57 protein-coding genes and 3 pseudogenes (1 of these 60 running past the window's edge) are annotated in these 56,739 nt (G+C 47.9%); 19 read left to right on the forward strand and 41 right to left on the reverse strand.

All coding sequences use genetic code 11. The features are described from left to right. The first annotated feature begins 40 nt into the window (after positions 1-40). Positions 41-637: a tRNA 5-(aminomethyl)-2-thiouridylate-methyltransferase MnmM gene (gene mnmM, locus AC1TPC_RS13020; protein WP_482067271.1), complete on the forward strand. Its 597-nt coding sequence runs from the start codon at positions 41-43 to the stop codon at positions 635-637. A 135-nt stretch (positions 638-772) separates the two neighbouring features. Beyond that, positions 773-1,747: a type I phosphomannose isomerase catalytic subunit gene (locus AC1TPC_RS13025; RefSeq protein WP_482067272.1), complete on the forward strand. Its 975-nt coding sequence runs from the start codon at positions 773-775 to the stop codon at positions 1,745-1,747. A gap of 74 nt (positions 1,748-1,821) precedes the next feature. On the opposite strand, the gene AC1TPC_RS13030 is transcribed toward AC1TPC_RS13025, so the two are convergent. Together AC1TPC_RS13030 and AC1TPC_RS13035 are read right to left on the reverse strand one after the other, a co-directional pair. Beyond that, positions 1,822-3,714 carry a B12-binding domain-containing radical SAM protein gene (locus tag AC1TPC_RS13030; protein ID WP_482067273.1) on the reverse strand — a complete coding sequence of 631 codons (1,893 nt, stop codon included), beginning with the start codon at positions 3,712-3,714 and terminating at the stop codon, positions 1,822-1,824. Between the two features lie 159 nt (positions 3,715-3,873). Then, complete coding sequence (locus tag AC1TPC_RS13035) at positions 3,874-5,424, reverse strand: stalk domain-containing protein (protein ID WP_482067274.1); 1,551 nt, start codon at positions 5,422-5,424, stop codon at positions 3,874-3,876. 189 nt (positions 5,425-5,613) lie between these two features. Here AC1TPC_RS13035 and AC1TPC_RS13040 point away from each other — a divergent pair, with 189 nt between their 5' ends. After that, positions 5,614-6,540 (forward strand): RluA family pseudouridine synthase, encoded by a 927-nt coding sequence (locus AC1TPC_RS13040; protein ID WP_482067275.1) that lies wholly within the window; start codon positions 5,614-5,616, stop codon positions 6,538-6,540. Positions 6,541-6,620: 80 nt separating this feature from the next. Next, positions 6,621-6,956 (forward strand): DUF1904 family protein, encoded by a 336-nt coding sequence (locus AC1TPC_RS13045; RefSeq protein ID WP_482067276.1) that lies wholly within the window; start codon positions 6,621-6,623, stop codon positions 6,954-6,956. Positions 6,957-6,958: 2 nt separating this feature from the next. Here the strand turns inward: AC1TPC_RS13045 and AC1TPC_RS13050 are convergent, their stop codons facing one another. The 3 genes from AC1TPC_RS13050 to AC1TPC_RS13060 form a co-directional block, all read right to left on the reverse strand. Next, entirely contained in the window at positions 6,959-8,923 is a 1,965-nt protein-coding gene (locus AC1TPC_RS13050) for a glycosyltransferase family 39 protein (protein WP_482067277.1), read from the reverse strand. Further along, entirely contained in the window at positions 8,923-10,215 is a 1,293-nt protein-coding gene (locus AC1TPC_RS13055; RefSeq protein ID WP_482067278.1) for an MFS transporter, read from the reverse strand. The genes AC1TPC_RS13050 and AC1TPC_RS13055 overlap by 1 nt, the downstream gene beginning before the upstream one ends. 107 nt (positions 10,216-10,322) lie before the next feature. Next, positions 10,323-10,883, reverse strand: coding sequence for a GNAT family N-acetyltransferase (locus tag AC1TPC_RS13060; protein WP_482067279.1), 561 nt, complete (start codon positions 10,881-10,883; stop codon positions 10,323-10,325). Positions 10,884-10,952: 69 nt separating this feature from the next. Between AC1TPC_RS13060 and AC1TPC_RS13065 the strand changes: the two genes are divergently transcribed. After that, on the forward strand, positions 10,953-13,178 hold the full coding sequence (locus AC1TPC_RS13065) for a UvrD-helicase domain-containing protein (RefSeq protein WP_482067280.1): 2,226 nt from the start codon (positions 10,953-10,955) through the stop codon (positions 13,176-13,178). A gap of 191 nt (positions 13,179-13,369) precedes the next feature. Here the strand turns inward: AC1TPC_RS13065 and AC1TPC_RS13070 are convergent, their stop codons facing one another. Continuing rightward, the gene (locus tag AC1TPC_RS13070; protein ID WP_482067281.1) at positions 13,370-13,936 is read right to left on the reverse strand and encodes a GNAT family N-acetyltransferase; all 567 of its coding nucleotides are present in this window, start codon (positions 13,934-13,936) and stop codon (positions 13,370-13,372) included. Positions 13,937-14,065: 129 nt separating this feature from the next. Continuing rightward, positions 14,066-14,548 carry a DinB family protein gene (locus tag AC1TPC_RS13075; RefSeq protein WP_482067399.1) on the reverse strand — a complete coding sequence of 161 codons (483 nt, stop codon included), beginning with the start codon at positions 14,546-14,548 and terminating at the stop codon, positions 14,066-14,068. 658 nt (positions 14,549-15,206) lie between these two features. Here AC1TPC_RS13075 and AC1TPC_RS13080 point away from each other — a divergent pair. Next, positions 15,207-16,100, forward strand: coding sequence for a copper amine oxidase N-terminal domain-containing protein (locus AC1TPC_RS13080; RefSeq protein WP_482067282.1), 894 nt, complete (start codon positions 15,207-15,209; stop codon positions 16,098-16,100). A 119-nt stretch (positions 16,101-16,219) separates the two neighbouring features. On the opposite strand, the gene AC1TPC_RS13085 is transcribed toward AC1TPC_RS13080, so the two are convergent. Both AC1TPC_RS13085 and AC1TPC_RS13090 read right to left on the reverse strand, forming a co-directional pair. After that, entirely contained in the window at positions 16,220-16,723 is a 504-nt protein-coding gene (locus tag AC1TPC_RS13085) for an N-acetyltransferase family protein (RefSeq protein WP_482067283.1), read from the reverse strand. A 47-nt stretch (positions 16,724-16,770) separates the two neighbouring features. Beyond that, a complete protein-coding gene (locus AC1TPC_RS13090) occupies positions 16,771-17,049 on the reverse strand; it encodes a DUF2277 domain-containing protein (protein ID WP_482067284.1) in 279 nt (92 codons plus the stop codon). Positions 17,050-17,299: 250 nt separating this feature from the next. Here AC1TPC_RS13090 and AC1TPC_RS13095 point away from each other — a divergent pair, with 250 nt between their 5' ends. After that, positions 17,300-17,674: a winged helix-turn-helix transcriptional regulator gene (locus tag AC1TPC_RS13095; protein WP_482067285.1), complete on the forward strand. Its 375-nt coding sequence runs from the start codon at positions 17,300-17,302 to the stop codon at positions 17,672-17,674. A 261-nt stretch (positions 17,675-17,935) separates the two neighbouring features. Next, a complete protein-coding gene (locus AC1TPC_RS13100; RefSeq protein ID WP_482067286.1) occupies positions 17,936-18,739 on the forward strand; it encodes an MFS transporter in 804 nt (267 codons plus the stop codon). 115 nt (positions 18,740-18,854) lie between these two features. Here AC1TPC_RS13100 and AC1TPC_RS13105 read toward each other — a convergent pair whose 3' ends face one another. From AC1TPC_RS13105 to AC1TPC_RS13115, 3 genes are all read right to left on the reverse strand, one after another. Beyond that, a complete protein-coding gene (locus AC1TPC_RS13105) occupies positions 18,855-19,358 on the reverse strand; it encodes a ferritin (protein ID WP_482067287.1) in 504 nt (167 codons plus the stop codon). Between the two features lie 95 nt (positions 19,359-19,453). Next, positions 19,454-19,675 (reverse strand): DUF1450 domain-containing protein, encoded by a 222-nt coding sequence (locus AC1TPC_RS13110; RefSeq protein ID WP_482067288.1) that lies wholly within the window; start codon positions 19,673-19,675, stop codon positions 19,454-19,456. A gap of 68 nt (positions 19,676-19,743) precedes the next feature. Then, positions 19,744-21,168: a S41 family peptidase gene (locus tag AC1TPC_RS13115; protein ID WP_482067289.1), complete on the reverse strand. Its 1,425-nt coding sequence runs from the start codon at positions 21,166-21,168 to the stop codon at positions 19,744-19,746. Between the two features lie 135 nt (positions 21,169-21,303). Between AC1TPC_RS13115 and AC1TPC_RS13120 the strand changes: the two genes are divergently transcribed. Further along, entirely contained in the window at positions 21,304-22,110 is an 807-nt protein-coding gene (locus AC1TPC_RS13120) for a Cof-type HAD-IIB family hydrolase (RefSeq protein WP_482067290.1), read from the forward strand. A gap of 79 nt (positions 22,111-22,189) precedes the next feature. Then, positions 22,190-22,381 carry a cysteine-rich CWC family protein gene (locus AC1TPC_RS13125; protein ID WP_482067291.1) on the forward strand — a complete coding sequence of 64 codons (192 nt, stop codon included), beginning with the start codon at positions 22,190-22,192 and terminating at the stop codon, positions 22,379-22,381. Here the strand turns inward: AC1TPC_RS13125 and AC1TPC_RS13130 are convergent. The 6 genes and pseudogenes from AC1TPC_RS13130 to AC1TPC_RS13155 all read right to left on the reverse strand — a co-directional run. Beyond that, positions 22,371-22,475, reverse strand: a pseudogene (locus AC1TPC_RS13130) (phage tail protein); the annotation flags it as partial. The gene AC1TPC_RS13125 and the pseudogene AC1TPC_RS13130 sit on opposite strands and share 11 nt — an antisense overlap. Positions 22,476-22,515: 40 nt before the next feature. After that, positions 22,516-24,951 carry a bifunctional diguanylate cyclase/phosphodiesterase gene (locus AC1TPC_RS13135; RefSeq protein WP_482067292.1) on the reverse strand — a complete coding sequence of 812 codons (2,436 nt, stop codon included), beginning with the start codon at positions 24,949-24,951 and terminating at the stop codon, positions 22,516-22,518. Positions 24,952-25,463: 512 nt separating this feature from the next. Beyond that, complete coding sequence (gene fur / locus AC1TPC_RS13140) at positions 25,464-25,943, reverse strand: ferric iron uptake transcriptional regulator (RefSeq protein WP_482067293.1); 480 nt, start codon at positions 25,941-25,943, stop codon at positions 25,464-25,466. Positions 25,944-26,193: 250 nt separating this feature from the next. After that, positions 26,194-26,976 carry an SDR family NAD(P)-dependent oxidoreductase gene (locus AC1TPC_RS13145; RefSeq protein WP_482067294.1) on the reverse strand — a complete coding sequence of 261 codons (783 nt, stop codon included), beginning with the start codon at positions 26,974-26,976 and terminating at the stop codon, positions 26,194-26,196. 30 nt (positions 26,977-27,006) lie between these two features. After that, the gene (locus AC1TPC_RS13150; protein WP_482067295.1) at positions 27,007-27,417 is read right to left on the reverse strand and encodes a hypothetical protein; all 411 of its coding nucleotides are present in this window, start codon (positions 27,415-27,417) and stop codon (positions 27,007-27,009) included. 38 nt (positions 27,418-27,455) lie between these two features. Further along, positions 27,456-27,752 (reverse strand): antibiotic biosynthesis monooxygenase family protein, encoded by a 297-nt coding sequence (locus tag AC1TPC_RS13155; RefSeq protein ID WP_482067296.1) that lies wholly within the window; start codon positions 27,750-27,752, stop codon positions 27,456-27,458. A gap of 207 nt (positions 27,753-27,959) precedes the next feature. Here AC1TPC_RS13155 and AC1TPC_RS13160 point away from each other — a divergent pair, with 207 nt between their 5' ends. Beyond that, positions 27,960-28,307: a hypothetical protein gene (locus AC1TPC_RS13160; RefSeq protein WP_482067297.1), complete on the forward strand. Its 348-nt coding sequence runs from the start codon at positions 27,960-27,962 to the stop codon at positions 28,305-28,307. 102 nt (positions 28,308-28,409) lie between these two features. Here the strand turns inward: AC1TPC_RS13160 and AC1TPC_RS13165 are convergent, their stop codons facing one another. The 4 genes from AC1TPC_RS13165 to AC1TPC_RS13180 all read right to left on the reverse strand — a co-directional run bounded on the left by AC1TPC_RS13165 (position 28,410) and on the right by AC1TPC_RS13180 (position 33,158). Next, a complete protein-coding gene (locus AC1TPC_RS13165; protein ID WP_482067298.1) occupies positions 28,410-30,494 on the reverse strand; it encodes a transglycosylase domain-containing protein in 2,085 nt (694 codons plus the stop codon). 184 nt (positions 30,495-30,678) lie between these two features. Continuing rightward, positions 30,679-30,912 (reverse strand): hypothetical protein, encoded by a 234-nt coding sequence (locus tag AC1TPC_RS13170; RefSeq protein WP_482067299.1) that lies wholly within the window; start codon positions 30,910-30,912, stop codon positions 30,679-30,681. Positions 30,913-31,323: 411 nt separating this feature from the next. After that, complete coding sequence (locus AC1TPC_RS13175) at positions 31,324-31,836, reverse strand: GyrI-like domain-containing protein (RefSeq protein ID WP_482067300.1); 513 nt, start codon at positions 31,834-31,836, stop codon at positions 31,324-31,326. A 254-nt stretch (positions 31,837-32,090) separates the two neighbouring features. Continuing rightward, positions 32,091-33,158, reverse strand: a complete 1,068-nt coding sequence (locus AC1TPC_RS13180; protein WP_482067301.1) for an LLM class flavin-dependent oxidoreductase — start codon at positions 33,156-33,158, stop codon at positions 32,091-32,093. Between the two features lie 210 nt (positions 33,159-33,368). On the opposite strand from AC1TPC_RS13180, the gene AC1TPC_RS13185 reads away from it, so the two are divergent. After that, complete coding sequence (locus AC1TPC_RS13185; RefSeq protein WP_482067302.1) at positions 33,369-34,133, forward strand: MerR family transcriptional regulator; 765 nt, start codon at positions 33,369-33,371, stop codon at positions 34,131-34,133. 87 nt (positions 34,134-34,220) lie between these two features. On the opposite strand, the gene AC1TPC_RS13190 is transcribed toward AC1TPC_RS13185, so the two are convergent. From AC1TPC_RS13190 to AC1TPC_RS13200, 3 genes and pseudogenes are all read right to left on the reverse strand, one after another. Continuing rightward, entirely contained in the window at positions 34,221-34,742 is a 522-nt protein-coding gene (locus AC1TPC_RS13190; RefSeq protein WP_482067303.1) for a GNAT family N-acetyltransferase, read from the reverse strand. Positions 34,743-34,971: 229 nt separating this feature from the next. Beyond that, positions 34,972-35,202 (reverse strand): annotated as a pseudogene (locus tag AC1TPC_RS13195) (hypothetical protein); the annotation flags it as partial. A gap of 154 nt (positions 35,203-35,356) precedes the next feature. Further along, positions 35,357-35,500: pseudogene (locus AC1TPC_RS13200) on the reverse strand (MerR family transcriptional regulator); the annotation flags it as partial. A gap of 341 nt (positions 35,501-35,841) precedes the next feature. Here AC1TPC_RS13200 and AC1TPC_RS13205 point away from each other — a divergent pair. The 3 genes from AC1TPC_RS13205 to AC1TPC_RS13215 all read left to right on the forward strand — a co-directional run bounded on the left by AC1TPC_RS13205 (position 35,842) and on the right by AC1TPC_RS13215 (position 39,193). Next, complete coding sequence (locus AC1TPC_RS13205; RefSeq protein WP_482067304.1) at positions 35,842-36,003, forward strand: hypothetical protein; 162 nt, start codon at positions 35,842-35,844, stop codon at positions 36,001-36,003. Positions 36,004-36,303: 300 nt separating this feature from the next. After that, a complete protein-coding gene (locus AC1TPC_RS13210) occupies positions 36,304-37,488 on the forward strand; it encodes an IS256 family transposase (RefSeq protein ID WP_482067305.1) in 1,185 nt (394 codons plus the stop codon). A gap of 547 nt (positions 37,489-38,035) precedes the next feature. Then, positions 38,036-39,193, forward strand: a complete 1,158-nt coding sequence (locus tag AC1TPC_RS13215; protein ID WP_482067306.1) for an acyl-CoA dehydrogenase family protein — start codon at positions 38,036-38,038, stop codon at positions 39,191-39,193. Positions 39,194-39,197: 4 nt separating this feature from the next. Here the strand turns inward: AC1TPC_RS13215 and AC1TPC_RS13220 are convergent, their stop codons facing one another. The 9 genes from AC1TPC_RS13220 to AC1TPC_RS13260 form a co-directional block, all read right to left on the reverse strand. Then, positions 39,198-39,926: a PIG-L family deacetylase gene (locus AC1TPC_RS13220; protein WP_482067307.1), complete on the reverse strand. Its 729-nt coding sequence runs from the start codon at positions 39,924-39,926 to the stop codon at positions 39,198-39,200. Then, positions 39,923-40,234 carry a DUF1806 family protein gene (locus tag AC1TPC_RS13225; protein WP_482067308.1) on the reverse strand — a complete coding sequence of 104 codons (312 nt, stop codon included), beginning with the start codon at positions 40,232-40,234 and terminating at the stop codon, positions 39,923-39,925. Before AC1TPC_RS13225 ends, AC1TPC_RS13220 begins: the two co-directional genes overlap by 4 nt. Positions 40,235-40,270: 36 nt before the next feature. Beyond that, positions 40,271-40,729 (reverse strand): DinB family protein, encoded by a 459-nt coding sequence (locus AC1TPC_RS13230; protein ID WP_482067309.1) that lies wholly within the window; start codon positions 40,727-40,729, stop codon positions 40,271-40,273. Positions 40,730-41,073: 344 nt separating this feature from the next. Next, positions 41,074-42,144 carry a sulfate ABC transporter substrate-binding protein gene (locus AC1TPC_RS13235; protein WP_482067310.1) on the reverse strand — a complete coding sequence of 357 codons (1,071 nt, stop codon included), beginning with the start codon at positions 42,142-42,144 and terminating at the stop codon, positions 41,074-41,076. 34 nt (positions 42,145-42,178) lie between these two features. Beyond that, positions 42,179-43,243 carry a sulfate/molybdate ABC transporter ATP-binding protein gene (locus AC1TPC_RS13240; RefSeq protein WP_482067311.1) on the reverse strand — a complete coding sequence of 355 codons (1,065 nt, stop codon included), beginning with the start codon at positions 43,241-43,243 and terminating at the stop codon, positions 42,179-42,181. A gap of 3 nt (positions 43,244-43,246) precedes the next feature. Next, positions 43,247-44,044 (reverse strand): sulfate ABC transporter permease, encoded by a 798-nt coding sequence (locus AC1TPC_RS13245; protein WP_482067400.1) that lies wholly within the window; start codon positions 44,042-44,044, stop codon positions 43,247-43,249. Beyond that, entirely contained in the window at positions 44,044-44,850 is an 807-nt protein-coding gene (gene cysT / locus AC1TPC_RS13250; protein ID WP_482067401.1) for a sulfate ABC transporter permease subunit CysT, read from the reverse strand. Before cysT ends, AC1TPC_RS13245 begins: the two co-directional genes overlap by 1 nt. A 245-nt stretch (positions 44,851-45,095) precedes the next feature. Further along, a complete protein-coding gene (locus tag AC1TPC_RS13255) occupies positions 45,096-45,728 on the reverse strand; it encodes a YigZ family protein (protein WP_482067312.1) in 633 nt (210 codons plus the stop codon). A 36-nt stretch (positions 45,729-45,764) separates the two neighbouring features. After that, positions 45,765-47,114, reverse strand: a complete 1,350-nt coding sequence (locus AC1TPC_RS13260; RefSeq protein ID WP_482067313.1) for a glucose-6-phosphate isomerase — start codon at positions 47,112-47,114, stop codon at positions 45,765-45,767. 112 nt (positions 47,115-47,226) lie between these two features. Here AC1TPC_RS13260 and AC1TPC_RS13265 point away from each other — a divergent pair, with 112 nt between their 5' ends. Next, on the forward strand, positions 47,227-48,177 hold the full coding sequence (locus AC1TPC_RS13265; RefSeq protein WP_482067402.1) for an NAD(P)-dependent oxidoreductase: 951 nt from the start codon (positions 47,227-47,229) through the stop codon (positions 48,175-48,177). Positions 48,178-48,376: 199 nt separating this feature from the next. Here the strand turns inward: AC1TPC_RS13265 and AC1TPC_RS13270 are convergent, their stop codons facing one another. From AC1TPC_RS13270 to AC1TPC_RS13295, 6 genes are all read right to left on the reverse strand, one after another. Beyond that, the gene (locus tag AC1TPC_RS13270; protein ID WP_482067314.1) at positions 48,377-48,904 is read right to left on the reverse strand and encodes a DUF420 domain-containing protein; all 528 of its coding nucleotides are present in this window, start codon (positions 48,902-48,904) and stop codon (positions 48,377-48,379) included. 24 nt (positions 48,905-48,928) lie between these two features. Beyond that, entirely contained in the window at positions 48,929-49,195 is a 267-nt protein-coding gene (locus AC1TPC_RS13275; protein WP_482067315.1) for a hypothetical protein, read from the reverse strand. Positions 49,196-49,197: 2 nt separating this feature from the next. After that, the gene (ppnP, locus tag AC1TPC_RS13280) at positions 49,198-49,515 is read right to left on the reverse strand and encodes a pyrimidine/purine nucleoside phosphorylase (protein ID WP_482067316.1); all 318 of its coding nucleotides are present in this window, start codon (positions 49,513-49,515) and stop codon (positions 49,198-49,200) included. A 49-nt stretch (positions 49,516-49,564) separates the two neighbouring features. Next, entirely contained in the window at positions 49,565-51,583 is a 2,019-nt protein-coding gene (gene tkt, locus AC1TPC_RS13285) for a transketolase (RefSeq protein WP_482067317.1), read from the reverse strand. A 164-nt stretch (positions 51,584-51,747) separates the two neighbouring features. After that, positions 51,748-52,650: a formyltetrahydrofolate deformylase gene (purU, locus tag AC1TPC_RS13290; RefSeq protein ID WP_482067318.1), complete on the reverse strand. Its 903-nt coding sequence runs from the start codon at positions 52,648-52,650 to the stop codon at positions 51,748-51,750. A 53-nt stretch (positions 52,651-52,703) separates the two neighbouring features. Continuing rightward, on the reverse strand, positions 52,704-53,834 hold the full coding sequence (locus AC1TPC_RS13295) for a deoxyribonuclease IV (RefSeq protein ID WP_482067319.1): 1,131 nt from the start codon (positions 53,832-53,834) through the stop codon (positions 52,704-52,706). A gap of 101 nt (positions 53,835-53,935) precedes the next feature. On the opposite strand from AC1TPC_RS13295, the gene AC1TPC_RS13300 reads away from it, so the two are divergent. The 3 genes from AC1TPC_RS13300 to AC1TPC_RS13310 all read left to right on the forward strand — a co-directional run bounded on the left by AC1TPC_RS13300 (position 53,936) and on the right by AC1TPC_RS13310 (position 55,960). Continuing rightward, positions 53,936-54,373 (forward strand): DUF2621 domain-containing protein, encoded by a 438-nt coding sequence (locus tag AC1TPC_RS13300; protein ID WP_482067320.1) that lies wholly within the window; start codon positions 53,936-53,938, stop codon positions 54,371-54,373. Between the two features lie 157 nt (positions 54,374-54,530). Beyond that, entirely contained in the window at positions 54,531-55,022 is a 492-nt protein-coding gene (locus tag AC1TPC_RS13305) for a hypothetical protein (protein ID WP_482067321.1), read from the forward strand. Between the two features lie 32 nt (positions 55,023-55,054). After that, a complete protein-coding gene (locus AC1TPC_RS13310) occupies positions 55,055-55,960 on the forward strand; it encodes a TIGR01777 family oxidoreductase (protein ID WP_482067322.1) in 906 nt (301 codons plus the stop codon). A 16-nt stretch (positions 55,961-55,976) separates the two neighbouring features. Here the strand turns inward: AC1TPC_RS13310 and AC1TPC_RS13315 are convergent, their stop codons facing one another. After that, positions 55,977-56,739: the 3' portion of a DUF6382 domain-containing protein gene (locus AC1TPC_RS13315; protein ID WP_482067323.1), read on the reverse strand. It continues 869 nt past the right edge of the window; 763 of the gene's 1,632 nt are visible here — the last part of the coding sequence; its start codon lies beyond the right edge, outside the window — the gene reads right to left on this strand; its stop codon occupies positions 55,977-55,979.

A 56,739-nucleotide genomic window follows, 5' to 3' on the forward strand; every position in this document is an offset into this window, starting at 1 on the left:
AGGACTTATTCCTGTCAGCAGCAGCGATTGGAGGTGCATAATGGGCTTTCTTTCGGTGCTGAGCATGGCGCACAAGTGGATCGCCGAGCGGACCTCCCCTGGCGATATCGTCATTGATGCAACCGCTGGCGGAGGCATCGATACGCAGGCGCTTGCAGCGCTCGTCGGACCAAACGGTACCGTGTATGCCTTCGATATCCAGCAGGAGGCGCTCGACCGTACCCGTGAGCGCCTCTACGCTATCGAAGGCGGCTGCAAGCTGCCTGACGTGAAGCTAGTGCTTGAGAGTCATGCAAGGATGGCTGATGCGGTTGATCCAGCAATCGTTGGACAAGTCTCCGCAGTAATGTTCAACCTCGGCTACTTGCCGGGAAGCAGCGACCTCACGATCATAACGGAGCCCGCTTCGACGCTGGCGGCGCTAGATGCAGCTATTCGGCTGCTGCGCTCGGGCGGTATCGTAACCTGCGTATTATATCCAGGACATCCTGGCGGCGCTGAAGAAGCAGCCTCCGTAGAAGCTTGGGCTGCGCAGCTTCCGCAATCACTTGCACAGGCGGTAACTTACCGCCAATCGCAGCGACCTGCTGCACCGTATCTCGTCGCTCTCGAGAAACGGCCGACAGCTGCTAAGTAACGAGGCGCAAGACGCAGTTCATATAATTATTTTGGTCATTACGTCCCTTTTCACCGTTACTTGTTCAACCTATGCTTAAGGGTAGTTTTAGAAAAGTAACATCAATACATACAACCGACATGGGAGAGATAACTTATGACAGTAAAACCTTATCCGCTGCAATTCAAACCGGAAATGAAAGAACGCATTTGGGGAGGACGCGCGCTTGAGAGCTTTGGTCTTGAGCTGCCTGAAGGGTCTATCGGCGAAGGGTGGATGATTGGCGATCACCCTAACGGCACAACGAAAGTGATGAACGGCGAGCTTGCAGGCGCTGGCCTTGACCAGATTCGTGAAAACTACGGCCGCGTTTGGTTCGGCACACAGGGCTTCTCTGAGAAAAACGGACGTTTCCCGCTCCTTATTAAACTGCTCGATTGCAATGATGATCTATCTATTCAAGTGCATCCTACGGACGTCTACGAGGGTCTCCCCGAGGGCGAGCTCGGCAAGACCGAAATGTGGTACATTCTTGATGCTAAGCCGGGCGCCAAAATCATTTACGGCTTGAAAGACAGCGTTGACCGCGCCTCTATGGAGGCCGCTATCGCAGAAGGCCGCATTATGGATACGCTGCAGGAGGTATCCGTCGAAGCTGGCGATGCCTTTTATATTCCTGCCGGTACTGTTCATGCATTATGCTCTGGTGTTGTAGTAGCTGAAATTCAGCAAAACTCCGATACGACCTATCGTTTGTTTGACTACGACCGGCCAGGCCTTGACGGTCAGCTGCGCGAGCTTCATATTGAAGATTCACTAAACGTTATCGCCTACAAAGGCGCTGGCGCTCAGCGTATGAAAACCGACAATGCGGTCGCTGGCGAATGGCTCAATATCGCATCTTCCCCTTACTTTATCGTAGAAAAAGGGATCGTAGCCGCTCCTTGGGAGCTATCTACTTCGCTAGAGAGCTTCGTTATTCTAGTCATCGCGGAAGGTGAAGGCCGTTTGAAATGGGCGGACGGCGAACAGTCTGTCAAAGCGGGCGAGTGCTTCCTGCTTCCAGCTAATCTTGGCGACTACACGCTTTCGGGCAGCATGACGGTTCTGCGCAGCGTTGTTCCTGCTTAAATATTGCAAGAAGAAGGGGCGTGCCAAAAGGTCAATTATGACCTTTGGAACGCCCCGTTTTATTTTGCATAAAGCTATCCTTGCAAAGCTCCTTGCCCTACTTCGATCGACAACGTGAACGGACGCGGCTTCGGCTTGCTGCTGCCAGCCTCAAGCGCGTACAATACGACAAGCAGTGTATGCTTCTCCCGTACGACCTCTCCGGTTGCAAGGAATGTAGCCAGATCAAATGGCAGCCTCTCGATTACCGCATGCTTATGAAGCTCCTTCTCGCCAAAGCGCAAAGCTGCAAATTCAGCAGATACATCGTCTGGACGTTCCGCAAGACGGCGCATCCAGCCGCTCCATACGGACTTGTCCATCGTAAACTCCCACCAGGTTTTGCGGGGCTTGTAATTATGATTAAGGAAATAATCATATTTCATTAGCCCGAGCACGACATCGGCATCAAGGCGCGATCCAGCAATTGCAAGCACCTCGTCGAAGGTATAGGCAGCTTTCTTCGAATCATCCTGCAGCGACGGAAGGGAATCGATTGCCTTCTTCCCTGGCAGCGGCAGCGTTTGAAGAAACGCCCATAGCCTGGCGTACAAATCCTCAAGCTGGTGACCGATCTTCTGCCAGCCGCTCCGCTCCCAGAAATCGCCGAACGCCTGGAAGAAATCAAACGGCGAAGGGAATACGCGATCTACTAAATAGAGCAGCGTATGATCCATCCGATGCGCGTTCCAGTATTTCTCGAGCACATCCTCTACCCGCTTGATGCGAACGATATCGCCAAAGGGCATTAAATCATTGCCGAGCATTTCATAGGGCGATCTATCCATATAAATATAGCCCCATTTGTCCGCTTCGCGGCGCAGGCCGGTGCCTCGCAGCATTTTGAGGAAGCCAAGCTGAAGCTCCTCGGGACGCAGCTCGAATACGTCGTTGAACGTGCCGCGGAACGTATCGTAATTTTCAAGCGGCAGACCGGCAATCAAATCGAGATGCTGATCGATCTTTTGCGAGTTTTTCACCTTCATAACAGTACGAACGAGTTTCATCCAATTTTGACGGCGCTGAACCGCTTCGTTTGTCGGATCATTTGTTGACTGTACGCCGATTTCGAAGCGGAATATGCCAGGAGGCGCATTTTCAGCCAAGTAGTCAAGCACTTCTGGCCGCATGATGTCTGCCGTAATTTCAAATTGAAAGACGCAGCCTTGATGGTTTTTGATTAAAAATTCGAATATTTCGAGCGCGTAGTCCCTCTTGATATTGAACGTTCGATCGACAAACTTGATGAGCTTTGCGCCTTTTTCGATCAAATACAAAATATCCGCCTTCGTCCGCTCCATATCGTAGTAACGAACGCCAACCTCGATGCTGGATAGGCAAAATTGGCAGCTGAACGGACAGCCGCGGCTTGTCTCAAAATAAACGACACGGCTCCCCAAATGAGGAATATCCTCCTCAAAGCGATGCGGCGACGGCAGCTCGTTCAGGTTCAGCTTCGGACGGGGCGGATTAATCAGCACCTCGACGCGGTCCTCGCGCTGCTTCCGGTAGGTAACCCCAAATACCATATGGTATTTGCCATCCCCCTCGATCTCAGTCAGCAAGTGATGGAACGTCTCCTCGCCTTCCCCAACCACGATAAAGTCAACCTCTTGCACGCGCTCCATCCAGTAGTCCATATCGTAGCTGACTTCCGGGCCGCCGAGGATGATCTTAATTTCGGGCATGATTTTGCGCAGCATATTGATGACGGTAATCGTCTCTTCGATGTTCCAGATATAGCAGGAGAATCCGACTACATCAGGCTTGCGCGAGAAAATATCCGACACGATGTTCATCACCGGATCTTTGATTGTATACTCAGCAATATCGATATCGAATCGGTCTCCGCTGAACGCCTTCAAGCAGCGCAGCGCCAGTGACGTGTGTATAAACTTAGCATTTAATGTGGACAGTACCACTTTCATAGCAGCATAACCTCTCTAACTTAAGCATTTGCTTATGAAGCGCGATAAGTGACAGCTCACTGCGCTCATAGCAAGATGCCTTCTATTGTACCGAAAAAAAAAGAAAAAAAGAAGAGGCACCCGTTGCTGCAAATCGCAGCAGCAGATGCCTCACTTCCATTAATCTCTAACTTTTATAAATAGCTCATCCTTAAGCTGCATGTCGATGACCGGAAAACGTACCCGCCACTTATCGCTGGCTAGCGATGTGACTTCACCCGCAGCAAAATCGCGCGGCTCGAAGCCGTAATCACGCTGGAAGGAAATAACAACTCGAATTTTATCATCAGGCAGCATTCGATGGAACTCATAGCCTAAATTAATCGTCCATACCCGAAGCTCCTCCGCCGATTTAGGTCCGTAATACATGTAGAAAAACGGATCAATATCAGCTGTCAGCACTAGCCATCCTGGAGCATCGCGCTTCGCTTCCCATTTGGTAAACGCCGCCAAGCCATCATCTGTCGACAAGGAAGAATATTGATCCTTGAGCAGCTTCTCAATATCGGTCAACGATACGCCAACCAGTGTCTCCGGCAAGCTGGAAGGTAAAAACTTAGCGTTCGCTATTTGTTCATCAGTCATTTCGCTTTGTAGATTAGCCGCGTGAATAACCGAAACAGCAAAGTTTAGATCAGCACTTGCATCTGAATAGCCGCTTGCTGTAATGCCTACTAGGTCGCCATACTCGTTAAACAACGCTCCGCCAGAGCTTCCGTGATCGATTGGCGCGCTTGTCTGTATGTAACGAATGTCATCCTCGAAAAAAATGCTGCTGACAAGGCCGTCGGAAACCGTATTTTGCAAGCCTAATGGACTTCCAATCGCGATGACTCTGTTGCCTTTATAGGTGTTTAGGCCATAGCCCAGCTCAATCTCCGGCAAGCCGATTGCCTTTTCTGTTTTGATGATGGCCAGATCCGCTTTCTCATTATAGCTGGCTACGCCTGTAATTTTCAGCTCTTCGCCATCAAGGGTAAGTGCTGTTGCGGAGGCTGCGTCAACGATAACATGATAATTCGTAATGATTAGGTTTTCGCCAATGATTACCCCGCTGCCCTGCCCGCGATTCGTTGTGATCATAACGATGCTCTCATCATATTTGTCTACGATTTCTTGGCTTGAAAGCTTAGGTCGATTTTTCTGCTGCTCGAGCCACTCGTTGTCTTCAGCTTCCTCAGCGGCCTCCGGCGATGTAATCCGAACGGCGTTAGCGGCGCTGTCCCATTTGACTGCAGCGCTGAAAGCTTCGGATATGAAACGAACCGGTACGAATGTAACGCCCTTGCGAACGACTGCCGGCGCATCAAGCTTCACTGTTTTACCATTAATGACCGCTTGCTTATTGCCTACCTTAAGGGATATAGATAAATTGCCTTTACGTCCGATTATCGTCTGCGTCTTGCTCTCCCAGGTTACGGAAGCGTCAAGCGCCGTAAAAATATCACGCATCGGTACAAAGGTTACACCTTTCTCAGCGAAAGCCGCTGCAGAGAGCGTAAGCTTCTTGCCGTCCACTACAACCTGCAATTGTTGAGCTTTGGAAGCTGTCGCCTTGCTAGAGACGCTAGCCGCCGCAGCGGAGCTGTCGGTGAGTCCTGGCAATGGCGCCAGCAATAAGCCAGCTACTAGCAATGGACTGAGCAAAGTTTGATAAAGTTTGATTTTCACGCGGTAGTTTCCTCCAATATTTCACAATTTAACCAGATGATATCTCTACCATTTATCCTACCATTCCTACTAATGCTTTGTCTATGAAATCGGTTTTCATAACTAGCAGAAAGGAGCCAAATAGAAGATTAGAACTGAAGCCTTCACTCGTGGTATAGTAGGAGCATTGAATCTAGGAGGTTTTTAAGCATGCACAGGGGAAAAAAGCGCGGAGCTCCTCAATCACAGGCAGATAAGAGCAAGTCCTATCCGGTCACAGAACCGATGGAGCTGCTGCCTTTTCTTATAAAAAACATTTCCGGTGCGGGACGAAATGTCGTTAAATCGATTTTGGCGCACGGTCAGGTATCCGTTAGCGGGAAATCGACTACCGCATATAACTATCCGCTGGAGCCCGGCCAGACGGTTACCGTTGGAAAAGAACGGCCGCAGGAGAAGATTCCGCTTGAAGGGCTCACTATTATGTTCGAGGATGAGCATATTATCGTCATTAAGAAGGAAGCCGGACTCCTGTCCATATCGTCAGACGCTGCACCGGAGCATGAAGTTACCGCCTATCGTCAGCTAACAGCACATGTACGGGTGGAAAATACGAAAAACCGGATTTTTGTCGTTCATCGGCTAGACCGCGACACATCGGGCGTCATGATGTTCGCAAAGAGCGAAGCGGTTCAGCAGCAGCTGCAAAACAGCTGGCAGGATTCGGTTCAAGAGCGGATCTATGTCGCGCTAGTTGAAGGTGCCGTTAAGAAGGAGCAAGGAACCGTCACCTCATGGCTGAAGGAAAGCAAGACGCTCAAGATGTACTCAAGCTCTCACCCGAATGACGGTTTGCACGCCGTTACCCACTACAAAGTGCTGCGCGCCAATAAAAACTTCTCTCTGCTCGAGGTGAACCTCGAAACCGGCCGCAAAAACCAAATTCGCGTTCATATGGAGGATATCGGCCATCCGGTCGTCGGCGACAAAAAGTACGGCGCACGCACGCGAATTATCGGCAGGCTCGGACTACATGCTCGCGTACTCGCCTTCACGCATCCGATTACTGGCAAGCTTGTGCGCTTCGAAACAGAAATTCCGAAGCTGTTCCTCAAGCCGTTCCACGTAACCGAGTAGCGGTAACAAAAAGAAGCATCGGCCGCCTATCACATGCGCAGCTGATGCTTCTATATTAATAAACAAGGAGGATAATCACTATGCCACATCTTTTATTTCGCGGAGTGCCAGCCGAGAAGCTGCAATCCGTAACTGCACCGCTTGCGGATGAGCTTGCCGCCCTTTGCGAATGCGGAACCGATAATTTCACGATGGCTTGCCTGCATACGACCAGCGTCTTCGGAAGCTCAGAAGGCGAAGCTGATTTCGCCTTTATCGAGGTTGGCTGGTTCGAGCGCGGGCAGCAGACCCGGAATCGCTTCGCCCAAGCTGTCACCAACTATGTCCGCCAGCTTGGCATATTCGAGATCGAGATCGTATTTCATGCGTATCGCGAAGACAGCTACTATATTAATGGCGAGCCTGTCGAAGGATAGCGTCAATCCATACTCCACACCACATCATCAACATTCAACCAGCCCGCTCCCCCGACAAAATAAACAGTAACCGTATCGTTCGCAGCAACTAGCACTGCTGGCAGCTTTATCTCGGCGTATTCTTCTTGAGATAGGACTTTCAGCTCTTGAGCCATCACACCATTTATAGAGATGCCAACCGTGCCGCCATCCCCGCCAGCACTTACTTTTGCGGACAGTACGTATTCCCCGGCATTAGCGCTTATAAATGTCTGATTGGCGCTATGCTCTGAGCCGGGGTCTACGTACATGAGGTTTGAGCCTTCAAACGGTCGATTTGTTCCGATTCCTGCGCCAGCCGTAAACGACCAATACCGCTGACCTTCCTCGAAGCTGCCGTTTTGAAAAGTTTCATGAGCCTCCGGCGGTTTTATCATTCCTTTACCGCTGACAACCGTATAATGCTTGAAGCGCTTAATTCGGTATCCTGAATTCTCGTCAGGAATAGCGTCGTTATTGCTAAAAATATAAGCAGCCTCCTCATCCGGCTTGAGCTCAGGCTTCCCGAAATGGTACCTGCCGAAGGAGCGTACAAATTGAAAGGGCTGTCCAGGGTTTATATAATCTACCGTGTCTATAAATTGCTGCGGCGCGATTTTTTCATAAAACAACACGTAAATATAAGGCATCATCACTTGATCCGTCACATAGACAGCGCCTTCCGTCTCATCCGAGGCGTACGTGATGGCTTCGCCAAAGGACTCATAGAACATCGGGCTTATTTGCTTCGCATAGGCAGTGAAATAATGTCCGCAGAACAATAGAAAGAAAATCGAGAACGCACCGATTGCAACGACCAGCGAGTATTTGATTTGCTTATGCAGCCACATCAAGCCAGCAACAGCCAAGTACACCGTCGGGTAAAAAATAATATTGATCCGGTTGATGTTCACATCCGTAATGAGCGTCATTAAGACGGCTGCTCCGAACCAAATGGCGATAATCGCAGTCTCCACGCGGAACTGCTTCACTAATTTGAAGCTCCCATACAGAATGCCTATACCGATAAGCGGCAAAGCGAGCGGATACATATAGCCATATTCAGGAATCGCATTCCAAAGCAGGCCATCATTTTGGTTGATATACAATTTCAAAAATAGCTTGAAATGTTGAACGAACATCGATATGGCGTTGCCTTCGAATGCCGATGATACTTGCTCCACTCTGGGAACGGTAAGCTTCGGTATGGAGAACAGCCATTGAACCGGCGACATATTGAACCTGTTTATTAGAACAAACAAGCCGATTGGCGCTGCTAAAATAACGAAGACGACGCTATTCCACAGCAGGCTGCGCAGCTTGAACACCTTTCTTGCAACGAGCAGGCTGAGTACGCCTAAGCCAAACACCGGAACAAAAAAATAGGCAGTGCCGTAAGCATAAAGCGAAGCGGCAAGCGTTATCGTGAAGCCAATCAGCCACCTCGGCTGATGGAACGCTTTTAACAAGAAAAATACGGCAAGCAGAATCAGAGTGGGGAAAATATTCGACTCAAGCGCCCACCTGGACATCATAATATGCCACGGACAGATGACGATAAAAAAGGCCGCTACAGCAGCTGCGTGCTTTCTCTTAAATAGCTGATTAGCTATCAAATAGAATAGAACCATGCTTAGCAGCCCAAACAGTATGCTCACCATTCGAACCGATAACGGATTTAATCCGAATAAATAGATGAAAGGCATAGATAAATACGCATAAAGCGCATTTTGGCCGCTTCCCCATGCGATCAAATGAATCGGCAGCGAAACGCCATTCCGATCGATTCCATAATGAAGAAGGGAATACGCCTCGTAGCCGATCGAAGCCTCGTCCTGATTTAAGCCGCCAGGAATAGAGCCTGCGTATATGACTCTCACTGCTGCTCCGATTAGAAACAGCAGCAGGAGCAGTTGGTTTTTTTTCACCCATTCGATCGTACTCGTCATTACTGTGGTTCACCGCTTCTTGTAGAAGTATTAGACTGACGAATCGGGTATAAATAGAAGAAGAGCAGCGCGATGAGCAGTGCAGCAAACGGTATAACGCTAAGCATCGAGCGGATGCCCCATACGGCCGCTTCCGATTGCACGGCATCCTTCACATATCCGGTCGCCTCCAATATAAGCCCAAGCACAACCGCTTGCAGCGAGATGCCCCATTTGACGATAAAGCCGTTCATGCCAAAGTACATGCCTTCCCTGCGAACCCGCGTACGCGTCTCATCCTCGTCGATAATTTCGGACAAAAGCACATCCAGCAAAACGAGCAGTCCCGCTAGGCCGATGCCGATTACAGCCGCAGCCGCAGCAGCCGCTGCAACGCTTGCTACGAATAAGAAAGGCAGCATGGCAAGCGCATAGATGCTAATTGCAGCAATGACCGTTTTGCGCGCTCCCCATTTTTGCAGCAATCTCCCCCATATGTATACGAAAGGAATAGCTGCAACGAAGATAGCGCCTAACAAAATCGTATTGCTGTCTTCCGAAGCTCTGAGCACGTATTTGGTAAAGAAAGGGATAGCAGCAGGCAGCATCGCAAAGGTGAACTGCGCAAAGAAGCTGCCGATTACAAATAGTACAAACGCTTTGTTCGAGAACGTAAATTTCAATGACTGGACGAACCCAATCTCTTCGCGCTGTACGACGATTTTTTCCTTGCTTGCCGATACCATCACGATAAAGAAAACAAGCGCAATGCCTGCAAAAGTCGCCCCCATCGGACCCCAGCCAAGCTCACCGTATACGAGCGGAGGCAGCGCCACGCCAATAATCATCCCGAGTATACCGAACATTTGCCGCCACGAGGATACCTGCGCGCGCTCCTTGATCGTCGTGAACATTTCAGGAAACAGCGCGGAATAATTCAGGACGACCATGACGAACAAAATATCATATAGCAGAACGATCGTTAGAAAATACCAGAACAAGGCGGAGCCTGTGCCGATCGGAAACCATATTGCCGTAAATAAAGCCGCCAACGGCACCATGCCAAACAGCATATAAGGTATCCGCCTGCCAAAACGTGAGCTCGTCCGGTCGGAAAGATGTCCAAAGAGCGGATTTAATACCGCATTCACGATACCGTGAATCACCATGGCAACACTGATTAAGGCCGGTCTTACGCCCAGCACATCCACATAATAAAAAACGATGTAGGATGCAAAAGCTTGTGCAATTAAATTAACAGATAAATTTCCTGAGCTGTAAGCTAATTTCGATTTAAAGCTTGCATTGGCCATAAATAACACGCTCCCGGTTACGATGAAAGTCTATTACAAACCATGTTTATAACTCTCTCATCTTACCTTACAAACCCTTATTATTCCATATCTAACTTTTAAATTAACTAGATATGCTTAACCATTCGAATATACTGGCTTCCGCTCACTTCAATCATGCCTTCCTCAATGAAATTCAACTTTTTATAAATGGCGTGCGCTCTCGTATTGTATGGCTCGACAATCAACGAAAGCTTGTTGTAGCCTTCCTCTAGGCCCTTCTGTTCAAAAGCGCTAATAAGTGCTTTGGCAATGCCTTGCCCTTGAAAACGCTCATCGACAGCGATTGAATCCAAATAATATTCGCCTTCTTGCGCTTCCACGGCGATGATCTCGTTAGAGCGAGGCCCCTTATCCCGCCCTGGCCGCGTAACAAAAGCCTCGTCGAGCGCGGCTGCTCCATCTCCTGCATAGCTGATTAGCATCCCTGCTATTCCCTCTTCCCTTCGATCAACGAGCACATGCTTATAGCTAATCCGATTGTCTTCACGTGTATAAAAGTCGGATAATATGCGCTCTGCCTCTGCTCTGTCATCGGTTCCCGCAAGCGTGTAAGCGATGTTGCCTATCGCAGCAAGCATAAGCGGCAATACTTCCTGTACGTCTTCTTTTCTGGCTGGTCCAATCATGGTGACATCCCTCATTCTTTTTATGTTCTGTTATAATAGATAAATATTGTTTCTGAAGGTGATGAAGTAGTGAGTAATGACTATTATACATTTCCCATAGGCATTCGAGACAGCAAGGTCCCCTTTGCCCCCCGGGCAGAGGCCGAAACAAGCCGCCAGCTTGTTGGCGCCAGTGCAGTGGATGCTGGTTTTTTCCGTGCGCTCGAGCAGTACGGCATTTCGCTCAACCGCCCCCAAATTGCTGCGGTGCGCCATGAAAAAGGGCCTGCGCTCACGCTTGCAGGTGCCGGTTCGGGCAAGACATCTGTACTCGTATGCCGAACAGCATATTTGCTAGCCGTCCAGCAAGTCCAGCCGCAGCAAATTTTGCTGATGACCTTTTCCAAAAAAGCCGCAGATGAAATGCGAAGCCGCATTCGCTCGCTTCCTGTGCTGAATCCGCAGGCGGCAAGCGGCGTTGAGGCCCGAACCTTTCATTCGTTCTGCCTCCAGCTGCTAAGGGGGCGCGGCTATCGTCAAGGGATACTTGGCGAAACCGGACAAAAGCATATTTTTTTCAAGCGGCTCATGCGCGAGCTGCTGCTGCAAAACGACTATGAGCCGGAGACGCTGCTTGCCCAGCTGTCGGCGATTAAGCTGCAAATGATCAACGTAAGCGATCTTCCAGCAGCGACAACGGAAGAGAGAGAGCTGAAGCTGCTGTTTACCCGTTACGAGCAGTGGAAGAAGGAGCTGGATAAGCTCGACTACGATGATCTTCTGTTGGAAGCGTACAAGCTTCTCAAGGATGACGCGGAGCTGCTTGCAACGCTGCAAAGACGCTTTCAGTACGTTATGATCGACGAGTTCCAAGATACGAATCAAGTCCAATACGTCCTCATTCAGATGCTCGCTGACAAGCATCGCAACCTGATGGTCGTAGGCGATGACGATCAGACGATCTATTCCTTCAACGGAGCAAAGAACGATTATATTTTGAACTTCGAGCATCAATATCCCGGTGCGGCAACTTATATATTGGATATCAACTACCGCTCGACCAGCACGATCGTTGGGCTTGGCAATGCGATCATTCAATATAATAAGCTGCGCAAGGAGAAATCGTTACTGGCTGTGAAGCCAAAAGGCGCAAGCCCATCCTACGCGCGGCTCAAAACGACGCAGGACGAAGCAAAGCTAATCGTAGATACCATTATGTCGCAAACGACACAAGGCAAACGCTCCTTTGGAGACTTTGCTGTTTTGTTCCGTACAGCGAGCAGCAGCAGAGCGCTAATCGAGCTGCTTCTAACAAAGGAGCTTCCGTTTATCGACTTCGGCGACGGCCAGCTATTTTATGATCAATGGACCATTAAGCCTCTGCTTGCGCATCTAAGGCTTGCCCAGGATCGCCGAAACTTCGATGCGATGGAAATTTTGCTCCCTTCTCTCTATGTCAACCGGGAGCAGGCAATGGCCTTCATATGGAACCAGGACAGGCAGCGTGCGAAGAAGTGGCCGCTCATTCATCTCCTTGAATTTCCGCAGCTGAAGGACTTTCAGAAGGACAAAATCAAAGAGCGCATCAAACTCGTTAAATCGTTGACCGATATGAAGCCTGCTTCAGCTATTATGCAGCTACGTCAAGCCTTTTATGACCAATTTCTAGAAACGAGCAAGCGCCATGAAATGACGGAGCACAAAGAAGGGCTAAAGGAAGTGCTCGATGAATTCGAGGCCGCCGCAAGCACCTACGATACGATCGAAGCGTTCCTCGCCTATATTGATGATATTACGGACAAGCATGCTGCCGTACAGCAGCTTCAGAAGCATGCACATAACCGCAGCGCCATATCGTTGATGTCGATCCATAAATCCAAGGGACTTGAATTTCCGGTCGTATTCGTGATCGGCGTCTCGGAGGGCATTCTCCCTCATAGCTCTGCGCTTGCAGCCGACAAACATAGTGATCGGAGCTCCATCCAGACTGGCGATGATGCGCTTGCCGAAGCGCTGGAAGAGGAACGGCGGCTCGCTTACGTTGCCGTCACAAGAGCGCAGGAAGAGCTGTACATTAGCTCACCTGCTCTATATCGCGGCAAGCCTGCAGAGCTTTCGCGCTTTATCCGCTCCGCCTTTATGAAGGAGGAAGAGGGAGTTTCCGAATCGGCTCTCGCATGGCTTTGCACCAGCGATTCCTGCGAGGTATGGCAGCGGATTATAACGTACGAGGATTCGCAATCGGAGACTCGTGCATGCCCGTTATGCCAATCGCCTATGGAGCAAGGAACGAAGATACTGCCAAAGAAAAAGTGAAAACTCTCGCTTATTATTGAGCGGCAAATCATTGAGATGCATACGCAAATCGGCGTCGATATCATCGATAAAATCTATGCCGAGCTGAATGATGATTTATTTAACCAGGAGCTTGAAATGGGCAAATAAAACAGCGGCAGCCTAAACATGAAAATCATGCTTTAGACTGCCGCTGTTTTTTGTCATACGTTCTACTCCGCTCCATATATGGCACGGAACTCATCCTCCAGCATAGCCATCGTGATCATATCATGGTACTTCCCGTCCAAATAAAGCGCATCCCGCTCCACTCCCTCGCGCTGAAAGCCGAGCTTCTCATATACATGGATGGCACGGGGGTTAAAAGCGTAAACACCCAGATGAATACGATGCAGCTTAAGCGTCTCAAATCCGTACCGAAGCATATGGAGCATCGCTTCCGTACCGTAGCCTTTACCGCGATGCTGCGTCCCTTGAATGCCGATCCGTATATTCGCACTGCGGTTGACGGTATCGATTTCATTCAATACAACCTCTCCCAGCAGCTCATCCGTTTCCTTTAATATAATCATAAAGTCAACACGTGCTTCATCTACGACGCTAATTTTCCGAATCCACGCTTCTATTGCATCGCGGGTAAAATCTGTTTGCGAGCCCGTCAGCAGAGTCATCTCGGAATCTTGCAAAAAAGTATAATAGGCATCCAAATCAGATTCCCGCGCCATTCTTAAGTCAATGCTGCTTCCCTTTATTTGAGGCTCTGTTATTTGTTCCTTCAAGGCTAATCCTCCTATACTCACTACTGTCCTTGTCTGCCGGCAGCCTTCCTAGTTGCATAAAATCCCCCTCCCAGGGCAACACAGCAGCCTGCGTATATTATGCAAACTTGCTCTCGTATTCGCCATCAATCAGATTTTACTTTCGGATACCTTCATAAGTCCTTTTCTGATTAGGTTGGCAGAAACAGGCTCTTTCCCGATTTCGCGCGCCCAGACAGACAATTGACCGTTATGATGAATTTCATGAGCGATCACATGCCGCAAAATTTCTCCCCACGCGAACAACTCGGCGCTCCCGTCCGGTTTATTGTCATAAAAAGGACGATGCTCCATGCTAGCGTCCCAAGAGCGTATGAATTGTTCAACTTCTGCGTGAAATGCAGCGTCAAGCTTACGCACCTTATCCAAAGTGCTGTAGTCCTCAAAGCTTTCTTCGAAATCAGGTTTTCCCTGAATAACTCGAATCCAGCTCCACTCCACATCAACAATATGGAACAGCGTGTGCAAAATGCCGCCAACGCCGCCTGTTCGGCTGCGAAGCAGCTCCTCCTCGGGTACGTCCTCGCACCACCGATACCACTCTTCCCGGACCAGCCAATTGTAATGGAACATTGTATGCAATAGGAAAACCTCCTTTAAATAGGTGCAATTATGCTCTGGAGCTCGTTAACGTTTCGTCGGCTATAATTGATAACAGCTTACTACAACTGGAAGCTTTGTTCTATGTAGAAAACAGCTATAATGAATGGATGGATGGTGCTGGTTGCCGATTACTGCTGTAAAATGAAAGGACTGCCGAGCGGCAGTCCTTTGTGAAAGTAGTCAGAAAATGCTGTCTTGTCTTAATGACTGATTACATACCGAAATTTTTCAAAATAAGAAATTCGTCCTCCATCTACTCAATATAAAATGTTCAATGCATGAGAAAAAGTTAGCATATGACCAATTAAATCATGATGCGATTCCGCCCGATATATGATTGGAAAATCTGATAGTTGTTCCAGCACTAAATGTGAAAGATCAGTGAAGTTTTATCAAGTGCCCCAAGTAATACGGCTTCAGCTGTTTCTATATTACATCCAAGACATGCCAGATATCACCGGTTTCTTTTTTACAAATTGAAATGACCGAAAGCCCGTCTCCTAGTCGTTTATTATCAAGCATGAACACTCACTTCCTTCCACATAAATACTTAATGTGCAACTTTTCACAAAAAAAATGCGTTATTAACATTTAGGAAGAATGAAGATAAAACAAGGAGGCTTCACTTTTGAAAAAATGGATTCAAGCAACAGCAGCTTCGCTTTCGGTCATTGGAATGTTAGTTTCAGGAGTAACGGTCTCCGCCGCGCCGCAAAAACCAACCTTGGTTTATATTGATGGCGAGCTTCAAAAGGATGTACTTACCGTAAATCAAAGAACAATGGTTCAGCTAAAAGCTTTTAACGACCCGGTAAATCTAACGTATTCCTACGAACAAGCCACCAAGACGATCGTTATAGTCAATAAAGAAAAGAAAACGACTGTACGCCTTAAAAGCAGAGCTACAACGGCTGAGGTTAACGGTAAAAGCGTCAAGCTTGATGCCCCTGTTACGATTAAAGACGGAAGAACCTATATTCCACTGCGCTTCATCTCAGAAACGTTGGGAGGGGTATTGAAATACAACAATACGAATAAGAGCGTAATTGTGCGCACACCGTCTGGTGAGGAACGCTTTAACATCCTTATGCACGGAGATTTAGTAAAAGCTCGCGAAATTGCCATTCATTATCCATCAACGTATGCGGGAAAACAAATTGAAGCAACTGGAGAAGGATATACATTCGCATATACTTTTCCCAAAGGAGAAGCACTGCGTTTTGAGTATCAATATAAAGGGCTGATCAATTATACCGAAATAAATCAGGATGGCATTGCTGTCGTGAAATGGCAAAATGATTCTAACGGAAGAAATGGGGAAGTGGGTACACGACATGAGGCTTTTGGAGAATCCGTCTATTTCACTCATCATTTGATGCTTGAAAAAATCGTGTACGGAACGATCGATAGTCAAGGAAAAAGCACCGAGCTTGGCTTTAACGACTATAGCTCGATCAAAGAATTAGAGGATTTCATGATCGTACCTATCGAGGGAGAAGTCCGAACTGACAAGCAGACATAGAAAGAATTAGATAGACATCAGTCCTCAACATACTAAAGCAACGGCAGACTAGAACCTGAAAGCAGTGTCCTAGCCTGCCGTTCCTTTGAATCCCTTATTCACTTTTAGTCCAGTGATAATTAAAGCTTTAAAACCATGAAGTCCTCGTCAAAATACTGCCCGTTGAATTTCAAGGCGCTCCGCTCTACGCCATAAACCACGAATCCAATTGATTCGTAAAGCTTCTTCGCGGATTCGTTATTAGATACGACTGTTAAGTTCACTTGCTCCAAACCATCACATGCTTTTGCTATTACGATTAGTTCAAGCATGAGCAGCTTCCCCAAACCCTTGCCTCGCATTTCTGGCACTACGTACATCCCGTAAACATTGCCTTTATGGGCCGTTTTCAAGCCGTTATCACGCATAAAAGTTACAATCCCCACTAACGAACTTTTAGCATCAAAAGCACCGATAACAAATTTATCCTTAGTCGGTTTTATTCGTTCTACTACCGTTTCAAGTGTATATACCGCTTCTCTCTCAAAAGTTGATCCAAAGGCTTCTGGATTGACCTTAAGCGAGCTTAAACGTAATTGTTGGTATAATGGGGCATCCGATTGCTCCAATACACGTATATTCATAGCTTCATCTCCTTATTCGAGCACAATAAGCTCGCTATGGAACGAGCTTACTCCCTGCTGGTTCCGAACCTTTGTGCATTTCTCGCGCGGGCACGCTCAATCTCCACCTCGCGATTGCGAGAATCTGCGTTTGTTACAAGGGAATCCAGCAGCGTACGGGCGGCGGCTGCCACCTCCTCTACAGCACGATGAAAGGCCTCCTCATTCGCCTGTGACGGCTTGTTGAAGCCAGAGAGCTTTCTAACGAATTGGAGCGAAGCCGATTGGATCTCTTCTTCTGTCGCGGGCGGATCAAAGTTAAATAACGTCTTAATATTTCTGCACATGTTCTTCTCCTTTTTAATCAATGTTTTGTTGTTTCGAAGCATAGCTATATTATATTTTCACCTAAAGATCCTCCAAGTTATTATCATTTTACCATACCCCTATCTACCCAAATAGACGTGCCTAAGGTGGAAAAGTTCCTCAAACGATTGACATGATGAAAAGCGCAGGATCATAATGGTAGCATAAAATAATGTTAAACTGTCGTTCTTTGCTCTAGTTAAATTATCGATGAATTAGGAGGGGCAGCCCATGGCCGTTCAAGACAGCCAGCATGGCGACTGCAAGGAGAGTGCCGGCTCAAGCATCTGCGAGGTGCTGCAAATATTGGGCGCCAAATGGGCGTTCCTCGTTCTTGAAGAGCTGCTAAGGGGACCGCAGCGGTTCAATCAGCTCCAGCGGAATGTAGCCATCGTCAAGACCCAATCCCTTACCGATACCCTTCGTCACTTGGAAAAAAACGGTCTTGTGTTGCGCGAGGTCTTTCCAACTGTTCCTGTCACGGTGGAATACTCACTGACGGAGAAGGGCAGCGATTTTCAAACAGCGTTAATGGAAATGGATAAATGGGTGCAAAAGTGGGGCAACACGGTGCAGACCGCTCAACCTTCTGAAAAATCATCTTAATCGCGTTATGTAATGAACCGCCAGGGGATCTATCCCTTGGCGGTTTTTTGTCATGGACATAAAACCTCTCACTTACTTAAAGTTAGTTAGTCCATATAAATGGATGATGTCCAACTGTTTTGCGTTCTTACTTATCTAAAGTAACTTGATTATAATTCAGTTAAGCATTTTGCCGGACGCGGCCAACTGCTTGAACAACAACATCGGCTTTCATCCAAAGCGAGGAATCCATCATACCCAAATTGAAAGGACTAAACCATTATGAACCGGATTGTCATTTATATTTTAACGATAGCTGTCTTCTTCACCGCTACTTCAGAACTCGTCGTTGCTGGCATTTTGAATATATTGGCTGACCGAATGCAAGTTTCCGTTGCTCTCGCTGGGCAGCTTATTACCGTCTATTCACTCGCTTTCGCGATTGGTACCCCTGTCGTCGTATCGGTAACTTCGCGAATGGGACGAAAAAAGCTGCTGCTCCTTGCGATGCTTTTCTTCATTCTCGGCAATCTCGCCTCATTCCTCAGGGAAGCCGGGAACTCCATCATGTTCACGTATTTAACTCCTTTTCTAGACTCGATTTTGCACAGGAGCGTATCCTCAATCGGGTTCATCATGCTGGCATTCGGAATTGCTGGCGCATTCGGCTCCCGGATCGGAGGCTCCGCTGTCGACAAATGGGGAAGCGTACGCATAATGATCACAAGTATGGTCGCTCATGTCATAACGCTCGCCCTACTGCCGCTGGTTATTCACTCATTCCCTCTTGCCATAACACTTCTATCGATTTGGGTCATGTCTATGTTCATTATGGGCCCTGCAACGCAAACCTACTTCATCGAGAAAGTGCCACAATCCGCTAATCTCGTCATCAGCCTAAACACTTCCGTGACCCAGATCGGCCTGGCGATGGGGGCGGGAGTCGGGGGCATGGCTGTAACATGGAACGAGTCTGTTTTATACAATCCATGGATTGCTAGCACTTCGCTGCTTCTGGCATTCATCGCTGCAGTCATCTCCTTCCGGAAGAGCAAAAGAATGCTCATCAACCCCTCCATTCAATAACCACCACGAATACCCGCTTTTCACTTCAAAAAAAAGACCGTCGTTCTCAGGTAGAGTATTCTACCCGAAAAGGACGGTCTCTTCGTAATTTGCTAAGCGTAAGCTGTTCTCTTCCTTACAGCGCCGGCGCCGTGAAAGAGCGAGTAGCAAACTCAGCGTCGAGCATATAGAAAGCGTTGCTGTCTTTGTCGATCCGCTTCAGCTTATGAATGATATTGTCAAACAGCGCCTCTTCTTCAACCTGCTCATCGATAAACCATTTGAGGAAGTTGATCGTCGCATGCTCACGATCGCTGATCGCAAGGTCAGACAAATTGTAGAAGCGTTTCGTATTTTGCTGCTCATGCCCGTAGCCTTGCTCAAATGTGTCCAAGATGGACGCGTAATCGTTATTTGGCTCTCCTAGAGCGGAAAGCGTCGCACGACGGCCGCGGTCGTTCAGGAATTTGTATATTTTCATAGCATGAAACCGTTCTTCCTCAGCTTGTACAATGAAGAAGTTAGCGAAACCATCCAAGCTCTCGCCCGAACAATACGCTGCCATTGCTAGATACACATGCGCTGAATAAAATTCAAAATTCATCTGTTCATTTAAAGCTTCTGCCAATCCATCATTCATGCTCGTGCACCTCAACTTTCCTAGATTGTACTTATTCTAACATAAAAATAAAGAACGGCAAATGCCGTTCTTGTAAATGTATCCATATTTAATTGTTAACCGATCATTTTTTTCAATCGTTTATAGAGCTTCTCTGGAGACGGTGCGCTAACCGTCTTCGACTTAACGACGACGAAGCACTCTAGCTTGCAGGTTTTGCAATCGCCGAGACAATCGCTTTTCTTCTGCTTAATATCCGGATATTCGCTTTTCATTGCCTTAAAAATCGGCTCTGAACCATTCTTTAAATTCCGTTTGCAATACTTTATCTTCTTCATCCGATTCACCCCGCAGCGCAACGAAGGATTTGCTTCCTACTTGATGATAATGATTATCATCCCCGTTGTCAACTGCGATTTTTTAGAACGTCTAATCCTTTATGCAGCTGGCTGTCTTCTCGTCCAAGCTTCTCGCGCAGCCGCTCGAGCAGTTGATAGCCTGTCTTGTCATTAAAGCTGCCCGTAACCTCCAGCTTCTCGGCAGCTTGGAACTTGCGCATAGCCTCAGCTGTCTGATTGTCGAACAGGCCTTCTTGACCCGCAGGCGTATAGCCCAGCACCTTCAGCATCTGCTGCAGCGTCTTCACATCCTCGCCGTAGCTTCCCACTTTCATATCCGAGCCGATGGCAAGCGGTCTTAGCTCGGTATACGCGGGCAGTTTTACTGTAAAATCCGGCGAAACGCCCGTTTTATTAATCCAAGTTCCTCCAGGCGTCTTCCACTGAGCCTCCGTTAAGCTTAGGACCGAGCCGTCTTTAAATTGATTAAAGGCTTGAACGACGCCTTTGCCGTACGTTTTCTCCCCAATTACAGCAGCCCCTGCCGATTCCTTCAAAGCAGCTGTCAGCACCTCGCTGGCGCTGGCGGATTGCCCGTTTACGAGCACTGCAATCGGTACGGTCCATTCCTTCTCTTGCTTCGATTTATAAGTAATCGTCTGGCGCTCGTTTTTGTATACAACGTTCAAAATAACCTTGTCCTTCGGAATAAGCGTGCTCGCGATATTGATGGTCGGCTGCAGCAGGCCCCCCGGATTCGAGCGCATATCAAGCAGCAAACCTTTAAGCGGCTGCTTCGCCTGCAGCTCGGCAAGTGCTGCCTCAAATTCATCCGCTGTTTTCTCTGCAAAGCGGCTGATCGTCACATGGCCGATACCGCCCTCGAGCATCTCAGAAGTAACGGTATGAATCGGAATCGCTTCCCGCTTCAGCGTCAGCGCAATGTGTTCGGCCTGATTCGGCCGCAGAACCTTGAGCGAGACCGACGTTCCTTCTTCGCCTCTAATGACGCCCAGCAGCTCCTCAAACGTCTTTCCGCTCAGCTTCTGATCATCTACCGAGAGGATGGTATCGCCCGGCAGCAAGCCGCCGCGCTCGGCAGGAGCGCCCTTCGTAAGTCCGCTGATGACAAACTGCCCTTCCTCCTCGCGTATTTCAGCCCCAATACCGTAAATTTGGCCTTCATAGGATTCCGTATAAGCGCTGCCCTTCTCCTCGGCCAAATATCGGGAATACGGGTCCTCAAGTGAAGCAACCATCCCTTCTACCGCGCCGTTTATAAGCTTTTTCGGCTCCGCGCCGTTTAAATAATCATTTATAATTTTAGTGTAAGAGACGGTAAATTGCTTGAATGCCGGCTCCTTCAGCATCGGATATCGATTGCCCATCCATAGCAGGCCCAGTGCAAAGCCGACGGCTGTAAACAAAACAGCGCCCAGCACGCAAAGAGTCAGAAATCGTTGTTTTGATGCCGCTGATGTAAAATTGTTCATCTGTTCATCTCCTTAAAATTTTACGAAGTAAAACTACTTCGAAAGCATACGCAAAGTCTTGTATGTGTGGATCATTTTAGCTACAATCAACCTAATCTAAAAATTAGAGAGCTGGAGAGGAGCTTCACCGCTAGTATGTATAAACTTATTGCAATTGATGTTGACGACACCTTATTAACGGATGACCTAACCGTAACGGAAGGCACGAAGCGTTCGATGGAGGCTGCCATCGCGCAGGGTGTGACCGTGACACTCGCAACGGGACGCATGTTCGCTTCCGCTCAAAAGATCGCCAAGCAAATTGAACTCAATGTTCCTATTATTACTTATCAGGGAGCCCTCGTCAAAACTCTGCTCGATGGACAAGTATTATATGAGAGAAACGTTCCTATCGATGCGGCCAAGGAGCTTCACGCGTACGCTGAAGCAAATGGTCTTCACCTGCAGCTTTATGTAGATGACGAGCTGTACGGAACAGAAGATAATGATAAAATAAAAGCCTATTCCAAGCTTTCCAACATTCCATATAAAATAGAGCCTGACTTCAATAAATTGCTCGACTTTCCGATGAACAAAATGCTGATCATCGACGATCCCGCTCGTCTTGACGTTATTGCCGAGGAGCTAAAGCTGCTCATAGGCGATCGCGTTCATATTACAAAATCGAAAGCGCATTACTTGGAGTTCATGCATAAGGAAGGTACGAAGGGACATGCCCTGCGGTTTATGGCTGAGCACTTAGGCTGCACGATGGACCAAACGATTGCCCTTGGCGATGCATGGAACGACAATGAAATGATTATCGCGGCTGGCCTTGGCGTAGCGATGGGCAATGCGATTCAATCGCTGAAGGATATCGCCGATTACGTTACGCTATCGAACAATGAGGAAGGCGTGCGCCACGTTATCGAGAAGTTTGTCCTTCAACCATCTGCTGAATAGGCACGATTGGCACAATACGCAAAACAGCCCCTTCGCCAGAAGCGAAAGGGCTGTTTCTGCAAGATAGGAGCATAGAACAATGAATTGTCCGATATGCGGTAAGCCAAATGAGTGCGGCATCAAAGCTGCACAAGAAGGAGCAGCCGATTGCTGGTGCTTTCGCGAAAAATTTCCTGAGGCTCTTCTTGGGCAGGTTCCAGAAGAAAAACGCAATAAAGCCTGCATTTGCAAGTCATGTGTAATGGCCTATCAAAAATCGGCTAAGACTTAGGTGGAAATATGCCTGTTAGGGCGATGATGAAGTTTAAGCCCAAAAAGGGCTGCATATTATTATGAGGCATGTTTTGACCTGTTGCTCCGATTGCGACTGTGCACAACATTTGATGTTCATATGCAATTAACCGACTACTGCACTGCGCGACTAGGAATAAAAAAAGCTTTCTCCACGTCGTTTGCCGGCAACGGCTTGCTGAAATAATAGCCTTGAATCTTTCTGCATGCATTTTCCGTCAAAATATCAAGCTGATCCTTCGTCTCAATGCCTTCCGCAATAACCTCCATATTCAAATGCTGCGCCATAGCAATAATCGTGGCTACAATCGCTTTATCACCGTTATTCTCTGTAATATCACGGATAAAGGAGCGATCGATTTTAAGCTTGTGAATCGGGAACATTTTCAAATAGCTGAGCGAGCTGTATCCCGTTCCAAAATCGTCCAAGCTGATCTTAATGCCATATTCGTTTAATTGGTTCAAAATACTGCTTGATACGGAGGCGTCCATCATCATGCTTTCCGTTATTTCAAGCTCCAAATATTGCGATTCAAGACCTGTCTCCTCTAAAATAGCCATTATATATTCCGCTAGTTTAGGCTGATGGAATTGCTGCGAGGACAAGTTCACCGAAATAGGGATGAGCGGTCCTCCCTCGGCATGCCATCTACACATTTGGCCGCAAGCCTCTCGCAGCACCCACGTTCCTAGATCGTAAATGAGCCCCGTCTCTTCGGCTAGCGGAATAAAGATGCCCGGAGACAACAAGCCTCTGGACGGATGCTCCCAGCGTACAAGCGCCTCTATTCCGATCATCGCATGATCCTCTGTCCGAATTTGCGGCTGGTAATGCAGCAGCAGCTCGCCTCGTTCGATAGCCTTTCTCAGATCGCCCTCTAGTTCGATTTTTTCCTGCAAAATTTGGTCAAACTTGGTAGTGAAAAACTGATAGCCGTTTTTCCCTCTTTTTTTCACCTCATACATGGCCGTATCGGCATTTTTCAGCAATTGAACAGCATCCTGTCCATGGCCTGGGAACAGCGCAATACCAATGCTCGCAGACACATAGAAATCGCTGTCCTTCAACCTGTATGGGGATTGGATGCTGTTAATAATCTGCTGAGCCAGCCCCTTAACCGTCTCCTGCGATTCGTAATCGCAGCATAGCAGCGTAAACTCATCGCCGCCCATACGTGCGAGGATGACGTTATGCCCTGAAGCGGATTGCTCAATGCGCACGCTGACTTCTTTCAAAAATTGGTCGCCGACTGTGTGGCCAAGCGAATCGTTGATCATTTTAAACCGGTCGATATCAAGCACCATGACGGCAAACGGTGACTTGCTTACACTGCTATCTTCGATTGCTTGAGCGATGGCTTGATTGAACATGCGGCGATTCGGCAAGCCCGTAAGCTCGTCATGGAACGCCAAATGGCTAATTTTCCGCTTCGCCTGCATCTCTTCTGTTATGTCTTTAAAAATAATATAACTCCCGACAACGCTGCCTTCCACGATCACGGGAACATTGGTGACGCTAAGATCAAGTCTGATGCCATCATGGCGGATAATCGCCGTTTCATAATTTGAACTCGCTCCCTGAAAGGTACTGTGGAACATTTTCTTTACGTTCTCAAGGTCCTCGCTGACAATAATCGAACTCATCGTAGAAATGGGCTGATTGATAACCTGTTTGCCGCTATAGCCTGTTATATGCAAGGCAACGGCATTAAAACTAATGACGCGATGCTGCAAGTCAACGGAAACGATGCCATCCTGACTATTTTCGTATAAGGACTTATACCACTTCTCGTTTTGCTCGATCTCCTGATCTTTGCTTGCAAGCTGCTTCGAAATATAAATGCCGAATAAAGATAGGCCGAGTGTAAACAATATCCCGCCCGCAATGAAATAGGCCAGCCATTTTTGGTCCAAAATCACGCTGTAGAAAAGGGCAGACTTGCTGCTGTTGTGAAAATTAGCCGCTACCATGCCTGTATAGTGCATGCCGACGATCGCAGCACCCATTATCGCTCCGCTTCCAAGCTTTTTCCAAAACTCCCCGCGCTGACCACCCTTGCGGAAATAGAATGCTAGCCATAATGCGGCAATGGATGTACCAAATGCAATAAGAACAGATAAAATAAAAATAACCGGAGTATATGTAATATGGATAAGCATTGCAGACATGCCGACATAATGCATGATTGAAATCCCTGAGGCAAGCAATAAGCCGCCGGTGAGCAGTTGAATGCCTGTTAACTCGCTTCGGCCGACAACATACAACGCAATAAACGAAGCAACCATGGCTGCAGCAACCGATAACAGCACAATAATTAAATCATATTTGATCGTTACGGGCAGGTTGAAGGCAAGCATGCCGACAAAATGCATCGACCAAATGCCCATTCCCATCGCTGCCGCACCGAACAATAGCCAGCCGAGTCTTGTTCTCCCCTTAGAAGTGCTTACTCTTCCAGCTAAATCAAGCGCAGTATACGAAGCCATCACTGCAATAATATATGAGAAAAAAACTAATATACTATCATACGAACCGTGAATATGCTCCATTTCATCCCCTCTATTCTATGTAAAATGACTGTGTGACTGAATATTACTTCATTATACATGATTGTTTTGAAATTTTTTTGAAAATATATGCTATTGTTTAGATTACAGCATGGTTTTGCTGTCAGGCACGACAGGCCGCTTGCAGCTCAACCTCCTACATTAGCTTATCGGCTAAGCTTCATATGAAATGAGAAAGAGCTGCTTTAGGTTGTTGGCCTAGAGCAGCTTTTTTTATGCGGTATCCATTCTATCATGCTCGCGAGGTGCCGACTTGCTTTACCTCATGCCTCCATCAAGTATTTGCGCATATTTCTGGTGAATGGTAATTTTCCCGGTGAAGGCATTTCCCTCTGTCAAATCAAAGGCAAGCTCTAAATGGCCGCCTTCCCTTAAATCAACTTTGGCCGCTGCCAGCCACTTACCCGTCAAGAAATGAAGAGTGGTCGACGAAAAACAAAGAGCCCCTCCACCTCGGTGGAAAGACTCTTTATGCTTGTACATTGGCGATTCGATTAAGAAACGGCTTTACGCGTCCGCTTGCACTCGCCTTTATTGCATGATTTGTATGTTCCTGTAAAATCAAGCCGATGGTCCATTACCTTAAAGCCAAACTCCCGTTCAATCCGCTGCTCGATCTCAAACAGCCAATCTTCTTTAATTTCCTTGAGCGAGCCGCATTCGTCGCATATGAGATGATGATGCATATGCTCATTCACGTCGCCGCGAAGATCATAGCGGGCTACGCCGTCTCCGAAATTCATTTTCTCCACAACATGCAGCTCGGCCAGCAGCTCAAGCGTCCGATATACCGTAGCAAGGCCAATCTCTGAATATTTTTGCTTCACGAGCATAAATACGCCTTCTGCGCTCAAATGATCCATTTCGTTCTCAAGCAGCACGCGCAATATGATCTCGCGCTGCGTCGTTAGTTTGTATCCGTTCGCCATCAAATGCCGATTAATTCGGTCCATTTCTGCCGTGATGTTTAACATGCAGGGATACCTCCTTTTATTAAAAAGCCTGCACTTAGAAGCCATTTCCTTAATGCAAGGGCTTACTTTAGAATGATTATAATTTAATGGTAGTATACTTTTTCAAAATTAGCAAATACCATATTTTAATACGCCCGTAAATGAGGCTAAGCATTAGCTATAAGCGGCAAGTCGTGAAAAAAAAGCTCCTGCAGACAGCCGTGCGATACGGGAATCTGCATGGAGCTTTTATTATCTTTATTGCAGCAGCTTACAGCACCGCAGATAGGCCTCCGTCAATATTGACGGAGGTTCCCGTCACGAAGGACGCTGCATCCGATACGAGAAAGCCAATGACATTGGCTGCCTCTTGCGCATTTCCAATCCGCCCAAGCGGTATGCCATGGCGCTTGTCGGCTGCAAACTCGTCCCAGCTCAGCTCAGGTGCCTTGGCCTGCCACATGCGCTCGATTTGCGCGCTTCGAATTAGTCCGATGCACACCGCGTTAACGCGTATGCGGTCAGCAGCCAAATCCTTGCTCATCGCCTTGGTTAGCGCTAAGCCTGCTGCACGGCTGACGGAGGTCGGCAGCGAGGAAGCGCCTGGCGTTTTCCCGCCGATTGCCGTTACGTTTACGATAGCTCCGCCGCCTGCCTGCCGCATATGCGGCAGCACCGCGCGTGAGAATTGAGCGGCTCCGAGCAGCTTCAAATCAAGATCAGCCGTCCACGCCTCAGCCCCGACCTGCTCGAATGGCCGAGCGGCCGACGTTCCTGCATTATTGATAAGAATGTTGACGCCTCCAAAGCGCGCTGCCGCCAAAGCTACCGCTCGATCGGCATCCTCCGGCTTCGATACGTCGGCGCTAATAACGAAAGCCTCTTTGCCTGTCTGCTCCTTGATTTGCGCTGCAGCTTGCTGAAGCGACTCTAGCTCCCTAGCGACAATCGCAACCTCAGCGCCTTCCGCAGCCAGTAGCAATGCCGTTGCCAGCCCAATTCCTTTGCTGCCGCCAGTAATGATTGCTGCCTTGCCCTTTAATCCAAGCTCCATCGTTTTCTTCGCCTCCGCTTCGCTCGCTGCTTATTTTTGAACCATTTTTATAACTCTTTGCACCTCGCCGTTTATATCGACATTCGTATTCATTGGCAGGTTTACAATAAAGATACCTCCGAATACTTGCTGGCTCTTGCCTTCCCATTCACGAATTTTGTTTTTTAAAATTTTCAGCTCCAGCGAGTAAATCACTTCTTTGCTAAGGAGCCAGTTATGTCTGGTGAACTTTGATTTTTCAATCGTTTCTATATAGATGGATACATCGTTCGTTGTTTTCACACGAATAACGTCGCCGAAACCGACCTTTTCCGTAAAAACAGGATTTTCCTCGACTCTATAAATATCATCATCCACTTGAATGACATCTAATACTTCAACCTCTCGACCAACACCATCGAAGCAGAGATGCAATGGTATAAAATCTTGAATGCTCTTCACCCTCTATGCCTATTTTCAATTTCATGTTTAAAATCCAGCTAGCCCAGATCCACAGCTTCGTAGTGCTCAACAGTAGGGAACGGATCGTAGAAATGGTGAAGCAAGCTTTTCCACTCCAAATACGCTTCTGATCCCCGAAAGCCCTCCGTATGATCCTGAAGCGTCTCCCATTTCACTAGCAATATGTATTTCCGGTCTTCTTCCATGCATTTCTGAAGCTCATGGCTAATATAGCCCTTCATGCTGGAAATGATCGCCGAGGCTTTCTTGAAACTACGCTCAAAATCGTCTGTCAATCCCGATTTAACCTGCAAGACTGCAACTTCCAGAATCATAGAATCAGTCCCTTCATTTAAAACTAGCATATACGAATTGTCAAAAAAACACCATATGCGATCCCTAATCCTTTCGCCAAAACGTTATCTATTCGTACATCAAGAAATTAAAGCCTTTTATTGCGTATCGCAGCAAGCTATTTTTTCATAAAAGTGTTGGCTGATGGAAACATTATTTGTAGAGGACAAAAAAATTTGGAGGTCACCTTGTATTATATTTATAGCTCTTCGCTGCTGTTGACTGGGCTGCTCATTGTAAATGTTGTTTTCTCTTATCAAAGCAAGCATATCGATCCGCAGTTTTGGTCTACGCTAAAGTTTCAGCTATTGGCATTGCCATTGTTCCTTTGCGCGAATCTCTGCATTGGCTACGGGATAAAGCTGGGGTACAAAGCAATTGGGAATTTTGGGTATGTGCTGCTTGCTTCGAAGGGATTGGAAATGTTCATTTCGCTGCTGATGGGGTTTATCTTTTTGCGGGAATCGCCAAATTGGCGCACATGGACCGGTCTTGCTATCGTTCTGGTCGGGTTCATCGTAGCCAAAGGGAAATAACGGCACTGGGCGGGCATAAACAAGAGGAGGTGAACGCTCGAAATGGCTGCCAGCGCATTTCGAGGCTTCACCTCCCCTCTGCTCTATTTTCCGAACCGTACTTTAATCATTGTCTTCCCTCTTGTTACGCCCCTTTCCTCTATCATCGTCTTTATCTCTATCATCGTCTTTATCTCTATCTCTCTTTTTATCCTTTTCTCTTTCTTTCCGATCCTTCTTGTCTTCCCTTTCCTTTTTTCGGTCACGATCCTTATCCGATTCCTTTTTCTTGTCCTTGTCCTTCTTCTTCGGAAAAAGATCAGGAGCCTTTGGAAAAGGGATGACCGGCTCATCCATTAATGCTCCAGCGAACATAGCCTGGAATACGACAGCTGCGGCCTTGGAGCTTGTCGACAAATAATGGCTGCTGTCGCTCTGATCGTAGCCCAGCCAAACAGCGCCTACAAGCTGAGGCGTGTATCCGACAAACCAATTATCCTTCGCCCCATAGCCTGTCGTTCCGAGCATTTGTGTCGTACCTGACTTGCCGGCAAGCGGGCGATCCTGCAGCCTTGCAGCCACACCTGTTCCTTCCTTTATGACTCCCTCCAGCATAGCGGTCATCGTGCGTGCTATGTTAGAATCCGTTACTTTCTTACTGCCCGAACTCTGTTCAAATACAGCCAGCACTTCCCCGTCAGCCGACTCGATACGCGAAATGGCATGCGCATTTTGGCGAACGCCATCATTCGCGAATACGCCGAAGGCTTCGGCCATGTTAAGCGGCGATACGCCATCGTGGAGACCGCCAAGCGCAAGTCCCAGCGTGCGATCCTGCTCCGTCAAAGGAATGCCGAAACGCGTTGCCGCATCGATTCCTTTCTCGATCCCCATCTCATTCAACAGCTTCACAGCTGGTATATTATAAGAGTTAATTAATGCTTCATACAGCGACACTTCGCCATGAAAGGATCCGTCTGCGTTCTGCGGCTCATAACCGTTAATGTTTATCGGCTCATCCACAAGCTCGTCGCTTGGCTTATAGCCAAGCTCTAGTGCAGGCGTATAGACTGCTATGGGCTTGATCGTTGAGCCGGGCTGGCGCTTTAGCTGCGTCGCCCGATTGAAGCCGCGGAACGGCTGCTCCCCTCTTCCTCCGACTAGCGCCCGAATGCCGCCATCACGAGGATCAACGAGGACAGCGCCGCTTTGGATAAGCTGATCTGCTGCACTATCCGGGAACAGTGACTCCGTCGCATAAACCTGTTCCGCCGACTGCTGCATTTTCGTATCCAACTCCGTATAAATGCGAAGCCCGCCCTGCAGCACCTCATTTTCCGATAATCCATATTGCGACATAGCCTCACGGATGATTTGATCGACATAATAAGGATAGCTGATGTCGTCTACACGATTAGGCTTTGAGCTTAAAAGCTGAATCGGTTCACGAATGGCCTTATTGTATACTTCCTCGCTAATCAATGCTTGATCCTTCATGAGCTGAAGGACAACATTCCTTCTCTCAAGCGCTTTATCCAAATGCTTATAAGGAGTAAGCGCGGAAGGTGCCTTAATTAAGCCTGCGAGCAGAGCTGCTTCCGCTACTGTAAGCTGCTTAGGCTGCTTGCCAAAATAAGTATTCGACGCCCTATCGATTCCCCAAGCTCCTTCGCCGTAGTAAATCTGATTGAGGTACATCTCTATAATTTCCTGTTTGTTATAGTTCTCCTCAATCTTCTTCGCGAGAAGCACCTCATTCCACTTCCGTGACCAAGTCCGCTCATGTGACAGAAAGACGTTTTTGGCCAGCTGCTGCGTAATTGTACTGCCGCCTTGAACCGTGCCGCCCGATGTAAAATTTGTCCAAAAAGCGCGCCCGATCGCTCGCATATCCATCCCATCATGTTCGAAATAGCGTCTGTCCTCTACCGCAACAACCGCATCCACCATATGCTTTGGCATGTCATCATACTTGATTTCTTCAATTTTATTGAATGAAATACGGGTCGCTTCCGTTCCATTTTGGTCGTACAAAATCGTGGCTGCTGGCAGCGGCACCTCAAGCTGCCCAATATCCTGCACGCTTACAAAATAGCGAAAAACCGCCCATCCGCCAAGCAAGGCGACAATGAACATGGCTGCACCTATGAGCAGCAGTCGTTTTACATTTATCTTTTTCATACGAAAAGCTTGATTGATCTTCATCATTTCTCTCCTATGCTATTGCTTCTGTCTGATCTAAATTATTCGTAGAAGGTTGTCGTTTTTAGTACGTTTGACTCATTAGCTGCTTATTTGCACAAAAAAATGCCGGGAAACAGTTGCCTGCTCCCAGCATCTTTTAGACCTATTTGGCAAATCGTAAACATCAAGACCGATTCACTCTATTTGGTTATGCCTGCATTTCGGAATAATAAATCCCATTGCCTGCTTCCGACAAAAAAAGCGTAAAGTTCTCCCGTTTGTTTAAAAATTGCTGATACTGCACCTGTGCGATCTCATCATCCGGATTTGCTTCTAAATAAATTTCCAGCTCCTCGATCGTTTGTTCAATCTCATACAGTACGTCCCTGCTGCTATAGCTTTTCTCTTCGTTCATCTGAATCTGCTTCCGTGCCTCGTTCAACTTTTATGCCTCCTGCTGCCCTATTCTATTGTTTTGCAATCATTACGGCAGACCTGCAACAATAGGGCTTCGTTAACTACTATATTCAGGGCGCCAAAAAATAGAACCTTACATTCAAAATTTAGTCGTTCGAGCGATAAGAGGGACGATTTTACAAATTTGCAAATCCGATCAAATCGAATCACATCTATTCCTGAACGGCTGATGAAACATGTAAACACAGGTAAGGCTGTCGGTAAACCGACAGCCTTGAAACCTGCTTTAGATTAAACTCTGTAGCGCATTCTAGCTGTATTTGTCTGACTTGCAATTTCTCCCGTACGGGGTACAGCATCGTAAAATCAAAGGGAATGGCGCCTCTTCGACTAGCTCAATCGCTATTGTCTCTCGCATGATAAACTGCTCCCTCCATCAAGATTTAGCGCGAATAGGGAAATACAGATCAATCTCGGAATTCGGATCGTCCGGCTGCGTGTAACGCTGGTCATAAAACTCGAATTCATATTTGCCAGTGCGGCTGCCTCCGTCATATTCATATGAACTGTTAGGCAGCCATTCACCCCAGAAATAACTAAAACCTTCGCTGATGCAATCAAGCTCGCCGCGAAGAGTCAGCACGATATAGCGCGCAGCCGGCACTTCGAAACGAATCATACCGTCTGGAATGTCGCTGCCTGGATTGACCTGTACAGCGGCTGTGTACTCGAACGGCGCACCAGGCGGGTTATCCGGGTTTTGCAGCATAAGACCAAAGCTGCGCCAGCCGAGCTGACCCGCTATTTCTGGAATACGCTTCCCGAATACGCCCCACAGCTTAGCAATTTTGTTCTCCGATGGCGGCAGCGACGAATCAAATTGAATCGAATCGGTAATGCCTACAACGATAAAAGCCGGCTTTTCAATCATTTTGGTTTCAATGATCATGACGGTTAATCGCTCCCTATTCACGTATTTACGGCTTTACTTCATCGCGCTGAAAATAGAAAAACAGCTTCTATATATGTGAGATGCCATTGATGACAAAAATCTAACGAAACCTTTTCAAAAAAATGATCGCTCTCTTTCTATATTACCATCATCCTGCTAATAGAAAAGTAGAATTTTTCCTTATATACAAAAAAATGCGCAGCCAGCTTGCGGCCACACATTTCATGTTACTAATCGCACCTCGCCTCAGTCTATGCCTCGTTTCGGGCAAGCTCCTTACGAACAATCGGCGCAACTTTGGTGCCGAGAAGCTCGATGGCGCGCAGCACCTCACGGTGCGGCATCGTGCCGACATTGACATGCAGGAAGAAACGGGTTATTCCTAAATTTTTGCGCAGCAAAACAATTTTTTCCGCGACATATTCAGGATCTCCGACATAGAGAGCGCCTCGCAGACTGCGAGCGGAATCATATGCTAAACGATCGTAATGCTGTCTCCAGCCGCGCTCACGCCCGATGACGTTCATTTGAGCCTGCGTTGAAGGGAAAAATAAATCAGCCGCCTGCTCCGTTGTATCGCCGACAAATCCATGCGAATGCGTTGCAATTTCCAGCTTGTTCGGATCATGTCCGGCACGTGCAGCCGCTTCCTTATAGAGAGCAACTAACGGTGCGAAGCTCTCAGGCATTCCGCCGATGATGGCGAAGGCGATCGGAAGGCCAAGCGTTCCTGCCCGAATTGCCGACTGTGCATTCCCGCCGCTTGCAATCCAGACCGGCAGCGGGCTCTGAACGGACCTTGGATAAACAGCAAGGTTATCGATTGCTGGGCGGTGACCGCCGCGCCAAGTTACCTTCTCCGAAGCTCTAATCGCAAGAAGCAGCTCCAGCTTCTCATCGAATAGCTCTTCATAATCATCCAGGCTGTATCCGAAGAGTGGAAAGGATTCAATAAACGAACCCCTGCCCGCCATAATTTCAGCACGTCCGTTAGAGATGCCGTCAAGCGTGGAAAAAGCTTGATAGACGCGAACAGGATCGTCTGAGGACAATACGGTAACGGCACTCGTAAGTCTAATCTTCTTCGTCATAGCAGCCGCCGCTGCCAGTACGACAGCAGGCGAGGTGCCTGCATAATCTGCACGATGGTGCTCCCCGATTCCATAAACATCCAGGCCCACCTGATCGGCGAGCACGATCTCCTCAACCGCATGGCGCAGCCGTTCAGCATGGCTGATGACCTCTCCCGTCACCAGGTCCGGTGTTGTTTCCAAAAATGTACTAATTCCTATTTCAATCTTAGCTGCCAAATCGGCCATTTTTACTCTCCCCCTTCAATAACTATAGTTTACTAATTTTTTTATGGTTTCTCAACTTTAGTAAGCTATTATTATTGCTAATAGATAACTCAATTTACTCTCCTTTAGCGTCCCAACATTTTCGTGTTTTCCACTGACTGGATGAAATCTTGGTGTTGACTCTCACGTCGCGTGATACTCTATAATCGGTGTTGAAGGAGGTCATAACCGTTGAGAGTAAAAGAAGTAGCAGATTTGGTCGGTATTAGCGTACGTACGCTGCATCATTTTGATGAAATTGGATTGTTATCACCCGCTCAGGTAACAGACGCCGGTTATCGCCTATACTCCGACACCAATCTCGAGATGCTGCAACAAATCCTGTTCTTTAGAGAAATTGGCCTGCCGCTAAAAAGAATTAGTGAGATTATCAACGATCCGTCATTCGATCGACTGGAAGCATTGGAATTGCATCAAAAGATGCTGCTCGATAAACGTGCCCGCCTCGATAATATGATAGCGACGATTGATAAGACAATCCGGCACACGAAAGGAGAGATTCAAATGTCAAACAAAGAGAAATTTGAAGGCTTTGATTTCAGCCATAACCCTTATGAACAGGAAGCACGGGAACGTTGGGGGGATGAGGCCGTCGACAAGGCTAACGCTTCAATTGAAAGCCTGTCTAAGGAAGAACAAGCAGGAATGTCTGAAGAAATGGTTGCGATTTTCGTAAAAATTGCGGCCATTCGGAACTGCGCCCCTGAATCAGAAGTAGCTCAAGCGGCAATTGGTGAATGGTATCAATTTTTGAACAGCAAGGGCCACTACTACTCGCTTGAAGCCTTCAATGGATTAGGGCAACTGTATGTGGATGATGGACGGTTCACTAAAAACATCGACCAGTTTGGTGACGGTCTGGCAGCATTCATGCGCGAAGCGATGGCAGTATACGTCGATATTAATTCCGAGATCGCCAGCATGAATGATTTATAATCGGTCATTTATTAAATCCAAAAAAACCTTTAGACAACAATAAGGACGCAAACACATTACTGTGTTTACGTCCCTTTTTTAACACCATCAAGAGCTTCCTTTTTTCTCTTTAATCAAATACAAAGCCAGCTCGTGTCCAACTAGCACATAACTGCCAGGCTCCACCTGCTTGTCTTCATTTATTATTCCTCTTCCATCGGGGATGTAGCCCCGCTTAGCGTATAGTCGTTGTGCATTTCCATAATCATAAAAGAGTCCCACACCGATACCAACAATATCGAATTTTTTGAATGCAACTTGCTCGATAGCATCCATCAATGCATTGCCGATGCCAAGTCGGCGTAAGGAGGGAACTACATCAAAGTTGTTGATCTCTGGAATGCCTTTTTCTTCGAAATACGGATAACTTGATTTAGATAAAAGATGTAACCATCCGGCAAACTTCTCGTCGTAGAAGGCTACAAGAGTAACCCGTTCTCCAGATTTATTTTCTTCCCAGCACCTCTTAATATAGTCTAGTGGTTTCCCAATTTTGTGGTCATCAAGTGCTTGGAAAACGACATCAACATCTTCACTTTGCATTTGTCGGAGTTGAATATGAGAATTCATTAAAGCATCCCCCCAATGTCCCTTATAAAATACTGCCTACCTCGAATTGTACCATAGCTTCCATAATTTTCAAGGAATAGAATGGTTATAACTAAACTGCAAGTTTGCTTAATAAAATGAGCAGGCCACCACAGCGCCTGCTCATCCATGTGCTTTTCAACTAACGTTTCACGTTTAGCGTAATGATTACAATGCTGTAGGGAGTAAAGCTTCATTGATTCACTCTAACCTATTTGACTGGTCCCGACTGACCTCCGGCCTCTTTTTTCTTCATTCTTATGCCCAATATGATAAATGCGACATAAATTACGATGGCTATAGAATCTATTAACGTATCCGAAAGTGCCGAAACGTCATGAAATGCCGTTATGCCAAGAATGATCATCAATCGAACGATCAGAAGCGACACGATCGTCCATGAGGCAGACCGGATCTTCGATCACTCGCTTTGGAATGACATTTTTGCGTGTTTCTGCATTCTTCTCATCGAGGAACGCAACAACCTCCTGGCAATAAGCAGGGTCTACATTCTCCATCCTGTGGAACCCAAACTTCCCCTTGATTTCGTCAAGAGAAAAGTCAGCATACTGCATGATTTGAATATTCATCAGATCGATGAGGTCGTTCTTCGAATACATGCGGTACCGATTGTCTTCCCGAGACGGCGATACGATGCCAATTCGGTCATAGTATCGAAGCGTATCCTTCGGGATCCCAAGCATTCGTGAAACCTCTTGTATAGAATAAAGTTTTTCCATGAATTCAAATTAACATTGGAGTGCCCTCCAATGTCAAGCCATTTTTATCAAGGTATTCATCATGTTATCTGACTGCCTTTTTACTCTATTTCCGCACTTAACCTGCACACATCCTCTACATCTGCCGGATCACCTGCGTCAAGTGCGGCACGAAGCCGATTACTCCATTCCAGGAATGGCGATCCCGTTTCGTCATTTACGGTAGCCGGGCATAGGTTCGACTATTTCCCGAGCAATAATCGAAAAAGCTCGATATATGCTGCTTGAGACGGCTCGTACTGATTCATCATTCTCTATACAGGGTATTGGAGATTAACCAATTCACTAAAGGAGTGGTTCAAATGTCAACCAGTCAACGAAATCTTGAAATCGAAGAACGTCATGTAGAGAAAAAATCAGATTCAAGCTTGGTAGCTTCTACATTCATCAAATATGCTGCCTACATCGTCATCTTCTTCGGAGCATTGTACTTCTTAGTGCGCTACGTGTTCCCAATGTTTTAATTGTAAAATGAAAATGAATAGTCTGCTTGCTTGAAAATTGGACGGAGCGGTGTACGAAACTGCTCCGTCCTATTTCTATTTTAATTATACGCTTCAAAAATTCACTCAAGTGCGCTGCTATAACGCAGCCCCACACTTAAAAATTAATTTCATTTTCACGACGTGGCGATCAGATGGTCATTTGGTGTGTTGCTCGATGACGTACAATTAGTTGTGTACCAAGTTTTGGAGTCTTTCCAAAACATAAAAAAGTAGGGTATCCTCGGGATTGCTAACATCACCAAGAAGGAGCCCTACTCGATGACTAATATACCCGAAAATGCGTTCAATGATCTACTTGAAAATACTGTAACGAAACTGCTTCAAGAAAAATTGGAGCTGTTACTGCGTGAAGAAATTAAAAATTACCTGACGGTGGAGCAGCCCGCCAAGCGCAACAGTCGCAATGGCCACTACAAGCGGTCATTTCAAACGCGATACGGAACGATCAATGAACTCCAAGTGCCTCGCGATCGTAAAGGTTCGTTTCAAACGCGATTATTCCAGCCTTATCAGCGCAGGGAAGGTTGGCTGGAAGAAGCCATTATCCACATGTACAAAGGCGGAATGAGCACACGCGAGGTTGCCAAGTTCGTGGAAAGCATGTTCGGCACACACTACTCACCAACTACCATTAGCAATATTACGCAGACGGTTATGGAGGACATTGAGCAGTGGCAGAACCGTCCGCTGGAGAAACGCTACTCGGTCATCTACTTGGATGGACTTTACGTCAAACTCAAGCGTAACTCGGTGAGCAGTGAGGCCGTCTATTTGGTTATGGGAATTGACGAGAAGGGTACTCGCCAAATCCTTGGCTTTTATGTCGGCGGTCACGAAAGCTCGAATGGCTGGCGGGAGGTCCTAAAAGACTTCAAGCATCGTGGCGCTACGGACGTACTCCTTGGCGTGTTTGACGGCTTGCCTGGCCTTGAAGAAGCGTTTCGCGAAATCTACCCGAAGGCCGATGTCCAGCATTGCGTAGTTCACAAGGTACGAGCTACTTTCCCGAAAATCCGTGTGTCGGATAAAACCGAATTTCTAGAAGACTTGAAACAGGTATACACGGCAATTGACGGAAACGTCGCACGGGCTGTATTTGACGGTTTTAAAGACAAATGGAGCAAACAGTACCCGAAAGAGGTAAAGTCTTGGGAAATGCAGCTCCCAACGCTTTTGGCTTTCTACAAGATCCCGGCGTTGACCTGGCCTGCTATCTATACCACAAATCCGATTGAGCGGATGAACAAGGAATTGCGTAAACGATTGAAGCCAATGAACAGCCTGACTAACATTGAAGCTGCAGAGAAGATCATTTACTTGCAAGCACTGGACTACAACGAAAATTGGTGCGGTAGAGCCATACGCGGTTTTGTAGATCCGGATACAAAGGCTGTATTTGAAGAGATGTACACCGAGCGTTATGGCCCACAACAGAAATCTTAATGAACCTTTGCAGGGGCTATGCCCCCCTGCAATTCAACAACAAATAACATGCACTGACTTGATGGATAATCTTACTACACAAACTACTTGACGCTACCCATTTAAGCGGTTTTTGCAGCATTAGATCTATTTACTAGACTAATTTGTGATAATGAGGCTGATTTGCGAAATTTAGATCTAGATTCTAGATCTATTTTCGATGAAATGGCATCCAGATGGTCATTTGGTGGGTTACTCGCAGTCTTAGGTCTATTTTCTAGACTTATTTGTGTGTATGGGGCTGATTTACGAAACTTAGGTCTAGATTCTAGATCTATTTTCGATCAAATCGCATTCAGATGGTCATACAAAGGGGGCACGCTGCACGATTTTACGTTTTAAGCCGCTTCGTTTAACGCAGAACACCCACATCCCCCATTGTAACCACGCCGTCTTGCAAAGCATTAAGGCGAGTTGAGCGTTCATTTTCAAACTGTACCTCGTAGTCGTTGGTTATGGTAAAATACGGATAAGTAAATTATACGTTTATTGAAGGAGTGTTTTATAATTGGGGCGGATAATCGATCAATATATACGTAATGATGAGGAAAGAGCGCGCGCCGAGAAAATAGAGGCGCTTGCTGCTCGTTTTGCCGAAAGAGCGGCTTTACACGACCGGGAAGGTTCCTTTCCGCATGAAAACTTTGCAGATCTCCGCGACGCCGGTTACTTAAAGCTTACAGTTCCGAGCGAATTTGGGGGCGATGAAGCATCGCTTCACGAATTAGTAGCGCTGCAGGAGCGATTAGCTTACGGGGACGGTTCGACAGCACTCGCTGTCGGCTGGCATATCGGACAAGTGCTGCATCTTAGAACGACGCGCAAATGGCCGGATCGGTTGTTCGGCGAGCTGTGCCAAGCGATCGTTGCCGAAGGCGCTATGATTAATACGTTCGCCAGTGAAGCGGCCTCTGGAAGTCCGAGTCGCGGCGGCAAGCCCGAAACCACTGCCATTCGTGATGGCGGAGGCTGGCTCATTACAGGACGCAAAACGTTCAGTACCCTCTCTCCGATTCTCGATCGTTTTGTCGTAACGGCTTATATTCCAGAAGAAGAAACGACAGCAGATTTTCTAATATACAAAAACGAACGGGTAAGCATCATTGAAACGTGGGATACGATTGGCATGCGAGGCACCGGCAGCCATGATGTCGTATTAAACGATGTCTTCGCTTCCGATGACTCCCGTCTCACCGGCAAAGGAGTGGACGATGGCGGCGGTTGGCTGCTCCATATTCCTGCTTGCTATGTAGGCATTGCATTGGCAGCGCGTGATTTCGCCATTAACTTTGCTAAAACGTACCGCCCCAACCACCTTCAAAGCCCAATCGCCGAGCTTCCCATGATCCAGCAGTCAATCGGACAAATGGAAGCCGAGCTCCGAACGGCCCGTTGTCTTCTGTACGCGGCGGCTGACCGATGGGATCAGGAGCCCGAAAACCGCCCATTCTTGAAGCCAGAGCTTGGGCTAGCCAAATACGTTGCCGTGAATAATGCGATTAAAGTGGTCGATATTGCGATGCGTATAGTGGGCGGAGCAAGCTTGTCCAAAACATTGCCGCTGGAGCGGTATTACCGCGATGTTCGAGCGGGTCTTCACAACCCGCCCATGGACAATGCGGTGCTAAGTACACTCGCAGCGGCTGCTTTGAACGAAATACGTTGACCTTTTAAAGCGCGCGAGGCGATTGAAACAAATCATGATGAATAACAAGCGAATGAAATTGACTTCCAGCTAGAAAATATTCATGCGAGCCGAGCCTTGCCAATGCATCGCGATCCGGCTTCCACACCCACTCGTCCATTTCCGTTTGACAGCGATGCGCACGGAACGCAGCAAGCTTCGCTTCCAAATGCTGGCGAACATCGATTTTGACGACTTCTTTCTTCGTGTAGCCATATCGCTCGGGACTCTCCATGGCATCGCCAAAGCTGATGAAATAGAGAGATCCCTGCTGGCGCGTGCGATGAAAAGCCTCATTCGTTGCTTTTCCGATTGCACAGTGGTCAGGATGCCCGCCAAATCTTTCATGAAATGTAAGAACCACATCGGGCTTGATCTCATCCATGAGAACGGCTATTTTTTCAATTAAACTCTCCGAATTATAAAATTCAACCATCTTGTCACGAATATCAAAAAAAATAAGCCGCTTGATGCCGAGCGCCTCACAAGCTTTCCGCAGCTCTTGCTCCCGTATGGCCGGCATAGACTCTCTATTCACGTAAGGAGGATTGCCCATCCGGCGGCCCATTTCACCCCGCGTGGCGCTTACGAGCGTGATTTCAACCCCCATGCTTGCGTACTTAGCCAGCGTTCCGCCGCAAATAAACGATTCGTCATCCGGGTGCGCAAACACGGCCAACAGTTTTCGCTTTGATTTCACTGCTTCTCCATTCATTCCGGAAACGGCTCCTTTCCTAAGTGCAAAGCTACGTTCATCCTGCCTCTATCATCAAATCCGGCAAGCAGCAGCTTTCCATCCACCGTCACTTCAAAATGGGTAAGCCCTTCCATACGCAGCCAGCCAATCCCGTCAAAGTGCAGAGCAACCCGGTATGGACCATCTCCAGCTGTAAAAGCATTGGTCAGGTTAACCTTAAAATTTCGGACAAAAACGAAGGAGGTCGCTTCACTATGCATGAAGACCTCCTGTGCGAGAAAAGCTTGAAATGCCGCGTCCAGCCCTACTTTAATTATTTTTTCCATCTTCGCTTCATCCCAATTCTGAAATTTTATCGCAGCCTAAGAGCGGCTTACGAAAAACGGCAGCACTTCGATTCCAAGCAACCGAAGATAAGTGAACAATTGGCCTTTATGATGAATTTCATGATCCTTGCCGTTCTCGAGAAAAGCGATTCCAGTCATCTTCAACCCTTTAAATTCAACAATGCCCTCTAATTGCTCATCAGAGAGTGCTTCAAGCACCGCTTTCGTAGCCTCTGTATCGGCATGTATGATTGCTTTCAGCTCTTCAATCGACTCAAACGGCTTTGGTGCTGCTGGGGGCGTGAATTCCCCATTCTTTACCGTATTCGCGAACATGCCCATCGATCCATTGATATGGAGAACTAGGCCGGACAGCGACATCGCTTTTTCCCAAGGCTTGTATTGTAGATGCTCATCACGAACGGTATCCAGTAATGCAAGCAGCACTTTGCGATGATTGAACCATCCAGAAATAAAATCATTTTGTTTAGCCATAAGTTTAGCAGCTCTCCTTCTTCATTCAAAAGTATATTAACAATAAAAATAATAGCAATTTGCTTTATCATTATACAACATTTAATCGGCAACATATATTTTTTCTATTTATGCTGTAAAATTCAGCTGCTTTTTTTCTTGCAATAGCTTCCTCGTCGTGCACTATTATTAACCAGTTTTAATCAATGAATGCAATATATATGACAGAAGCGTCATCTGCTGTTTGCGAGCGAAGCTTTTGTACGCGCAAAAAAACCTCCGTTCCATGCGCCTGACTCGCTTTTGGAGTCGCGTGGAACGGAGGTTTTCCGCTACGTTTCATATGCTATGCTTTTATCGTTCATTTAAATATCCGCCAATACCTGATACCAAACGCCCTTCTTCGAATAAAGGTTAGCTCTAACCTCAGACCAGCCGCCCAGGTATGAAATATCAAATAGCTGCTCCGGCACGGTGTAACGGTCCTTCGTATCGGCAGCTACCTTCTCGTCAACCGCGCGGAAGCCATGCTCGACGAACAAGCGCTGCGCTTCTTCGCTATGCAGATAGGCGATAAAAGCTTCCGCTACCTTGCGGGTGCCATGCTTGTCAGCATTTTTATCGACGATCGCTGCCGGATTCTCGATAAGAATCGTACTCTTCGGAATGACAATGTCGTAATCGACGCCCTTCTTTATTCGCGCAAGCAGCTCGTTCTCATAAGTCACAATGACATCGCCTACGCCGTATTCGAAGGCAGCCATCGATGCGCGTCCGCTCTTGTCAAGCGACTCAACGTTAGCGTGAACCGACTTTAGAAAGCTTTTCGCATAATCCTCATCCTTCTTGCCGCTCTTCTCCTCGGATTGCTTCAGTCCAGCGCCGTAAATAGCGTTGATGTCCCACTGCGCACCGCCGGATGTCTTCGGATTTGGATAGAGCACCTTAACGCCATCGCGCGTCAAATCATTCCAGTCCTTGATTGCAAGCGGATTGCCGGACCTTGTTCCCAATACAACGATGGAGTTCGTAATCATCCCGCCACTGCTCTGAGCCTTCCAATCATGTGTGATAAAGCCGGCGTCGGCTATTTTGTCCAGATCGCCTTCCATGGCTAGAATCGCTACATCCGCCTCGAAGCCGCCTGCAATAGCGCGTGCTTGCGTGCCCGAAGCCTCGTATGATTCCTGAAAAGCTACCTTCTGTCCTGTCTCCTGCAGCCAATGGGCTTGGAATGCAGGCAGCAGCTCAGCGAACGCGTCCTTCACTACCGAATATGCACCGATTACAAGTGTTACATCGCCGTCTTGTACGGTAGACCCAGCTCCATGCTCGCTCGCTTGCTTATCCTTGCCGCAGCCTGCCGCAACGAGCAGCATAACCACAGCAAGCAGCAGTACGAACATGCGCTGACTTGTTGCTCGATTGATTTTCATGTTCGCATACAACTCTTTCTACATCGCGTATTGGTTAGATATGAATAGGCATCGGATCGACCTTCAATTTATTTTCCGCAATCCAGCTCTCGTTGTCATTGAACAAGTAGGCACGGTGCACAAGCACGCTTACTTGATCGCCTGGATGCAGCACTTCCTTCTCAAGCGAACGGTAGGTGATCAGCTTCGTATCTCCAACGAGCAGCTCCACCATCCACTCGCTGCCGCGGAAATGCAAATGCTTCACTTTGCCAGGAAGCGTAGCGCTAGCCAGCTTAATTTCTCCCGGCTTGCCGATCTCGATATATTCCGGACGAATAAGTGCTTTAGTGCCGGGACGGCTTGCCGCATCCTCAAAACCTTTGAGCTGCGCGAAATTGTCCACAATCGTAGATTCTCCAATAAAGCTCGCGACAAAAGGCGTTTCCGGATTTTTATAAATGTCCCATGGGCTGCCCTTTTGCTCTAGCTTGCCCTTGCTTATAATCATAATTTCATCGGCTACTTCGATCGCTTCCTCTTGGTCATGCGTAACGAAGATGGATGTAATGCCGACGCGTTCGATCATTTCCTTCAGCCAAGTCCGAAGCTCCGTACGAATCTTTGCGTCGATCGCTGCGAACGGCTCATCGAGGAGCAGCAGCTGCGGCTCTGGCGCAAGCGCTCTGGCGAAGGCAACGCGCTGGCGTTGTCCGCCGGACAACTGATGCGCATAACGATGCTCAAACCCTTTTAGGCCGGTAAGCTCAACCAAATACATAACGCGCTCGCGGATTTGCTCCTTTGACTGCTTCTTCACTTTGAGGCCGAAAGCAATGTTGTCATATACGTTCATATGCTTGAACAAAGCATAGTTTTGAAACACGAAGCCAATTCCTCGCTCCTGAGGGGGCAGGTCGTTGACCCTCTTCCCGTGGAAAATAATATCGCCCGAGGAAGGGGACTCAAGTCCCGCCAGCATACGAAGTATGGACGTTTTACCGCCGCCGCTCGGTCCGAGCAAGCCGATCAAATGACCTTTTTCGATTTCAAAGCTGACATCCTTCACTGCATGAAAATCGCCAAAGTTTTTGTTTAAGTTCCGTACTTCTATATGCATGGCTTAATGCACTTCCTTTCGTTTTTTCGCCCATTCCATTAGCAGCAGCAGTCCGACGGAAAATGCCGCAAGAACTAGTGCAACGCCATTGGCGGCGACCACGTTGAAATTTTCGACATCCTGATAAACGAGCGTTGTTGCGGTTTGCGTCTTATTCATAATATTGCCTGACACAACGAGAACCGCGCCGAATTCGCCGAGCGACCGCGCTACCGTCAGCACTACGCCGTAGATAACGCCCCAACGGATCGAAGGCCAAGTTACTTTCCAGAACGTATACCAGGAGTAGGCGCCAAGCGTTGACGCCGCTTCCTCTTGCTGCGCACCGATTTCCTGAAGGACGGGCATCACCTCGCGCACCATAAGCGGGAACGTCACGAACAAGGTCGCGAGAATCATCCCCGGCAGCGCATATACGATTTTAAAGCCTGCGTCCTCGAACATGGTGCCGATTACCGTATTCGGGCCAAGAATAAGAACGATCATCAAACCGCCGATAACCGGCGATACTGCGAACGGCAAATCAACCAAGCTATTGAGCAGCCGCTTCATTCGCCGTCCGATCCATTCGGCGCGAACGAGATACATCGCAAGCATAATGCCAAATACCGTATTCAAAGCGGTTACAACTACGACAATAATTCCCGTCATCATTAGCGCATGAAGCGACTGAGGTCTCGTAATCCCTTCTACGAAGCCGCTCCAGCCATCTGCCCATGAGCCAGTAAAAATCTTGACCAGCGGCGCGACGAGCAATAAACCAAATACGATATAAGTTAGCGTAATCCACAATCTTCTCATCATTGGCCGCTCCTCCTGCCTTGAATGAGGTTAACCGTCCATAGGATGAGGAAGGATAGCGTGAGCAGCAGCACCGATACGGCAGCCGCTCCTTGCGGATTACTGCTTTCAATTTCTCCGAAAATATAAACCGAAGCGATTAATGTTTTGCCTGGAATGTTGCCGGCTACGAGCACGACCGCACCGAATTCCGCAATTCCGCGGGAGAAGGCCAGCATGGCGCCGCTCAAAATTCCTGGAAGCATCGTAGGCAATATTACGCTAAAAAACGTCTTCGAGCGCGTTGCGCCCAGCGTATAAGCCGCTTCCTCCTCCGATTTGTCCATTTCCTCCAGCAGCGGCTGAATAGCGCGAATGACGAAAGGAAACGTAACGAACAGCATCGCTATGATAATTGCTGGCTCGTGGAATACAATCTCGATACCGATCTTCTCTGCCAAGCCCCCTACTAGACTATTAGGTCCAAGCAGCAGCAAAATCATAAGGCCGCCAACCGCTGTAGGCAGTGCAAAAGGCAAGTCAACCAGACTGTTAAGCAAGCGTCGTCCGGGAAAGCGATAGCGAATGAGCACCCAGCCGATCATCGTACCAAGGAACATGTTAAGAACTGTTGCGATCACTGCCAATTTCACCGTAAGCAGCACAGCTTTCCAAGCTAATGGATCAGAAATGCTTTCCCAGAAAGGGGCCCATCCAAGAGAGAATGATTGCGTGTAAATGCCGAAGATAGGTAGTACAATAAGGATGACAAAATAAAGCAGTATGGCGCTTCGAAAGCCGAAGCTCCAACCTTTCCCGCGAAACATAGCATTCACTGTGACTTTACCTCCAGACCATCGGCTCGTGCCGTAGGTGTAGCAAAACAAGTATTAACATAATTCCTATTAAGTTACTAGGTATTAATAATGTAGCATCCAAACTGGGATTAAGTCAATCATAAATTTAGAAAATCTAATGACTTTCATAGCCTTTTCTTATGACCGATTCTTTGCAAACATTCCATTAAACAAAAAAAAGAGGAGATCAGCCTATGCTGACGCTCCTCTTCTACTTATTCGCCTTCAATATAATAAATATTTTCGCCTTCTGTAATGACCGCTTGTCCTTGTGTCAGATCGGTTATCCAAGCGATAAACGCATCTGCCTCAGGCGCTTCCGGCAAGCAGCGCACGATGACGCGATCGGTGAAATCCGTCCCGCCTACCCGCGTTCCCTTGCCGTGCAGCTCATTCTCCAGCTTGCCGTACCACGTATAGTCCACATCAACGAACACTTCGCGATGAAGCACATTGACGATCTCATCTGCCGCTTCGATGCCCGCAACCGCGCCGTCCGTGTACGCTCTGACGAGACCGCCCGCACCAAGCATAATGCCGCCAAAATACCGCGTCACGACGACGGCGACATTTTTCAGCCCCTTATGCTTGATGACCTCGAGAATCGGCTTGCCCGCCGTACCGCTTGGCTCTCCGTCATCAGAAGCCTTCTGGAATTGGTCCCGCTCTCCTACCATATAAGCCGAGCAGTTATGCGTCGCCTGCTTGTGCAGCTGCTTGATCTCATTGATGAAAGCAACAGCTTCCTCTTCCGATTCCACAGGCTTCGCAAAACCGATAAAACGGGACTTCTTGATGACGATCTCAGCACTGGCTTGCTGCCTGACCGTCTTATACTTCTCGAGCATAGGCTAAAACTCCCGAATACCGATCAAGCCGGTTGATTACAGCCTTGCTTCCAGCTCGGCTTTTTCTTTCTCGAAGCCCGGCTTGCCGAGCAATGCGAACATGTTCTTCTTGTAAGCTTCAACGCCCGGCTGGTCGAATGGATTAACGCCAAGCAGGTAACCGCTGATTCCGCATGCTTTTTCGAAGAAATAAACAAGGTAGCCGAACGTGTAAGGCGTCATGTCGGCAATATTCACGATCAGGTTCGGAACTTGTCCGTCCGTATGCGCAAGAAGCGTGCCTTCGAACGCTTTCTTGTTGACGAAGTCCATCGTCTTGCCAGTCAGGAAGTTCAAGCCGTCAAGATCCGCTGCGTCATGCTCAATTGTGATATGTTCAGCCACTTCATTTACTTGAATGACCGTTTCGAAAATGTTCCGGTTGCCCTCTTGGATAAATTGACCCATCGAGTGCAAATCTGTAGAGAAATCTACCGCTGCCGGGAAAATACCTTTATAATCCTTGCCTTCGCTTTCGCCGAAGAGCTGTTTCCACCACTCGGATACGAAGTGAAGGGATGGCTCGTAGTTCACGAGAATTTCAGTCGCTTTGCCTTTGCGGTACAGCGCGTTGCGTGCTGCAGCATATTGGTATGCCTCGTTCTCAGCAAGATTAGGGTTGCTGTATTCCTTGGATGCATCCGCTGCGCCCTGCATAATGGATTCAATGTTGATGCCTGCAGCTGCAATTGGCAGCAAGCCTACCGCTGTAAGAACGGAGTAGCGTCCGCCAACATCGTCAGGAATGATGAACGATTCGTAGCCTTCTTCAGAGGAAAGCTTCTTAAGCGCGCCCTTCTCGCTGTCCGTTGTCGCGTAAATGCGTTTGCGAGCTTCTTCTTTGCCGTATTTTTTCTCAAGCGCTGCGCGGAAAACGCGGAATGCGATGGCAGGCTCAGTCGTCGTTCCTGATTTGGAGATGACGTTGATCGACCAGTCGCGGCCTTCAACCAATTGCAGAAGGTGCGTCACATACGTCGAGCTGATGTTGTTGCCGGCGAACAAAACCTGCGGCGTTTTACGCTGCTCTTTTGGCAAAATATTATAGAACGAGTGCGACAGCGCTTCGATTGCCGCGCGAGCTCCTAAATAGGAACCGCCGATACCGATTACGATCAGCACCTCGGAATCTGATTTGATCTTCTCAGCTGCTTTCTGAATGCGTGCGAACTCTTCTTTATCATAGTTAGTCGGAAGGTCGATCCAGCCCAAATAGTCAGAGCCTGCTCCCGTTCCGTTATGTAATTGCTCATGCGCGAGGCGAACGGATTCCGCCAAGTAATCAATTTCATGCTTGCCGACAAAAGTCAGCGCTTTGCTGTAGTCGAACTGAACTGTTTTGCTCATGTAAATATAAACCTCCTAAAAAATTCTCAGTATGCAACTCTGATAATGCTTTTCAACTTAGCATCTACAATATCGGATTTACCTTATAAAAACAAGCAACAAACAATGAATTATTGATGAAAAATCTGTATACTTAAATAAAAAACGATTCAGAGCGGAGGAAATCTTCATGAAAAAGATCGGATTTATCGGGTTAGGCGTTATGGGACTTGGAATGGCAACGAATTTACTAAACAAAGGCTTCGAGGTGGCGGTATATAACCGCACGCCAGGCAAGGCAGACTCCCTTACCGCCCTTGGCGCAAAAGAATTGGACAGCCCCTCTGCCGTAGCGCGAGCCTCGGATGTTATTATTACGATGATTAGCAACGATTCGGCTATTCGCGAGGTTTATTGGGGAGAGAACGGCATCTTTGCAGGAACACGCAGCGGGCAAACCCTCATTGACAGCAGCACAATCTCGCCGACTTTGGCGAAGGAGCTTGCGGCGGCGGCGGCTGATCTTGGCGCCTCGTTCCTCGATGCTCCGGTAACAGGCAGCAAGCCGGCAGCAGAAGGCGGGACGCTTGTTTTCATGGTAGGAGGTTCTGCAGATACGCTTAGCGGAGCTGAAAATGTTTTACTTGCAATGGGACGCAAGGTCATTCCGATGGGCGCTAACGGCAGCGGCTCCGTGGCAAAGCTTGCGCATAACACGATCGTTGGCATCAATGTTGTCGCATTGGCCGAAGGCATGGCGATTGCCGCAAGCGGCGGCATCGACGGCGCTTCGTTTATCGAGCTCGTCCAATCGGGCGGCGCAGCAAGCAAGGCAGCCGAGCTCAAGGGCGCCAAGCTGCTGGAAGGCAATTATGACGTGCAATTCTCGCTTGAGCTGATGCTGAAGGACTTGAAGCTTAGCTCCGTCCTATCGGACGGCTTGAAAGTGCCAACGCCATTGCTCGAAGCAGCGAAGAGCCAATTCCAGATCGGAGACACCATGGGACTTGGCGAGCTTGATATGTGCAGCGTAGCTCAAGCCTATGAGCAATGGATTGGCCGCAAGCTTGGCGATAAAGCCTAGGTTTTCGTAAGGCCTCCTATTTAATATGCTCAGCCAGCACACAAGGAAATTCTCTTTCGAGGATGTAGACATTCTTAAGGAGATTCAAACAAAGCTTCAAGACGGCTTCCACACGTTCGAAGGGGCAAGCGCGGCTGTTTAACGTCTATATAAACAATGAAAGCCGCCCGGAAGATCTAGGCGGCCTTCATTGTTTTTCTCAATAATAAGGAGAAATCATCAGATACACGACAACGCCCGTAAAGCTCACGTACAGCCAGATCGGCATCGTCCATCTCGCGATTTTGCGGTGCTTGTCCACCTTCATTTGCAAGCCCCGGACAGCAGACAGCAACGCAAGCGGCACAACAACGATCGCTAGCAGAATATGCGTAAGCAGAATGAAGAAATAAATCGAGCGCAGCGCGCCCTCTCCGCCGTATTTCGTTGATTCCGTCAAGTAATGATAAGTGACGTAGGAAACAAGAAACAGCGTCGTCGATGTAAAAGCAGCCCCGATGAATGTACGATGAAGACGTACATTTTTCTTCAAGATCGCAACTAGCGCAACAACCAGCGCGATAAAGGTAAAACAGTTGAATATCGCATTAAGCAGCGGCAATATCTTAACGTCAAAGCCAATCTCCCCGTCGTATGCCGGCAAGAAGAACAAAATCGTTATGATCGCTACTAGGACCAGTGACAAGATCGCCACCAAGGGTCCAACGTTTTTTTCCTTCAAGAACATAACCTCCTAAGTAAACGCCAAGGCTTAAAGCATGCGCGCTTCTTTCTCTCTTAACCTTATCCGATTTACATAGTCCAAATCAATTTGATTTACCGTATAGTTGTCACGAAAAATCGAATTTTGCAACATAGTCTGCATACAAAAGCCGCCGCAGGCTAGCCCTCGTAAAGGCTTTCCTGCGGCGGCATCTTTTTTTATAAGCAATGGGATGATGAGCAGGCAAAAAAAAGAGGCCTCCCCCGGCGAATAATCGCCGTTATGGAAAGCCATCTTCTTAGCCTTGGCAGGCAATTCTACTCGTAAATGTACGAGCAGCAGTAATCCGATACTTCAGCAACCTGAAGCTTGAATTTTGTGTTCGCAGGCACTGTAAATTCGCCTTCGCCTTGAATGTGCAGCCATTCTGTTTCGCCAGGCAGCAGCACTTTCAAATCGCCAGCCAAAATCTCCATGATTTCAACGCAGTCCGTTCCAAACTCATAGTCGCCCGGCAGCATGATGCCGAGTGTTTTTTTGGTGCCGTCCGCGAACAATACAGCGCGGCTCGTTACTTTACCGTCGAAGTAGACGTTAGCCTTCTTGACGATCGATACGTTATCGAATTGAGACATGGTAGCTGTGATCTCCCTTATCTATCGGATGCTAAAGCTTGAATCGCTATTACAGCAATGCTTTTACTTTGCTAACAACATTTTCTACCGTAAAGCCATATTCTTTGATTACGCGATCGCCAGGTGCGGATGCGCCGAAACGGTCGATTGCAAGAATATCGCCTTGGTCTCCTGTGTAACGCTCCCAGCCGAATGGATGAGCCATTTCGATGGCAAGGCGGGCTTTAACCTCAGGAAGAATAACGGAGTTTTTGTACTCCTTCGACTGCTTCTCGAACAAATCCCAGCTCGGCATGCTGACGACACGTACTTGAATGCCCTCTTCTGCCAATGCTTTTTGAGCAGCAACAGCTAGCTGCACCTCAGAGCCAGTTGCTAGAATTTGCGCCTGCGGCTTGCCGTTTGCTGCATCGGATACAACGTAAGCTCCGCGGCGAAGGTTGGCGTGAACATCGCTCACTGTACCTTCAAGGATAGGCAGATTTTGTCGAGTAAGCACAAGTGCTACCGGGTTGCCAGTATTCTCAACGGCATATGCCCATGCTGCCGAGGTTTCGTTAGCATCAGCCGGACGAATAACCGTAAGGTCAGGGATGATGCGGATCGAAGCAAGCTGCTCGATTGGCTCATGCGTAGGACCGTCTTCGCCAACTGCGATGCTGTCATGCGTCAATACATAAACGACAGGAAGCTTCATCAGTGCAGCAAGACGAACAGCAGGACGAAGGTAATCCGTAAATACGAAGAATGTACCGCCGAATACTTTCAAGCCGCTGTGCAGTGCAATACCGTTCATTGCAGCAGCCATGCCGAATTCACGAACGCCATAGTAAAGATTCCGGCCATCGTAGCTGCCTGGTTTAAACTGAGTCAAACCTTTTAGGTGAGTCATTGTCGAGCTCTCAAGGTCAGCGGATCCGCCGAAAATCGCAGGTACGTTTTTCGCAAGACCGTTAAGCGCGTTGCCTGAAGCTACGCGAGTTGATACCGCGTTGTCTGCCGTTGTGTATGCAGGAAGGTCAGCATCCCAGCCTTCTGGCAATGCGCCGGAGATTGCAAGCTCGAACTGAGCAGCTAGCTCAGGGAAAGCTGCTTTATAAGCTGCAAAGCTTGCATCCCACTTTGCATTCGCTTGCTCGCCGCTGCTTTTCACATCTGCGAAATGAGCGCGAACCTCGTCAGGCACGTGGAACTGGTGATCTTCCGACCAACCGTAAGCTTGCTTCGTCAATTTAGTTTCATCAGCGCCAAGCGGTGATCCGTGTGGACCTGCATGTCCGCCTTTGCCGCCTTTGTTAGGGCTGCCGTAGCCGATAACCGTTTTTACTTCGATCAAAGTCGGTTTGGACAGATCTGCTTGCGCCTCAGCTACTGCTTTGGAAAGAGCAGCAAGGTCGTTGCCGTCTTCTACGCGAAGCACTTGCCAGCCATAGCCTTCAAAGCGCTTTTGAACGCTCTCGGAATACGAAAGGCTCAGCTCGCCATCAAGCGAGATATCGTTGGAATCATATAGAACAACCAATTTGCCAAGCTGCAAGTGGCCTGCGAAGGAAGCAGCCTCGTGGGATACGCCCTCCATCAAGTCGCCGTCGCCGCAAATGGAGTACGTGAAGTGGTTGATTAGATCGTGGCCTTCTTTGTTGTAAGTAGCGCCAAGCTGTGCTTCCGCAATCGCCATACCAACTGCCATTGCAATACCTTGTCCAAGCGGCCCAGTCGTTGCATCAACGCCGGCTGTGTGGCCGAATTCAGGGTGACCTGGTGTCAGGGAACCCCATTGACGGAAGTTTTTCAGCTCTTCAAGCGGCAAATCATAGCCGGAAAGGTGAAGGAGGCTGTAAAGCAGCATCGAACCATGACCCGCTGACAATACAAAGCGGTCGCGGTTAATCCAAGTAGGGTTCGAAGGGTTGTGCTTCATATTTTTTGCAAACAGCTGATAGCCCATTGGAGCGGCGCCCATTGGCATACCAGGGTGGCCTGATTTCGCTTTCTCGATGGAATCGATCGCAAGTGTACGAATCGTATCGATTGAAAGCTGTTCGATTGATTTTTGTGTCACAGTCATTCCAATTGCCTCCTATAATCTTATCTTGTCTAATTTCGTCTCGTTATATGGTTTCTCAATAACGATTGCAGCGTCATACCAGTACGCAATAACTTTGAATATTGTATCACTTCTGCATGCTTGTTTTCCATCATTAATAAAAGAATACCTTCATAATTATACAGTTAGTTGAATACAACCGTTTTGTTATTATGCACGATTACGCGATCTTCAATATGCCATTTTACTGCGCGAGCGAGCACAACCCGCTCAATCGTCCGTCCAATACGTTTCAAATCATCCACATTGTCGCGGTGGCTGACGCGCTGAACGTCCTGCTCGATAATTGGACCGCCGTCTAGCTCCTCCGTCACGTAATGCGCTGTTGCGCCAATGATTTTCACGCCGCGCGTATACGCCTGTGCATAGGGCTTTCCGCCCACGAATGCCGGAAGGAACGAGTGGTGAATATTAATGATGCGATTCGGAAACTGCTCGATAAACTTAGGCGAAATAATTTGCATGTAGCGCGCCAATACGACGATATCCGCCTTATCCGCAACAACCTCCATCTGCTTGCGTTCCGCCTCAGCCTTCGTAGCAGCCGTAACCGGAATATGGTAGTAAGCAATGCCGAAGGACTCGACAAGCTCCCTCATATCTGGATGATTGCTGATAACCATCGAGATATCGGCATCTAAATCTCCTGCCTTCCACTGCCATAGCAGCTCAAGCAGGCAATGATCCTCCTTGGATACAAATACAGCAAGACGCTTCTTGCGGCTGGCACGGAAAGTATGCCATTTCATATCGAAGCGATCCGCTACTCTTGCGAAATCCTCTACCAGAACCGGAAGTTCCTTATCTAGATCAAGCAAATCGAATTCGAAGCGGATGAAAAACATACCGCCTTCCGGATCCATCGTATATTGATCCGATTGCACGATGTTCGCTCCGTGCTCATACAGGAAATGCGATACGGCCGCAACGATGCCCGGACGATCCGGACAAGAAATCAGCATGCGGGCACGGCCGCTTTTTCCGCCGAATTCATTGGAGATATCGGACGGGGTGGATTGGGATGACATGGACTTAAACTTCCTTTCACAACGATATAAATTGAATGATTGAATATATGATATTAAACCTTAGCGAGCAGCTCCTTGCCGCCAAACCAAGCGGTAATCCGCTGATTAATCTGTTCCTCCGACAATTCGGCAGATAGCGGCTGGCCTGCGAGCACCAGGTCATATAGACGCTCCATTGGCTCGCGCGGATCTGCTTTTTTCGCTTTAGCATCATTTTTCAGCAAATCCCATGTAGACAGTACAAAAGCTCTAGGATCAATTTCTTGCTTTCCGAAGAAATGATGCAAGCGCTCTACGTCCTCGAAGAAATTTTCACCAAAACGGTTTCTGCCATTGCCGTTTAACAAGGCGATTTCCGCTTCATACATCGGCCGCTCCGTTTTGTCTTCCTTGCCGATCCAAGGCGTCTCCAGAATGAAAGGACGGCCTTTAAGCCCTTCATGATGAACGATCCTATGGATTGCTTCATGTCCAAGCCAGCCTGCACCGACAGGAGCATGCCTGTCCTTGCCAGCGCCGCGCGAATTTTTGCTGTCGTTCACGTGAACGACTGCTACACGGTCAAGACCGACTATACGATCAAACTGCTCCAGCACGCCGTCCAGATCATTAACGAGATCATAACCGGCGTCATGCATATGGCAGGTGTCCATACATACGGTCAAACGATGATTATCCTGAACCTTGTCGATAATCGCTGCAATCTCCTCAAAGCTGCGGCCAATTTCGGTGCCTTTGCCCGCCATCGTCTCAAGCGCGATGTTTACATTCGTTTCCTTGGTGCCGGCAAGTACTTCATTTAAGCCCTCAGCGATACGGGCAATGCCATATTCTGCATCCTTATCCGTATAAGCACCTGGATGAAGGACAATATTACGAACACCGATATAGTCTGTACGACGAATTTCTTCCTGTAGGAAAGAAACCGCGAGCTCATAAGTAGAATCCTTGTATGAGCCTAAATTAACGATATATGGCGCATGTACGACAATTTCATTGATGCCGGATTGCTCCATCAGCGCCTTGCCTTCTTCAATATATAACGTGTCGACCGGCTTGCGTCTTGTATTCTGCGGTGCGCCGGTGTAGATCATAAACGTACCTGAGCCATATGATAATGCTTCTTGTGCTGCAGTCAGCAGCCCCTTGTCCGAAAATGATACATGGGAACCTATTTTCAACATGAATCTTTCGCCCCTTTCGGTTGATCAAACCTTATTTTACAAGGAATGTCGAAATAAATCTAGGAATACGGTATAATTCATTATTGAGGTGAAAGACACGTATGAAAGTTGCGCCCGATTGGTTTATGTATTTTATCGTTTTTTGGGCGATCGTCATGGTTGCGGCTATGTCGATTGGCGGATTTTTCATGTTTCGAAAATTTCTCAAGGTGCTTCCGATGCGAGACGGCAAGTCTAAGCTCGATTGGCAAAACTACTGGGTAGATCGCAGCCGCAGCATGTGGAACGATGATTCCAAGGAGCTGCTGGATGAGCTTGTATCCCCAGTGCCAAGCGCTTTTCGCGATATAGCTAAACATTCCATCGCAGCCAAAATTGGTCAGGTGGCGATTGAACACGGCGCATCTACCGTTACGCGCGAACACTGCATCGAAGGCTACATACGAGCAACTCCAAAACGTGATTACCGCAGCCTAGTTACATTCCTTGATCGTCAAGGCATCGACTACGGACCCTATAAGCATTTACTTAATAAATGAGTTTGAGCCGCCTCGTGCGGTTTAAGCTCATTTATTACATTCAGCTGAAGCAAGCAGGGGCATTACAGCCACCTGCTTCATAGTCCTCATATTCGGTTATATATCAATGTAACCTATCTAGCGTTAATTTCGTTAATACATACAGGAGGTGGTTCTAATGATGAACTCATCGAAGCGAAGAAGAAGCAAAAAAGCAGGAGCAGCAGGAGCAGTTCTTCTAGCTGTTATACTTGCCACATCAGCATGTAGCGGTACGAATGCAAATAATGAAAATAAAGGAAACGAACAACAAGGAACGATAGAGGAAGGACCGGTAGTCAGCGAATTGCCAGAAGAAAGCGGGGTGCTTGAGCCTGATGTAGCCGCACCTGAGCAGACCGAGGATCCAGCGAGCAACGGCGGGATTGAGGAGCCGGCAGATCCAGTCAAAGTTAGTGAAGGAACGTACAGCGGACTAAGCGACTCTCATTCCATAGAAATCGAAACGGCGACAGGGACCATTCCCATGCAAATAACGGAAGAGCAAAAGAGTACGCTTGATGCTTTGCCTGATCATGCAAAAGTAAAATTCGAATATAAAGAAAAAGCAATTGAAGGCGAAGCGACCCTCAAACAAAATTGGCTCGTAAAAATCGAGGAAATCAAGTAATAAGGTAAATGTAAATGAAGGAGCGAACAGGGATGCGGGTTGCGATTGCTGGTGGTACGGGCTTTATCGGACGTGCATTAACCAAAGCTTTACTGGAGAGAAATGATGAGGTTTATATTATTTCTCGACAGAGCTCGAATGGGCGATCTGAGCCCTCTGGCATTACCCGATTAACCTGGAGCGAGCTGGAAGCTGCCCCCGCATTGCTTGAAGGCATCGACGCAATCGTAAATCTAACCGGTGAATCGATTAATCAGCGCTGGACATCGTCCGCTAAGCAGCGTGTCATGCAATCAAGAATGACAGCAGCAGCCCGCATCGCTAAACTTATGCAATCGCTTAAGCATCAACCTCCGCTGGTCGTGAATGCCTCCGGCATTTCTGCATACGGCATCTCGGCAGACGGTATCTTCGATGAATCTAGTTCGACAAAGGTGACTGATTTCTTATCGGAGGTCGTGCAGAAATGGGAGCTGGCCGCAGACGCTATTCCTGCCAAGCGGCTGGTCAAGCTCCGAGTTGGCGTCGTATTGGACAAGAAGGAGGGCGCTTTCCCTTTTATGGCCATGCCCTATCGCATGTTCGGAGGCGGCAAAATCGGCAGCGGAAAGCAGTGGCTTTCTTGGATTCATCTCGAGGATATGATCCAGCTTATTTTGTTCATTTTGGACAATGAGGAAATAATTGGACCTGTTAACGGCTCCTCGCCAGAACCGGTAACCAATGATGCTTTTGGCCGAGCAATTGGAAAGGCAATGGGAAGGCCGCATTGGTTTCCAGTGCCGGCCGCTCTAATGCGAATATTGTTCGGTGAAATGTCCACGCTGCTCCTAGACGGGCAGCGAGCGCTGCCTCGTATAGCGCTTGAGCACGGGTTTACCTTCAAATATCCATCTGTGGATGCCGCCATGAATGAATTAGTAGGTCGTCATCGTTAAGACCGGGAGGGTACCATCATCCCGATTTAAGCTCGTAGGAAGGGCCTTTTAAACCTGCTAATTGGATAACGTCTCCTAATGAAAGCTTATAGCTTTTGTAAGGAATCATCGCTTGTCCATTTAGCAGGCTGCCATTCCTAGACCCCAGATCCTTTGCTTTAAACTCCCCCTCCAAACGTTCAATCTCCAAGTGAAGGCGCGATACACCGTTAGCAAGATCCGCATAGCTTACTTGCTCGCCCATCCGTCCTATTTTAAAACATTCCTCTACTAATTCCAGTCTCGTTTCTTGACCCTCCCAGCTTCTTTGAAGCCATTCAGACAGCTCTCTATAAGTCTCTTTCTGCTGATCCTTCCCAAGTAGCGCCGTTGGTTCGACAATAGGAAACATATCATTCGCAGCGACCACATGCAGCGGAGCTTTAGAACGAGGCGCGCTCTCATCATAATGATCCTCCGGTGATTCCTTCGAGACTGCCGTGCTCTTATTGGGCTCATCGTAGATATTCACTAGCCCCGGGAACATTCTGGAGTCTGGTTCGTACTGATCTAGCTCATACTGATCTATCTCAAATTCATCATCCAATGATGCGGCATGCTTTCTCCGCCAAACTAGCATCATTCCAGCTAGGAGCAGCAAGGTAATACCCAAGCTTATCAGCAGGCTTTGCCTCGTATCAGCAGCAAAATAAACAAACCGCCAAACGCATGCTGTCACAATGATAAGACCCGCTGATAGAAGCCACTTTTTCTTTGTATTTGATGCTGTCTCATCCTGT

The organism is Paenibacillus sp. Y280 (genome assembly GCF_056786335.1).

Bases quoted from the DNA above. Each gene is read 5' to 3' on its own strand.
- mnmM (WP_482067271.1), top strand. From the start codon at position 41: ATGGGCTTTCTTTCGGTGCTGAGCATGGCGCACAAGTGGATCGCCGAG.
- AC1TPC_RS13025 (WP_482067272.1), top strand. From the start codon at position 773: ATGACAGTAAAACCTTATCCGCTGCAATTCAAACCGGAAATGAAAGAA.
- AC1TPC_RS13030 (WP_482067273.1), bottom strand. From the start codon at position 3,714: ATGAAAGTGGTACTGTCCACATTAAATGCTAAGTTTATACACACGTCA.
- AC1TPC_RS13040 (WP_482067275.1), top strand. From the start codon at position 5,614: ATGCACAGGGGAAAAAAGCGCGGAGCTCCTCAATCACAGGCAGATAAG.
- AC1TPC_RS13045 (WP_482067276.1), top strand. From the start codon at position 6,621: ATGCCACATCTTTTATTTCGCGGAGTGCCAGCCGAGAAGCTGCAATCC.
- AC1TPC_RS13050 (WP_482067277.1), bottom strand. From the start codon at position 8,923: ATGACGAGTACGATCGAATGGGTGAAAAAAAACCAACTGCTCCTGCTG.
- AC1TPC_RS13055 (WP_482067278.1), bottom strand. From the start codon at position 10,215: ATGGCCAATGCAAGCTTTAAATCGAAATTAGCTTACAGCTCAGGAAAT.
- AC1TPC_RS13060 (WP_482067279.1), bottom strand. From the start codon at position 10,883: ATGATTGGACCAGCCAGAAAAGAAGACGTACAGGAAGTATTGCCGCTT.
- AC1TPC_RS13075 (WP_482067399.1), bottom strand. From the start codon at position 14,548: ATGTTCCATTACAATTGGCTGGTCCGGGAAGAGTGGTATCGGTGGTGC.
- AC1TPC_RS13085 (WP_482067283.1), bottom strand. From the start codon at position 16,723: ATGAATATACGTGTATTGGAGCAATCGGATGCCCCATTATACCAACAA.
- AC1TPC_RS13090 (WP_482067284.1), bottom strand. From the start codon at position 17,049: ATGTGCAGAAATATTAAGACGTTATTTAACTTTGATCCGCCCGCGACA.
- AC1TPC_RS13095 (WP_482067285.1), top strand. From the start codon at position 17,300: ATGGCCGTTCAAGACAGCCAGCATGGCGACTGCAAGGAGAGTGCCGGC.
- AC1TPC_RS13100 (WP_482067286.1), top strand. From the start codon at position 17,936: ATGAACCGGATTGTCATTTATATTTTAACGATAGCTGTCTTCTTCACC.
- AC1TPC_RS13105 (WP_482067287.1), bottom strand. From the start codon at position 19,358: ATGAATGATGGATTGGCAGAAGCTTTAAATGAACAGATGAATTTTGAA.
- AC1TPC_RS13110 (WP_482067288.1), bottom strand. From the start codon at position 19,675: ATGAAGAAGATAAAGTATTGCAAACGGAATTTAAAGAATGGTTCAGAG.
- AC1TPC_RS13115 (WP_482067289.1), bottom strand. From the start codon at position 21,168: ATGAACAATTTTACATCAGCGGCATCAAAACAACGATTTCTGACTCTT.
- AC1TPC_RS13120 (WP_482067290.1), top strand. From the start codon at position 21,304: ATGTATAAACTTATTGCAATTGATGTTGACGACACCTTATTAACGGAT.
- AC1TPC_RS13125 (WP_482067291.1), top strand. From the start codon at position 22,190: ATGAATTGTCCGATATGCGGTAAGCCAAATGAGTGCGGCATCAAAGCT.
- AC1TPC_RS13135 (WP_482067292.1), bottom strand. From the start codon at position 24,951: ATGGAGCATATTCACGGTTCGTATGATAGTATATTAGTTTTTTTCTCA.
- fur (WP_482067293.1), bottom strand. From the start codon at position 25,943: ATGTTAAACATCACGGCAGAAATGGACCGAATTAATCGGCATTTGATG.
- AC1TPC_RS13145 (WP_482067294.1), bottom strand. From the start codon at position 26,976: ATGGAGCTTGGATTAAAGGGCAAGGCAGCAATCATTACTGGCGGCAGC.
- AC1TPC_RS13155 (WP_482067296.1), bottom strand. From the start codon at position 27,752: ATGATTCTGGAAGTTGCAGTCTTGCAGGTTAAATCGGGATTGACAGAC.
- AC1TPC_RS13165 (WP_482067298.1), bottom strand. From the start codon at position 30,494: ATGATGAAGATCAATCAAGCTTTTCGTATGAAAAAGATAAATGTAAAA.
- AC1TPC_RS13175 (WP_482067300.1), bottom strand. From the start codon at position 31,836: ATGATCATTGAAACCAAAATGATTGAAAAGCCGGCTTTTATCGTTGTA.
- AC1TPC_RS13180 (WP_482067301.1), bottom strand. From the start codon at position 33,158: ATGGCCGATTTGGCAGCTAAGATTGAAATAGGAATTAGTACATTTTTG.
- AC1TPC_RS13190 (WP_482067303.1), bottom strand. From the start codon at position 34,742: ATGAATTCTCATATTCAACTCCGACAAATGCAAAGTGAAGATGTTGAT.
- AC1TPC_RS13205 (WP_482067304.1), top strand. From the start codon at position 35,842: ATGTCAACCAGTCAACGAAATCTTGAAATCGAAGAACGTCATGTAGAG.
- AC1TPC_RS13210 (WP_482067305.1), top strand. From the start codon at position 36,304: ATGACTAATATACCCGAAAATGCGTTCAATGATCTACTTGAAAATACT.
- AC1TPC_RS13220 (WP_482067307.1), bottom strand. From the start codon at position 39,926: ATGAATGGAGAAGCAGTGAAATCAAAGCGAAAACTGTTGGCCGTGTTT.
- AC1TPC_RS13225 (WP_482067308.1), bottom strand. From the start codon at position 40,234: ATGGAAAAAATAATTAAAGTAGGGCTGGACGCGGCATTTCAAGCTTTT.
- AC1TPC_RS13230 (WP_482067309.1), bottom strand. From the start codon at position 40,729: ATGGCTAAACAAAATGATTTTATTTCTGGATGGTTCAATCATCGCAAA.
- AC1TPC_RS13235 (WP_482067310.1), bottom strand. From the start codon at position 42,144: ATGAAAATCAATCGAGCAACAAGTCAGCGCATGTTCGTACTGCTGCTT.
- AC1TPC_RS13240 (WP_482067311.1), bottom strand. From the start codon at position 43,243: ATGCATATAGAAGTACGGAACTTAAACAAAAACTTTGGCGATTTTCAT.
- AC1TPC_RS13245 (WP_482067400.1), bottom strand. From the start codon at position 44,044: ATGAGAAGATTGTGGATTACGCTAACTTATATCGTATTTGGTTTATTG.
- cysT (WP_482067401.1), bottom strand. From the start codon at position 44,850: ATGTTTCGCGGGAAAGGTTGGAGCTTCGGCTTTCGAAGCGCCATACTG.
- AC1TPC_RS13255 (WP_482067312.1), bottom strand. From the start codon at position 45,728: ATGCTCGAGAAGTATAAGACGGTCAGGCAGCAAGCCAGTGCTGAGATC.
- AC1TPC_RS13260 (WP_482067313.1), bottom strand. From the start codon at position 47,114: ATGAGCAAAACAGTTCAGTTCGACTACAGCAAAGCGCTGACTTTTGTC.
- AC1TPC_RS13270 (WP_482067314.1), bottom strand. From the start codon at position 48,904: ATGTTCTTGAAGGAAAAAAACGTTGGACCCTTGGTGGCGATCTTGTCA.
- ppnP (WP_482067316.1), bottom strand. From the start codon at position 49,515: ATGTCTCAATTCGATAACGTATCGATCGTCAAGAAGGCTAACGTCTAC.
- tkt (WP_482067317.1), bottom strand. From the start codon at position 51,583: ATGACTGTGACACAAAAATCAATCGAACAGCTTTCAATCGATACGATT.
- purU (WP_482067318.1), bottom strand. From the start codon at position 52,650: ATGTCATCCCAATCCACCCCGTCCGATATCTCCAATGAATTCGGCGGA.
- AC1TPC_RS13295 (WP_482067319.1), bottom strand. From the start codon at position 53,834: ATGTTGAAAATAGGTTCCCATGTATCATTTTCGGACAAGGGGCTGCTG.
- AC1TPC_RS13300 (WP_482067320.1), top strand. From the start codon at position 53,936: ATGAAAGTTGCGCCCGATTGGTTTATGTATTTTATCGTTTTTTGGGCG.
- AC1TPC_RS13305 (WP_482067321.1), top strand. From the start codon at position 54,531: ATGATGAACTCATCGAAGCGAAGAAGAAGCAAAAAAGCAGGAGCAGCA.
- AC1TPC_RS13310 (WP_482067322.1), top strand. From the start codon at position 55,055: ATGCGGGTTGCGATTGCTGGTGGTACGGGCTTTATCGGACGTGCATTA.